At 71.0% G+C, this 56,816-nt stretch carries 49 protein-coding genes, 2 tRNA genes, 2 pseudogenes and 1 riboswitch (1 of these 54 running past the window's edge); of the genes and pseudogenes, 27 read left to right on the forward strand and 26 right to left on the reverse strand.

The features are described 5' to 3' along the window. Window positions 1-466: 466 nt before the first annotated feature. The 7 genes from ABZX22_RS29505 to ABZX22_RS29535 all read right to left on the reverse strand — a co-directional run bounded on the left by ABZX22_RS29505 (window position 467) and on the right by ABZX22_RS29535 (window position 10,021). On the reverse strand, window positions 467-3,031 hold the full coding sequence (locus ABZX22_RS29505; protein WP_354914829.1) for a valine--tRNA ligase: 2,565 nt from the start codon (window positions 3,029-3,031) through the stop codon (window positions 467-469). A 115-nt stretch (window positions 3,032-3,146) separates the two neighbouring features. After that, window positions 3,147-4,430 (reverse strand): ATP-dependent Clp protease ATP-binding subunit ClpX, encoded by a 1,284-nt coding sequence (clpX, locus tag ABZX22_RS29510; RefSeq protein ID WP_354914831.1) that lies wholly within the window; start codon window positions 4,428-4,430, stop codon window positions 3,147-3,149. 174 nt (window positions 4,431-4,604) lie between these two features. Continuing rightward, window positions 4,605-5,228 carry an ATP-dependent Clp protease proteolytic subunit gene (locus ABZX22_RS29515; protein ID WP_354914833.1) on the reverse strand — a complete coding sequence of 208 codons (624 nt, stop codon included), beginning with the start codon at window positions 5,226-5,228 and terminating at the stop codon, window positions 4,605-4,607. An 11-nt stretch (window positions 5,229-5,239) separates the two neighbouring features. Beyond that, a complete protein-coding gene (locus tag ABZX22_RS29520; RefSeq protein ID WP_354914835.1) occupies window positions 5,240-5,872 on the reverse strand; it encodes an ATP-dependent Clp protease proteolytic subunit in 633 nt (210 codons plus the stop codon). A 112-nt stretch (window positions 5,873-5,984) separates the two neighbouring features. After that, window positions 5,985-7,523 (reverse strand): Na+/H+ antiporter, encoded by a 1,539-nt coding sequence (locus ABZX22_RS29525; RefSeq protein WP_354914837.1) that lies wholly within the window; start codon window positions 7,521-7,523, stop codon window positions 5,985-5,987. 102 nt (window positions 7,524-7,625) lie between these two features. Beyond that, window positions 7,626-8,990: a trigger factor gene (gene tig / locus ABZX22_RS29530; protein ID WP_354914839.1), complete on the reverse strand. Its 1,365-nt coding sequence runs from the start codon at window positions 8,988-8,990 to the stop codon at window positions 7,626-7,628. A gap of 164 nt (window positions 8,991-9,154) precedes the next feature. Further along, complete coding sequence (locus ABZX22_RS29535) at window positions 9,155-10,021, reverse strand: helix-turn-helix transcriptional regulator (RefSeq protein WP_354914841.1); 867 nt, start codon at window positions 10,019-10,021, stop codon at window positions 9,155-9,157. A gap of 226 nt (window positions 10,022-10,247) precedes the next feature. Between ABZX22_RS29535 and ABZX22_RS29540 the strand changes: the two genes are divergently transcribed. After that, the gene (locus ABZX22_RS29540) at window positions 10,248-10,727 is read left to right on the forward strand and encodes an ATP-binding protein (protein WP_354914843.1); all 480 of its coding nucleotides are present in this window, start codon (window positions 10,248-10,250) and stop codon (window positions 10,725-10,727) included. Between the two features lie 194 nt (window positions 10,728-10,921). On the opposite strand, the gene ABZX22_RS29545 is transcribed toward ABZX22_RS29540, so the two are convergent. Beyond that, entirely contained in the window at window positions 10,922-11,782 is an 861-nt protein-coding gene (locus ABZX22_RS29545) for an SAM-dependent methyltransferase (protein WP_354914845.1), read from the reverse strand. 158 nt (window positions 11,783-11,940) lie between these two features. Then, window positions 11,941-12,014 (reverse strand) — tRNA-Pro (locus ABZX22_RS29550). A gap of 89 nt (window positions 12,015-12,103) precedes the next feature. Between ABZX22_RS29550 and ABZX22_RS29555 the strand changes: the two genes are divergently transcribed. Further along, window positions 12,104-12,174, forward strand: a tRNA-Gly gene (locus ABZX22_RS29555). 308 nt (window positions 12,175-12,482) lie between these two features. On the opposite strand, the gene ABZX22_RS29560 is transcribed toward ABZX22_RS29555, so the two are convergent. After that, on the reverse strand, window positions 12,483-13,067 hold the full coding sequence (locus tag ABZX22_RS29560) for a hypothetical protein (protein WP_354914847.1): 585 nt from the start codon (window positions 13,065-13,067) through the stop codon (window positions 12,483-12,485). Between the two features lie 196 nt (window positions 13,068-13,263). Between ABZX22_RS29560 and ABZX22_RS29565 the strand changes: the two genes are divergently transcribed. From ABZX22_RS29565 to ABZX22_RS29575, 3 genes are all read left to right on the forward strand, one after another. Further along, the gene (locus ABZX22_RS29565) at window positions 13,264-13,998 is read left to right on the forward strand and encodes a class I SAM-dependent methyltransferase (protein ID WP_354914849.1); all 735 of its coding nucleotides are present in this window, start codon (window positions 13,264-13,266) and stop codon (window positions 13,996-13,998) included. Window positions 13,999-14,098: 100 nt separating this feature from the next. Then, complete coding sequence (locus tag ABZX22_RS29570) at window positions 14,099-14,719, forward strand: NADPH-dependent F420 reductase (RefSeq protein ID WP_354914851.1); 621 nt, start codon at window positions 14,099-14,101, stop codon at window positions 14,717-14,719. A 2-nt stretch (window positions 14,720-14,721) separates the two neighbouring features. Beyond that, on the forward strand, window positions 14,722-15,339 hold the full coding sequence (locus ABZX22_RS29575; protein ID WP_354914853.1) for a uridine kinase: 618 nt from the start codon (window positions 14,722-14,724) through the stop codon (window positions 15,337-15,339). A gap of 111 nt (window positions 15,340-15,450) precedes the next feature. Here the strand turns inward: ABZX22_RS29575 and ABZX22_RS29580 are convergent, their stop codons facing one another. Together ABZX22_RS29580 and ABZX22_RS29585 are read right to left on the reverse strand one after the other, a co-directional pair. Beyond that, window positions 15,451-17,793: a protein kinase gene (locus ABZX22_RS29580; RefSeq protein WP_354914854.1), complete on the reverse strand. Its 2,343-nt coding sequence runs from the start codon at window positions 17,791-17,793 to the stop codon at window positions 15,451-15,453. Between the two features lie 42 nt (window positions 17,794-17,835). Next, a complete protein-coding gene (locus tag ABZX22_RS29585; RefSeq protein ID WP_354914856.1) occupies window positions 17,836-19,689 on the reverse strand; it encodes a trypsin-like peptidase domain-containing protein in 1,854 nt (617 codons plus the stop codon). 90 nt (window positions 19,690-19,779) lie between these two features. Here ABZX22_RS29585 and ABZX22_RS29590 point away from each other — a divergent pair, with 90 nt between their 5' ends. The 3 genes from ABZX22_RS29590 (at window position 19,780) to ABZX22_RS29600 (ending at window position 23,376) form a co-directional block, all read left to right on the forward strand. Then, on the forward strand, window positions 19,780-20,649 hold the full coding sequence (locus ABZX22_RS29590; RefSeq protein ID WP_354914858.1) for an LLM class flavin-dependent oxidoreductase: 870 nt from the start codon (window positions 19,780-19,782) through the stop codon (window positions 20,647-20,649). An 18-nt stretch (window positions 20,650-20,667) separates the two neighbouring features. After that, the gene (locus ABZX22_RS29595; RefSeq protein ID WP_354914860.1) at window positions 20,668-21,981 is read left to right on the forward strand and encodes a TrpB-like pyridoxal phosphate-dependent enzyme; all 1,314 of its coding nucleotides are present in this window, start codon (window positions 20,668-20,670) and stop codon (window positions 21,979-21,981) included. A 96-nt stretch (window positions 21,982-22,077) separates the two neighbouring features. Continuing rightward, the gene (locus ABZX22_RS29600; protein ID WP_354914862.1) at window positions 22,078-23,376 is read left to right on the forward strand and encodes an NAD(P)/FAD-dependent oxidoreductase; all 1,299 of its coding nucleotides are present in this window, start codon (window positions 22,078-22,080) and stop codon (window positions 23,374-23,376) included. Here ABZX22_RS29600 and ABZX22_RS29605 read toward each other — a convergent pair. Next, window positions 23,303-24,379: an AI-2E family transporter gene (locus tag ABZX22_RS29605; protein WP_354914864.1), complete on the reverse strand. Its 1,077-nt coding sequence runs from the start codon at window positions 24,377-24,379 to the stop codon at window positions 23,303-23,305. The two genes, ABZX22_RS29600 and ABZX22_RS29605, sit on opposite strands and share 74 nt — an antisense overlap. Before the next feature lie 361 nt (window positions 24,380-24,740). On the opposite strand from ABZX22_RS29605, the gene ABZX22_RS29610 reads away from it, so the two are divergent. From ABZX22_RS29610 to ABZX22_RS29620, 3 genes are all read left to right on the forward strand, one after another. Then, on the forward strand, window positions 24,741-25,520 hold the full coding sequence (locus ABZX22_RS29610) for a DeoR/GlpR family DNA-binding transcription regulator (RefSeq protein WP_354914866.1): 780 nt from the start codon (window positions 24,741-24,743) through the stop codon (window positions 25,518-25,520). Further along, complete coding sequence (galT, locus tag ABZX22_RS29615) at window positions 25,517-26,578, forward strand: galactose-1-phosphate uridylyltransferase (protein ID WP_354914867.1); 1,062 nt, start codon at window positions 25,517-25,519, stop codon at window positions 26,576-26,578. The genes ABZX22_RS29610 and galT overlap by 4 nt, the downstream gene beginning before the upstream one ends. A gap of 66 nt (window positions 26,579-26,644) precedes the next feature. Continuing rightward, window positions 26,645-26,781: riboswitch (cyclic di-AMP (ydaO/yuaA leader) on the forward strand. Between the two features lie 3 nt (window positions 26,782-26,784). Further along, a complete protein-coding gene (locus tag ABZX22_RS29620; RefSeq protein ID WP_354914868.1) occupies window positions 26,785-27,738 on the forward strand; it encodes a hypothetical protein in 954 nt (317 codons plus the stop codon). Window positions 27,739-27,825: 87 nt separating this feature from the next. On the opposite strand, the gene katG is transcribed toward ABZX22_RS29620, so the two are convergent. Together katG and ABZX22_RS29630 are read right to left on the reverse strand one after the other, a co-directional pair. Further along, window positions 27,826-30,102: a catalase/peroxidase HPI gene (katG, locus tag ABZX22_RS29625; RefSeq protein ID WP_354914870.1), complete on the reverse strand. Its 2,277-nt coding sequence runs from the start codon at window positions 30,100-30,102 to the stop codon at window positions 27,826-27,828. Between the two features lie 22 nt (window positions 30,103-30,124). Next, a pseudogene (locus tag ABZX22_RS29630) lies at window positions 30,125-30,358 on the reverse strand (transcriptional repressor); the annotation flags it as partial. Window positions 30,359-30,577: 219 nt separating this feature from the next. Between ABZX22_RS29630 and ABZX22_RS29635 the strand changes: the two are divergent. Together ABZX22_RS29635 and ABZX22_RS29640 are read left to right on the forward strand one after the other, a co-directional pair. Continuing rightward, window positions 30,578-31,819, forward strand: a complete 1,242-nt coding sequence (locus ABZX22_RS29635) for a cytochrome P450 (protein WP_354914872.1) — start codon at window positions 30,578-30,580, stop codon at window positions 31,817-31,819. Window positions 31,820-31,963: 144 nt separating this feature from the next. Then, window positions 31,964-32,470, forward strand: coding sequence for a DinB family protein (locus ABZX22_RS29640; protein ID WP_354914874.1), 507 nt, complete (start codon window positions 31,964-31,966; stop codon window positions 32,468-32,470). A 2-nt stretch (window positions 32,471-32,472) separates the two neighbouring features. On the opposite strand, the gene ABZX22_RS29645 is transcribed toward ABZX22_RS29640, so the two are convergent. Further along, window positions 32,473-33,771 carry a site-2 protease family protein gene (locus tag ABZX22_RS29645; RefSeq protein ID WP_354914876.1) on the reverse strand — a complete coding sequence of 433 codons (1,299 nt, stop codon included), beginning with the start codon at window positions 33,769-33,771 and terminating at the stop codon, window positions 32,473-32,475. A 140-nt stretch (window positions 33,772-33,911) separates the two neighbouring features. Here ABZX22_RS29645 and ABZX22_RS29650 point away from each other — a divergent pair. Beyond that, window positions 33,912-34,187, forward strand: a pseudogene (locus tag ABZX22_RS29650) (response regulator); the annotation flags it as partial. A gap of 169 nt (window positions 34,188-34,356) precedes the next feature. Next, on the forward strand, window positions 34,357-34,521 hold the full coding sequence (locus tag ABZX22_RS29655) for a helix-turn-helix transcriptional regulator (protein WP_354914877.1): 165 nt from the start codon (window positions 34,357-34,359) through the stop codon (window positions 34,519-34,521). Between the two features lie 284 nt (window positions 34,522-34,805). Here the strand turns inward: ABZX22_RS29655 and ABZX22_RS29660 are convergent, their stop codons facing one another. Beyond that, the gene (locus tag ABZX22_RS29660) at window positions 34,806-35,921 is read right to left on the reverse strand and encodes a PP2C family protein-serine/threonine phosphatase (RefSeq protein WP_354914878.1); all 1,116 of its coding nucleotides are present in this window, start codon (window positions 35,919-35,921) and stop codon (window positions 34,806-34,808) included. A gap of 118 nt (window positions 35,922-36,039) precedes the next feature. Between ABZX22_RS29660 and ABZX22_RS29665 the strand changes: the two genes are divergently transcribed. Further along, complete coding sequence (locus ABZX22_RS29665) at window positions 36,040-37,266, forward strand: GNAT family N-acetyltransferase (RefSeq protein WP_354914880.1); 1,227 nt, start codon at window positions 36,040-36,042, stop codon at window positions 37,264-37,266. 253 nt (window positions 37,267-37,519) lie between these two features. Beyond that, entirely contained in the window at window positions 37,520-37,666 is a 147-nt protein-coding gene (locus ABZX22_RS29670; protein ID WP_354914882.1) for a hypothetical protein, read from the forward strand. Window positions 37,667-37,961: 295 nt separating this feature from the next. On the opposite strand, the gene ABZX22_RS29675 is transcribed toward ABZX22_RS29670, so the two are convergent. Continuing rightward, window positions 37,962-38,429 carry a ribose-5-phosphate isomerase gene (locus ABZX22_RS29675; protein ID WP_354914884.1) on the reverse strand — a complete coding sequence of 156 codons (468 nt, stop codon included), beginning with the start codon at window positions 38,427-38,429 and terminating at the stop codon, window positions 37,962-37,964. 99 nt (window positions 38,430-38,528) lie between these two features. On the opposite strand from ABZX22_RS29675, the gene def reads away from it, so the two are divergent. Then, window positions 38,529-39,017, forward strand: coding sequence for a peptide deformylase (gene def, locus ABZX22_RS29680; RefSeq protein WP_354914886.1), 489 nt, complete (start codon window positions 38,529-38,531; stop codon window positions 39,015-39,017). 28 nt (window positions 39,018-39,045) lie between these two features. After that, on the forward strand, window positions 39,046-39,774 hold the full coding sequence (locus ABZX22_RS29685) for an SDR family oxidoreductase (RefSeq protein ID WP_354914888.1): 729 nt from the start codon (window positions 39,046-39,048) through the stop codon (window positions 39,772-39,774). 6 nt (window positions 39,775-39,780) lie between these two features. Here ABZX22_RS29685 and ABZX22_RS29690 read toward each other — a convergent pair whose 3' ends face one another. Then, window positions 39,781-41,184 carry an aldehyde dehydrogenase family protein gene (locus tag ABZX22_RS29690; RefSeq protein ID WP_354914890.1) on the reverse strand — a complete coding sequence of 468 codons (1,404 nt, stop codon included), beginning with the start codon at window positions 41,182-41,184 and terminating at the stop codon, window positions 39,781-39,783. 104 nt (window positions 41,185-41,288) lie between these two features. Next, window positions 41,289-41,909 carry a disulfide bond formation protein DsbA gene (locus tag ABZX22_RS29695; RefSeq protein WP_354914891.1) on the reverse strand — a complete coding sequence of 207 codons (621 nt, stop codon included), beginning with the start codon at window positions 41,907-41,909 and terminating at the stop codon, window positions 41,289-41,291. Between the two features lie 123 nt (window positions 41,910-42,032). On the opposite strand from ABZX22_RS29695, the gene pepN reads away from it, so the two are divergent. Continuing rightward, window positions 42,033-44,603, forward strand: coding sequence for an aminopeptidase N (gene pepN, locus ABZX22_RS29700; RefSeq protein ID WP_354914893.1), 2,571 nt, complete (start codon window positions 42,033-42,035; stop codon window positions 44,601-44,603). A gap of 105 nt (window positions 44,604-44,708) precedes the next feature. On the opposite strand, the gene ABZX22_RS29705 is transcribed toward pepN, so the two are convergent. Then, window positions 44,709-45,584 carry an NAD-dependent epimerase/dehydratase family protein gene (locus tag ABZX22_RS29705; RefSeq protein ID WP_354914895.1) on the reverse strand — a complete coding sequence of 292 codons (876 nt, stop codon included), beginning with the start codon at window positions 45,582-45,584 and terminating at the stop codon, window positions 44,709-44,711. A 115-nt stretch (window positions 45,585-45,699) separates the two neighbouring features. Here ABZX22_RS29705 and ABZX22_RS29710 point away from each other — a divergent pair, with 115 nt between their 5' ends. The 5 genes from ABZX22_RS29710 to ABZX22_RS29730 all read left to right on the forward strand — a co-directional run bounded on the left by ABZX22_RS29710 (window position 45,700) and on the right by ABZX22_RS29730 (window position 49,986). Beyond that, complete coding sequence (locus tag ABZX22_RS29710; protein WP_354914897.1) at window positions 45,700-46,221, forward strand: MarR family transcriptional regulator; 522 nt, start codon at window positions 45,700-45,702, stop codon at window positions 46,219-46,221. A gap of 190 nt (window positions 46,222-46,411) precedes the next feature. Beyond that, the gene (locus ABZX22_RS29715; RefSeq protein WP_354914899.1) at window positions 46,412-47,854 is read left to right on the forward strand and encodes a serine/threonine-protein kinase; all 1,443 of its coding nucleotides are present in this window, start codon (window positions 46,412-46,414) and stop codon (window positions 47,852-47,854) included. A gap of 127 nt (window positions 47,855-47,981) precedes the next feature. After that, window positions 47,982-48,944: a hypothetical protein gene (locus ABZX22_RS29720; protein WP_354914901.1), complete on the forward strand. Its 963-nt coding sequence runs from the start codon at window positions 47,982-47,984 to the stop codon at window positions 48,942-48,944. 9 nt (window positions 48,945-48,953) lie between these two features. Further along, window positions 48,954-49,778 carry a GNAT family N-acetyltransferase gene (locus ABZX22_RS29725; RefSeq protein WP_354914903.1) on the forward strand — a complete coding sequence of 275 codons (825 nt, stop codon included), beginning with the start codon at window positions 48,954-48,956 and terminating at the stop codon, window positions 49,776-49,778. Window positions 49,779-49,782: 4 nt separating this feature from the next. Beyond that, window positions 49,783-49,986 (forward strand): zinc ribbon domain-containing protein, encoded by a 204-nt coding sequence (locus ABZX22_RS29730; protein WP_354914905.1) that lies wholly within the window; start codon window positions 49,783-49,785, stop codon window positions 49,984-49,986. A 27-nt stretch (window positions 49,987-50,013) separates the two neighbouring features. Here the strand turns inward: ABZX22_RS29730 and ABZX22_RS29735 are convergent, their stop codons facing one another. From ABZX22_RS29735 to ABZX22_RS29745, 3 genes are all read right to left on the reverse strand, one after another. Further along, window positions 50,014-50,913: a serine hydrolase gene (locus tag ABZX22_RS29735; RefSeq protein ID WP_354914907.1), complete on the reverse strand. Its 900-nt coding sequence runs from the start codon at window positions 50,911-50,913 to the stop codon at window positions 50,014-50,016. Between the two features lie 119 nt (window positions 50,914-51,032). Then, on the reverse strand, window positions 51,033-51,632 hold the full coding sequence (locus tag ABZX22_RS29740; RefSeq protein WP_354915195.1) for a GNAT family N-acetyltransferase: 600 nt from the start codon (window positions 51,630-51,632) through the stop codon (window positions 51,033-51,035). Window positions 51,633-51,878: 246 nt separating this feature from the next. Then, entirely contained in the window at window positions 51,879-52,364 is a 486-nt protein-coding gene (locus tag ABZX22_RS29745; protein ID WP_354914909.1) for a WYL domain-containing protein, read from the reverse strand. Between the two features lie 69 nt (window positions 52,365-52,433). Here ABZX22_RS29745 and ABZX22_RS29750 point away from each other — a divergent pair, with 69 nt between their 5' ends. Next, window positions 52,434-52,667, forward strand: coding sequence for a hypothetical protein (locus tag ABZX22_RS29750; RefSeq protein WP_354914911.1), 234 nt, complete (start codon window positions 52,434-52,436; stop codon window positions 52,665-52,667). Window positions 52,668-52,896: 229 nt separating this feature from the next. Here ABZX22_RS29750 and ilvD read toward each other — a convergent pair whose 3' ends face one another. Next, entirely contained in the window at window positions 52,897-54,735 is a 1,839-nt protein-coding gene (gene ilvD, locus ABZX22_RS29755; protein ID WP_354914913.1) for a dihydroxy-acid dehydratase, read from the reverse strand. Window positions 54,736-54,879: 144 nt separating this feature from the next. After that, window positions 54,880-55,656 (reverse strand): nuclease-related domain-containing protein, encoded by a 777-nt coding sequence (locus ABZX22_RS29760; protein ID WP_354914916.1) that lies wholly within the window; start codon window positions 55,654-55,656, stop codon window positions 54,880-54,882. Between the two features lie 194 nt (window positions 55,657-55,850). Between ABZX22_RS29760 and ABZX22_RS29765 the strand changes: the two genes are divergently transcribed. Beyond that, window positions 55,851-56,816, forward strand: the 5' portion of a protein-coding gene (locus tag ABZX22_RS29765) for an amidase (RefSeq protein WP_354914919.1). Its footprint extends 435 nt past the window's final position; the window shows 966 of its 1,401 coding nt (coding positions 1-966); it begins with the start codon at window positions 55,851-55,853; its stop codon lies beyond the right edge, outside the window.

Below are 56,816 nucleotides of genomic sequence, written 5' to 3' on the forward strand. Positions count from 1 at the left end.
CATGATATTTTCATGCACTGGCTTTTAACACACTGTTGAGTTCTCAAGAAACGGACGCGTTCACCGTCAACCACCCGGTCGCACTCGCTTCGTTCATTGTGTCTTAATTTTACCGTTTCGTCCGACTTGCTGTCAAACCGGGCGAACCAGCTACAATCTCGACCACCCCGCTTCCGGGGCAACCCTCTGAACCTACTCCATCATTCGGTCCTTGTCCAATCGCGTGGACGCCGCCCGAAGATCGAAGTGTTTCAGAGGGAGTGACGGGAGCCTAGCAGCCCTTGCGTGACCTTCGTTTCCGAAGACCCGTAGGCCGCGTTGCCCCGCCTTGAAAACTGTAGCAGCCAGCCAGAGGTCCGGCGTCCACCTTCGGTAACGAATCAGTTTTCCCCTGGTTCGCGTTGGCCAAACATGCCGGAGGGCCCGGAGCCGCGCACGACTCCGGGCCCTCCGCTGTCCACGCCGATCAGCCGGTGGGCAGGGTCGCCAGCTGTGCCTCGAGCCGGCTGATGTCAGCGGCGGACGCCTCCGCCCTGGCCCGCACCTTGGCCACCACGTCCTCCGGCGCCTTGGCCATGAACTGCTCGTTGCCCAGCTTCGCCGCCACCTGCGCGGCCTCCTTGCGCGCCGCGGCCAGGTCCTTCTCCAGCCGCTTGCGCTCAGCCGCCACGTCGATGGCACCCGCGGTGTCGATGGCGACGGTGACCTCGCCGACGACGAACGAGGCGGTCGGCATGAACGACTCGCCCGGCTCCTGCAGCTTGAGCAGGGACCGGATGGCGCTCTCGTGCGCGGCGACAGCCGTACCCTCCAGCGTGAGACTGGCCGCGACCTTCTGGCCCGGCTTGAGGCCCTGGTCGGAGCGGAAACGGCGCACCTCGGTCACCAGCTCCTGCAGGGCGAGGATCTGCGCCTCGGCCGCCGGGTCCGCGTAGCGGTCGTCGGCCACCGGCCACGGTGCGACGACCACCGACTCGCCGCCGGTGACCGCGCGCCAGAGCTCCTCGGTCACGAACGGCACGAACGGGTGCAGCAGCCTCAGCAGCGCGTCGAACACATGCCCGAGCACGATGCGGGTCTGGTCGAGCCCCTCGGCGAGCTGGACCTTGGCCAGCTCCAGGTACCAGTCGCAGACCTCGTCCCACGCGAAGTGGTAGAGCAGGTCGGCGACCTTGGCGAACTCGAACTCCTCGAACGCCTCGTCGACCTGGCGGACGACGGTCTGCAGCCGCGACAGGATCCACCGGTCGGCCGACGTCAGCGCGGTGGGCAGCTCGCCGGTGGTCGCGCCGTTCATGAGCGCGAAGCGCGTGGCGTTCCAGATCTTGTTGCAGAAGTTGCGCGAGCCGGCCGCCCACTCCTCGCTGACCGCCACGTCGGAGCCGGGGTTGGCGCCGCGCAGCAGGGTGAAACGGGTGGCGTCGGCGCCGTAGCGGTCGATCCAGTCGAGCGGGTCGACCACGTTGCCGAAGGACTTCGACATCTTCTTGCCGAACTGGTCGCGGACCATGCCGTGGAGGGCGACGGTGCGGAAGGGCGGCTGGCCGTCCATCGCGTACAGGCCCAGCATCATCATCCGCGCCACCCAGAAGAACAGGATGTCGTATCCCGTCACCAGCACGGTCGTCGGGTAGAAGCGGGCCAGCTCGGGCGTCTGCGCCGGCCAGCCGAGCGTCGAGAACGGCCACAGCCCCGAGGAGAACCAGGTGTCGAGCACATCCGGGTCCTGGACGTAGCCCGCGGGCGGGTCCTCGTCCGGTCCGACGCACACCACCTCGCCGGCCGGGCCGTACCAGACCGGGATCCGGTGGCCCCACCACAGCTGGCGCGAGATGCACCAGTCGTGCATGTCGTCGACCCAGTCGAAGTAGCGCTTGGCCAGCTCCGGCGGGTGGATGCGGGTGCGCCCGTCACGGACGGCGTCGCCGGCGGCCTTGGCGAGCGGGGCGACGTTGACGAACCACTGCAGCGACAGCCGCGGCTCCACCACGGTCTTGCAGCGCGAGCAGTGGCCGACGGCGTGAAGGTAGGGCCGCTTCTCGGCGACGATCAGGCCCTGCTGGCGCAGCGCCGCGACCACCGCCGGTCGCGCCTCGAACCTGTCGAGGCCGAGGAACGGGCCATGGGAGGTGATCACGCCGCGCTCGTCCATGACGGTCAGCGACGGCAGCGAGTGGCGGCGGCCGATCTCGAAGTCGTTGGGGTCGTGCGCCGGCGTCACCTTGACGCAGCCGGTGCCGAAGGCGGGGTCGACGTGCTCGTCGGCGACGATCGGGATCCTGCGCCCGGTCAGCGGCAGCTCCACCTCGGTGCCGACCAGGTGCGCGTAGCGCTCGTCCGACGGGTGGACGGCCACGGCCGTGTCACCGAGCATCGTCTCGGGACGGGTGGTGGCGACCACGATCTCGTCGGAGTAGCGGATCGAGACGAGCTCGCCCTCGTCCTCGCTGTGCTCGACCTCGATGTCGGACAGCGCGGTCAGGCAGCGCGGGCACCAGTTGGTGATGCGCTCGGCGCGGTAGATCAGCTTGTCGTCGAAGAGCCGCTTGAAAATGGTCTGGACGGCGCGCGACAGCCCGGTGTCCATGGTGAAGCGCTCCCGCGACCAGTCGACGCCGTCGCCCAGGCGCTTCATCTGGCCGAGGATCTTGCCGCCCGACTCGTCCTTCCACTGCCAGACGCGCTCGACGAACGCCTCACGGCCGAGGTCGTGCCGGGACAGCCCCTCCTTGCCGAGCTCGCGCTCGACGACGTTCTGTGTCGCGATGCCGGCGTGGTCCATGCCGGGCAGCCACAGCGTCTCCATGCCGCGCATGCGGGCGCGGCGGGTGAGCGCGTCCTGGACGGAGTGGTCGAGCGCGTGGCCGATGTGGAGCACACCCGTCACGTTGGGCGGCGGCAGCACGATCGAGTACGGCTCGCGCCCGCTGCCCGGGTCCGCGCCGAAGTAACCGCCTGCTACCCAGCGCTCGTAGCTCTGGGTCTCGACGTCGGCGGGCGTGTACTGGGTAGGCAGCTCTGGCGTTGTCACGCGGTCAAGTTTAGAGACCTCGGGCGACTTCCGTGGAATCGTCACCCCCGGGACGCGCCGAGGCCCCCGGAGCACGCTTGTGCTCCGGGGGCCTCGGCGTACGGACGGCCTGCGGTCAGGCCGACTTCTCGCGCGGGGTCCGCTGCTGCTTGGCGGCCAGCTGGTCGCGCGGGACCAGCGTCGGGATGGCGTGCTCCAGCACCGACTCCCGGGTGATGACCACGCGCGCCACGTCCTGCCTGGAGGGCACCTCGTACATCACCGACAGGAGCACCTCCTCGAGGATGGCGCGCAGGCCCCGGGCACCGGTGCCGCGCAGGATCGCCTGGTCGGCGATCGCCTCGAGGGCGTCGTCGGTGAACTCGAGCTCGACCCCGTCGATCTCGAACAGCTTGCGGTACTGCTTGACCAGGGCGTTGCGCGGCTCGGTGAGGATCTGGATGAGCGCCTCGCGGTCGAGGTTGTGCACCGAGGTGATGACCGGGAGCCGGCCGACGAACTCGGGGATCATCCCGAACTTCAGCAGGTCCTCCGGCATCACGTCGCCGAAGATGTCGGCGGAGTCGATCTCTTCCTTCGACCGGATGATGGCGTTGAAGCCGATGCCCTTCTTGCCGACCCGGGACTCGATGATCTTCTCGAGGCCGGCGAACGCGCCACCGCAGATGAACAGCACGTTGGTGGTGTCGATCTGGATGAACTCCTGGTGCGGGTGCTTGCGCCCGCCCTGCGGCGGCACCGAGGCCGTCGTGCCCTCCAGGATCTTCAGCAGCGCCTGCTGCACGCCCTCACCCGAGACGTCGCGGGTGATGGACGGGTTCTCGCTCTTGCGGGCGATCTTGTCGACCTCGTCGATGTAGATGATGCCCGTCTCGGCCTTCTTGACGTCGTAGTCGGCGGCCTGGATGAGCTTGAGGAGGATGTTCTCGACGTCTTCGCCGACGTATCCCGCCTCGGTGAGCGCCGTGGCGTCCGCGATGGCGAACGGCACGTTGAGCATCTTGGCCAACGTCTGCGCCAGCAGCGTCTTGCCGGATCCCGTCGGACCGAGCAGCAGGATGTTGGACTTGGCCAGCTCGAGGCCGTCGTCCCTGCCGCGGTCGCCTGACTGCACCCGCTTGTAGTGGTTGTAGACCGCCACCGAGAGCGCCTTCTTGGCCTTGTCCTGGCCGATGACGTAGGCGTCGAGGAACTCGTAGATCTCTCTCGGCTTCGGCAGATTGTCCCACTTGAGTTCGGAGGACTCCGACAGCTCCTCCTCGATGATCTCGTTGCAGAGATCGATGCACTCATCGCAGATGTAGACGCCGGGACCGGCGATGAGCTTCTTGACTTGCTTCTGGCTCTTCCCGCAGAAAGAGCACTTCAGCAGGTCTCCACCGTCGCCGATGCGTGCCACCCCAGAAACTCCTTTGCGTGGGACCGCCCTGCTCCCGCGATCCGATCCTTCGGACCCGGTCCGAACCGCTCAGGTTTCGACGTTACCGTCTTCTGGGCCCTCAGTGAGCCCCCTGGCGGCGAGTCGCACCGGAACGTGCCCAATTGGGCAGCGCTCCGGTGCGTCGCGTCTCGATCAGGAAGCGACGGCCTGAGCTCGCTTCTTCCTGGCCGGAATGATGTCGTCGATCAGACCATACGCCTTGGCCTCATCGGCGTTGAGAATTTTGTCGCGCTCGATGTCCTTACGAACTTCGGCCGGAGCCTTGCCCGAGTGCTTGGCGATGATCTCCTCAAGGAGCGATCGCATGCGCAGGATCTCACGGGCCTGGATCTCGATGTCGCTACCCTGGCCGCCGCCCTCGGTGGAGGGCTGGTGGATCAGCACCCTGGCGTTGGGCAGCGCGAAGCGCTTGCCCGGGGTGCCGCCGGCCAGCAGCACGGCCGCCGCGGAGGCGGCCTGGCCGAGGCAGACGGTCTGGATCTCCGGCCGGACGAACTGCATCGTGTCGTAGATCGCCGTCATGGCCGTGAAGGACCCGCCGGGCGAGTTGATGTAGATGCTGATGTCACGGTCGGGGTCGAGCGACTCCAGCGTCAGCAACTGAGCCATGACGTCGTTGGCTGACGCGTCGTCGATCTGCACTCCGAGGAAGATGATGCGGTCCTCGAAGAGCTTGTTGTACGGGTTCATCTCCTTCACGCCGTACGACGTGCGCTCGACGAAGGAGGGGAGAACGTAGCGGCTCTCGATGTTCACTTCAGCTCCCCCTAGGAAACGGTGCCCTGCGAGGACACCTGGCGCGCGCTGCGGACCACGTGGTCGATGAAGCCGTAGTCCTTGGCCTCGTCGGCGGTGAACCAGCGGTCGCGGTCGGAATCGGCCTCGATCTGGTCCAGCTGCTGGCCGGTGTGGAAGGCGATCCGCTCGGCCAGCGTCTTCTTCACGTAGAGCATCTGCTCAGCCTGGATGGCGATGTCGGCGGCGGTGCCGCCGATGCCGCCCGAGGGCTGGTGCATCATGATGCGGGCGTGCGGCAACGCGTAACGCTTGCCAGGGGCGCCGGCGCAGAGCAGGAACTGCCCCATGGAAGCCGCCAGGCCCATCGCAACCGTGGCCACGTCGTTCGGCACGTATTCCATCATGTCGTAAATCGCCATGCCGGCGGTGACGGAACCACCAGGCGAGTTGATGTAGAGGTAGATGTCGCGGTCGGGATCGTCGGCCGCGAGCAGCAGCAACTCGGCGCAGATGCGGTTGGCGATCTCGTCGTTGACGTCCGTGCCGAGCACGATGATGCGCTCACGCAGCAGGCGCTGGTACAGCTGGTCCTCAAGCCGGAAGGACGAGCCGTTCTCACGGCCTCGCGACTCGGGCTGATAGAAGGTCGGCGGGCTGGTCACAGCGTCACCTTCCGATGCGTCGTAATCGATGGGCTTTGCTTGTGACCTTAACGCGCACGGCCCACAGGTCATGCCCGGTCCACCGACTGTTCGCTGTCGGCGCAGGTCGGCGTCAGTGCCCGCCGGAAGCGCGCCTGCGCTCCTCGAGGTCCAGTTCGTGCAGCAGCTTGCGCTGGGTCGCGACGCTGATCCGGCCCTTGCGGTACAGCTCGTTGAGCTTGTCCCGCTGGGCTTTGACCAGCTCCTTCCTGAGCTTGCCCATCTCGGGCCTGCCCTCGTCCTCGCCGAGCACCGAGCGCACGGTGTCCAGGCGCAGCTCGAACAGCTGCCGGTAGACGTCGGCGGTGCGGTCGTCGATGCGGTCGTCGGCGGCCAGCTCGTCGATGCGGGCGAGGGCGGCCTCCAGCGTGGCCGCGCGGGCGACGGCCTCCTCCTTGATCTCGGCTTCGCTCTCCCCCAGTCCGAGTCTGCGCAGTAGCCACGGCAGTGTCGCCGCCTGGCCCACAAGTGTGGCCAGGACGACACAGGCGGCCAGGAACAGCAGTATCTGCCTGTTGGGCACGTCGAACGGGATGGACAGCGCGATGGCCAGCGTGATCGCTCCGCGCATGCCGGCCCAGCCCATCGCGACGCGCTGCCGTACGTCGATGGTCTCGAAGCGCTTGAAGCGCAGCAGCGGCACGACCACGAGCGTCCAGAACATCCGCAGCAGCACGACGACCGCGATGACCGCCACGACGGTGACCAGCAGGCGCGACCACGACTGCCCGGGCATGGCGCCGAACACGTCGGTGATCTCCAGGCCCAGCAGCACGAACAGCGTCGACTCCAGCAGGTAGACCAGGACCTCCCAGAAGGCCTGCCCGGTCAGCCGGGAGGCGGGCTGCAGCAGGCCCTGCCCGGTGGTGCCGAGCCGGAAGCCCACCACGATCGTGGCGAGCACGCCCGACAGGCCGAGCTCCACGGCGGGCAGGTAGGCCACGAACGGCGTGACGAGCGACAGCACGATCTGCGCGCCGGGCTCCTTGACCAGCGGCCGCAGCCAGCCGACGAGTCCGGCGACCGCGATGCCCCAGAGAATGCCGCCGGCGACGACCTTGACCAGCTCGACCAGGGTGTCGGCGGCGGTGACCGGATGGTCGAGCGCGGCCAGCGCGAGCCCGAACATGGTCAGGGCGACCCCGTCGTTGACCAGGCTCTCCCCCTCCAGGATGGTGACCAGCCGGCGGGGCGCGCCGACCCGCTTCAGCACCGCGGTCGCGGCCACGGGATCGGTGGGCGCGACCGCGGCGCCGAGCGCCAGCGCCGCCGCCCACGGCAGACCCGGTACGGCCCAGCCGGTCACGGCCGCCACAACGAGCGCCGTCGCGCACGTCAGCGTGAAGGCCATGATGGCGATGGGGCCGGCGTCCGCCCGCGTCTCCCGCGGCGCGGTGAGGAAGGCGGCGTGGAAGACCAGCGGCGGCAGGAAGAGGTTGAGCACGATCTCGGGGTCGACGCGCACGTCGTCGACCCCGGGCAGCAGGCTGATCAGCAGGCCGAAGGCGACCAGCAGGATCGCCTCCGGCACGAGCAGGCGGCGGGCCAGGACGCGGCCCGCCACGAGGGCCACGGCGACCGCCAGCGCGAGGAAGAACAGCTCGTCCCCCATGACTCCCCCGTCGATCGGCCTCTCGTGAGTGCCTGCCCCGAAAACGGCGAAACCCCCGCCCTGCGGGAGCAGGAACGGGGGTTTCGGCAGAACGCGGAGTGCTTACTCCTGGTCGGCGGGCGCCTCTTCGGTGACCTCTTCGCCGTTGATCTCGGTGTAGATGGCCTTGAGGTCGACCTCGTTGCCGGCCTCGTCGACGACCTTGGCGGCGTCGCCGACGACGGTCTTGGCCTTGTCGCGGACGATCTCGACCATCGCCAGCGTGAGCTGGTCGTTGTCGGACAGGTGCTGGGCCAGCGTGTTGGGCGCGACGCCCATCTGCATGGCGCGGCGGACCACGAAGTTGGTCAGCTCCTGCTCGTTGACGCCCAGCTCCTCGGACTTGACGATCTTGTCGAGGACGAAGCCGCTCTTGATGGCCTTGGCCGACTGGGTCTCGAACTCGGCGAAGCGCTCCTCCTCCGTCGTCTGGTAGAGACGGAAGAAGGCGTCGCGGCTCAGGCCGCTCTCGGCGATCTGGTGGTCGAGGTTGTGCTTGCGGGCGTCGAGCTCGGCCTTGAGCGCGCTGTCGGGGATCGGGATGTCGATCTTCTCCAGCAGGGCGTCGAGGGCCTTCTCGCGGGACTGGACGACCTGGTCGACCAGCTTGTTGCGGCGGGCCTGCTCGCGGATGCTGTCCTTCAGCTCCTCGAGGGTGTCGAACTCGCTGGCCAGCTGGGCGAACTCGTCGTCGAGCTCGGGAAGGACCTTCTCCTTGACCGACTTGATGTTGATGATCACATCGGCCTCGTCGCCGGCGTTCTCGCCGCCGACGAGCTCGGTGCGGAAGGTCTTCTCCTCGCCGGCCGACATGCCCTCGAGCGCGTCGTCGAGGCCCTGCAGGACCGAGCCCGCGCCGACCTCGTAGGACACCTCGTTGGCCTGCTGCTCCTCGAGGTTGACGCCGTCGATCTCGGCGCGCAGGTCCATCACGACGAAGTCGCCCTTGACGGCGGGACGCTCGACGCCGGTCAGCGTGGCGAAGCGCTGGCGCAGCGCGTCGAGCTGGCCGTTGATGTCCTCGTCGGTGACCTCGGCGGCCGGGACGGTCACCTCGATGCCGGCGAAGTCGGGCACCTCGAAGCTGGGCCTGATGTCGACCTCGGCGGTGAACTCGATCTGCTCGCCGTCCTCGATCTTGGTGACCTCGATGTCAGGCTGGCTGACAGGGAACAGGTCGACCTCGTCGACGGCCTGACCATACAGCTTCGGCACCGCGTCGTTGAGGGTCTCCTCCAGCACCACCGCGCGGCCGAAGCGCTGCTCGATGATGCGGGCCGGGACCTTGCCGGGGCGGAAACCGGGGACGCGCACCTGCTGCGCGACCTTCTTGTACGCCGCCTGCATGCTCGGGCCAAGCTCGTCGAACGGCACTTCGACGGTGAGCTTCACCCGAGTCGGGCTGAGCTCCTCGACAGCGGTCTTCACGGGGTGGTCTCCTTGATCAAGCTTGAGTGTCCGCGGGCGCGTCCAGATCTGCGGCTCACGCGCCGCGCCCACATGATCGGTGTCGGGCATGCTCGCACCGGCGAATGTCCAACGCCGCACGCCAGTCTAGGGCAGATGTGCACCGAAGCACGACGAAGCGCGGCTCAGATCTCGTCCTTGATCTTGTTCAGCAGTTCGACGGTCTCGTCTGGTGTCGTGCTGACCGCGCACAAGCGTTCCATGACCTCGGTGTAGCGGTCGACGTCCTCGCGCTTGTCGAGGTAGAGGGCGCCGGCCAGCTGCTCGACGTAGACGACGTCGGGCAGGTCGTGGTCGGGGAAGCGCAGGATGCTGAACGCGCCGCCCTCGGCGCTGTGGCCGCCGAAGTCGAACGGCATGACCTGGATGGTGATGTTGGGCTGGCGCATCTGCTCGATCAGGTGCTCGAGCTGGGCCTTCATCACGTCGGCACCGCCGATGGGGCGGCGCAGGGCGGCCTCGTCGATCACCGCCCAGAAGACGGGGCCGCCGGGCCGGTCGAGGACGCGCTGGCGCTCGAGGCGCAGGTCGACCCGGCGGGCGATCTCCTCGCCGCCGACCCCCGCCGAACCGGCGGTGATGACCGCCCTGGCGTACTCCTTGGTCTGCAGCAGGCCGGGGACGAACTGGACCTCGTACGTCCTGATGCGGGCCGCGGCCTCCTCGAGGCCGACGTACGCCTGGAACCACGAGGGCAGCAGGTCGTTGAACCGGTGCCACCAGCCCGGCTCGTTCGCGGTGGCCACCAGGTCGAGCACGGCCCTGCGGGCGCTCTCCTCCGCCACGCCGTACAGGGTGAGGAGGTCGGCGACGTCGCGCTCCTTGAACCCGACGCGCCCGAGCTCCATGCGGCTGATCTTGGACTCGGAGCCCCTGATGAGGTGACCGGCCTCTTCCCTCGTGACGCCCCGCGACTCACGCAACCGGCGAAGTTGGGAGCCCAGGAGGATGCGCAGAGCCGTTGGCCCCGACCCCGGCGGGTGCTGCGTCACAATGCCTCCCTCTTCGGTCCGCACACAGTGTCACTAGTTCCAGCTTCCATGACAAGGTCTCAGCCGTGTGTCCCCCATGCCAGTAATCACAATGCTGTTGCACATTGCAGCTGCACGTGCATTTGGGTCTTGCAGCGTGGCTTGTCGTGACCCATGATGGCCTAGTGCATATCGGGGGCAATCACTGACATATGCACTAATTCGGGATTAGTGGAGGTACGGCGGGATGGTGGAGGACCCTCTGGCCGCTGCCACCTGCCTGCAGATCACGCGTGAAGTCGGCTTCGAGCGCCTGCTCCACGACGACTTCCCGGACACCACCTCCTGGCCCCTCCCCTTCAAGGCCGACTCCGTCCGCACGGCCAGGGACGTCACCCGCTCGACCCTCAACGACTGGGGACTGTCCGAGCTCGGCGACGACGCCGCCCTGGTGGTCTCCGAGCTGGTAACCAACGCGGTCAGGTACGCCAGGGGCAACCGCCACATCACGCTGCTACTGATGCGCGCCGCCCCGCACGTCCTGCTGGCGGTCGCCGACCCCAGCGACGAAGTGCCCATGCCGAAGGAACCCGACTTCATCTCCGAGAACGGGCGCGGCCTCTACATCGTCGAGACCTACAGCGAGCAGTGGGGCTGGGACTGCCTCGACGGCGGCGGCAAGGCCGTCTGGGCGCTGTTCCACACCGAGGCCGACTCGCCGTCCTGAGTCGTCTTCCCGGCTCGTCTTTTCCTGCTGGCTTTTCCGGTCCGTCTTCCTGACCGGCTCGCCGCCGTCGCGGCATCCCTGTCCACGCGACCGCGGCCATTCACGAACCCGCCCGCCGTCGGGGCGCCGTCCATCCGTCAGTCCTGCGGCCCTGGCGGCCGACCGGCGTGAACCCGGCTGCTCCCGCGACGATGTCAGGCCTGACAGGCGCGGACGAACCAGACGTCCTGGATGGGGGCCCGCAACCGCTCCGGCAACGGCGGCAGCCAGTCGCAGCGCCCGTCGGCGATGTCGCGGTGCAGCGCCGCCTGCGCCAGCCAGCCGTAAGGAGCCAGCCACTCCACCGGATCGTGGAACGAGCCGACGAACGGCGAGCCGCGCTCGCTCATCTGCCGCAGGAACTCCTGCCGGGCGGGATCGGCGAGGAACCGGTCGTGCGGCCCGTCGAAGGTGAACCACGAGCCCGGCGCCGACAGCGCGCTCATGGCCTCGGCCAGTGCCCTCCCCTGCGGCTTGGTGAGGTAGTAGAACAGCCCCTCCGCGATCCAGTGCACCGGCCGCCCGGGTTCGAAGCCCGCGGCGAGCAGCGCGGCCGTCCAGCTGTCCTCGCGCAGGTCCGCCTCCACGACCTCCACCCGGCATCTGGCGGTGAACCCGGCCGCGCCGAGCAGTTCCGCCTTGCCGGCGAGCTGGCCGGGCAGGTCGACCTCGAAGTAACTGAAGCCCTCGTCGAGCGGCAGCCGGTAGGCGCGGGAATCGGTGCCCGAGCCCAGGCAGACCGCCTGCCGTACGCCCGACTCGAGCAGCGTCGCGTCGCCGAGCCGCCCCCTGATCGGCACCACCTCTGACGGCAGCCCCTTGCTGCGAATCTCGTCGTAGCTCGCCTCGGACTCCGAGGTGACGAAGGCGGCGGCGCACGGATCGTCCACATAGGCGTCGGCCTGGGCCCGCTCCCTGGACCGGATCACGGCCATCCAGTCACTGGTGAGCATCACCGACCCGGCCCGCACCTCGTCGTCCATCGACATGCTCACCCCCGGCACGCGACTCCCCACTCAGGGTCATCATGCCTGATGGTGTTCCGCCCGACCACCGGAGGGGTCTCGCGGCGCCGAGGACGGCCGCCACGACGCGCATGAGCGCCTGCCCGCCCGCCGGACACGCACGAGGCCACTCCCGATCTCGTGGAGTGGCCTCGTGGCAGGCACGGCAGTCGGGGCGACAGGATTTGAACCTGCGACTTCCTGCTCCCAAAGCAGGCGCGCTACCAAGCTGCGCCACGCCCCGCGACGTCAGTTACGCATGCGCTCCGGGACTCCGGTACGCTTACGCCCTGACGACCGGATGAAGTCTAGACCAGACTTCGACCGGCTCGCGCGGACGTAGCTCAATGGTAGAGCCCTAGTCTTCCAAACTAGCTACGCGGGTTCGATTCCCGTCGTCCGCTCAGACAGGCGAAAGGCCAGGTCACCCGGCAAGGGAGACCTGGCCTTTCGTGGTCTTCAGACGCTTTTTCCGATCTTCCGTGCCCGTTGCCTACTTTCTGTGTTCCTCTTCGCTGCCGTGGATGCCTGGTTCCTCTTCGCTGCCCCTGAATGCCCGCCGAGCGCCTGCGCGACGGCCTGGTCCTGGTCTCTGGCGGCGTGCCGGTAGATCAGAGCAGCCCTTGAGGCGGCGTGCGCTCCTGCGCGGACCTGGTGACTCCCGCTGCTCCGCGGCCGTCGCGCGCCGGTCCGGCTGTGACGTGTCGTCAGGTCAGACGGATCCGCACAGCCTGTTGAGCTCCGCGACGTCTGTGTTGATATCCGCGATCACCTGGTTGGGATCGCCGCCGGTCATGCCGGTCAAGCGGAAGTTCAGTTCCTGGAATTCGGCGGCCAGCCGACTGATCTTCGCCCCCACCACTCCTTGCGCGTCGAGGACCGCGCCCATCAGGTCGTGGCGCGTCTGCTGAGCCGCGGCTGCCTGGCTGCTGCGGACGGACCCGGCGTTCCGGCGGTATGCGGTCAGCGCCGCCGCCGCCTCGTCGCAGCCGCCGGGCCGGACCGCTGCCAGCGGTGCCGAGGAATCCGGGTCCTCTCGCGTGGAGCTCGGCGGTGTTGGCTCGGGCGGCGTGCTGGACTCAGGCGGCGTGCTGGACTCAGGCGATGGACGCGGGGTCGGCGGTGCGGGCGGGGTGGTCACCGGATCTGGTGACGACGACTGCAGGGCCGGGGTAGGGGCCACCGCGTCGGACGGGGGCTGCGGAGGTGGGGTCGGCGGCACCAGGTAGGCGATCAGCGCGACCACGGCGGCGGCCGCACCCGCCAGAGCGCCCAGTGCCGACCAGTTCAGGCGCAACCCTGCTCCTCCGCCCGCCGTCGGCGGCCGCGCTGATCCGTTCTCCGTCATGCCCTCATCGTGGCCGAGCCGCCCAGCTCGGTCCAGAACGCCTCCCGCTCATCTTCTTGAACAGAACTCGCCGACAAAGGCGCGGGCGGTGAAGCGGCTTCGGCTGCCAGGAGAAGGCGGCGCACCGGGCGAATACGATCTCCGTATGCAGGACGCCGAGTTCAACGACCCCCGGCTGGTGGCGGTCTACGACGCCATGTACATCTGGGGTCGCGACGACGACTTCTTCCTCGCCGTGGTCGGCGAGACTCCCGCTGCCCGGGTGCTGGATCTGGGATGTGGGACCGGGCGGCTGGCGCTGGGCATGGCGGCGGCCGGCCATACGGTCACCGGCGTCGATCCGGCCCGCGCGTCGCTGCAGGCGGCCCGCGCCAAGCCCGGCGCCGAGCGGGTCACCTGGATCGAGGGCACCGCCGACGTGCTTCCCGAGCGCGCGTTCGACGTCGCGGTCATGACCAGCCACGTGGCGCAGGTCTTCGTCGACGACGAGGAGTGGAAGCGCGTCCTCGCCGCGCTCGAACGGTCGCTGGTGCCAGGGGGCCGGCTGGTGTTCGACTCGCGCGATCCCCGGAATCTCGCCTGGGAACGGTGGAACCCGACCGACTCGCGCGAGCTGGTGCGCCTCCCGGACGGTGCCGAGGCCGAGACCTGGGTGGAGGTGACCGACGTCCAGGACGGCAGGGTCAGCTTCACCTACCACTACGCCTTCTCGAACGGGGAGACGCTGCTGAGCACCTCGACGCTGCGCTTCCGTACCGAGGAGGAACTGCGCGCCTCCCTGGCGGAGGCCGGATTCCGGGTGGAGCGGATCCACGGCGGGTGGCACCGGCAGCCGGTCGGGGAAGGGGACGGAGAGTTCCTCGTCATCGCGCGGACCTGAGAGCGGACCTGAGAGCGGACCTCAGAGCGCACCTCAGAGCGGCCCCGACGACGGAATAGGGCGATGGCGGCGCCGTGTTGCCGCGTCCATGGTTACGTCCATGGTTATCGGACTCATCGGCAGCGGATCCATCGGCGGCACGCTGGCCAGGCTGGCCGTCGCGGCAGGCCACGAAGTGGTCCTCAGCAACTCGCGCGGCCCCGAGACCCTCGCCGACCTCGTCGAGGAGCTGGGGCCACGGGCGCGGGCCGGCACGGCGGAGGAGGCGGCGCGTGCGGGTGACGTGGTCGTGGTGACGATCCCGTTCGGCAGCTATCGCGAGGTGCCGCCCATCGACACCATCGCGATCGACACCAACAACTACTATCCGGCCAGGGACGGCCACGTCGCCGAGCTCGACTCCGGCGAGACGACGAGCAGCGAGCTGCTGGCCGCGCACCTGAAGGACGCCAGGGTGGTGAAGGCGTTCAACAGCATCTACTACCGCGACCTGGCCACGCAGGGCCTGCCTGAGGGCACGCCGGGCAGGCGCGCGCTGCCGATCGCGGGTGACGACGAGGCGGCCAAGCGGGTGGTGGCCGAGCTGACGGACGCGTTCGGGTTCGACGTGGTCGACGCCGGGCCGCTGGCGGAGGGCCGCAGGTTCGAGCCGGACACGCCGCCCTACAACCGGCGGCTCACCCGGGACGAGCTGCGGCGGGCCCTGGGCCGGGACCGCTAGCGTTGCGGCCGATCTCTCCCGCGTCGCTGGTCGAGGAACTGGCCGAGCGCGTAGCACGGCACCCGCGCGGCGCGTGGGTACGGGTGCTGGTCGACGGCGCGCCGCCGGCGCGGCCCGATCTGCTGGCCGACGACCTGGTCGAGCCGCTGCGGGTGCGCGGGCGCGCGGTGCGGCGGGTGTCGGCCGGCGACTTCCTGCGGGCGGCCTCCCTGCGCCTGGAGTACGGCAGGACCGACCCCGACGCCTTCTACGACGACTGGCTGGACGAGGGCGGCCTGCGCAGGGAGGTGCTCGACCCGCTCTCCCCCGGCGGCACCGGCCGGATCGTCCCGTCGCTGTGGAACAGCGTGACCGACCGCGCCACCCGCGCGCCGTACGAGACGCTGCCGGAGGGCGGGGTGCTGCTGCTGGACGGCACGCTGCTGCTCGGGCGGGGCCTGCCGGCCGAGCTGACCGTGCACCTGTGGCTGTCGCGGGCGGCCCTGACCCGGCGCACCGACCCCGGAGACGCCTGGCGGCTGCCGGCCTACGAGCGTTACGAGCGCGAGGTGGCCCCCGCGGAGTCGGCCGACGTGGCGGTCAAGACCGACGATCCGCGCCACCCCGTGCTGCTCCGGTGAGCCGACCCCGGCCGGCCGTGCCGCTCAGGCGCGCCGATCCCCGCCGTCCCGTGCTGCTGCCCCGGCCGCCCATCCTGCCCAGGTGAGCCGATCCCCGTCGTCCCCTGGCGCTCAGGTGAGCCGCCACACCCGTAGCGTGTCGTCGCCTCCGGCGCTGACCACGACCGTCCTTCCGCCGACGACGGCCGTCGCGAGGCCGAAGACGTTGTGGTCGTGGTCCTTGAACGGCCTGCCCACGTCCTTGCCGGTCGCCAGGTCGTGCACCCTGGCGGAGCCGTCGTTGCCGCCCGAGACGACCAGCGTCCGGCCCGCCACCTCGGCCACGGCGATCGAGTAGACCCATCCCGAGTGCCCCCGGTACGGCAGGCGCCGCTCGCCGCCCGCAGGCTCGTCCACCCACACCTCCTGGTCTCCGCCGCCTGACAGCACGACCGGCCCGCCGTCGAGCGTGGCGGTCGCGATCGCCGAGACGTATCCCGAGTGGGTGGTCACGTTCGCCCCCTCGCCGCCGTCGAGGCTCCAGCGTTTGACCTCGCCGTCCTGTCCCCCGGTGTAGAACGTGCCGTCGTCGGTCGCGGCGAGGGAGAAGACGGCACCGTCATGGGCGCCGCGTCGCGTCTGGCCGACCTGCTTGCGGGTGGCCAGGTCCCACACGCGTACGTTGCCGTCGCCGCCTCCGGTGATCACCACGGTGCGGTCTCCGTGGCGTGTCACCGCCAGGGAGAACACCGGTTCGTTCTGGTCGATGGGCTTGCCGAGCGGTTCGCGACGGGCCAGGTCCCAGACCCTGACGGTGCCGTCGTCGCCGCCGGAGACGGCGATCGGCGTGCCGTCCAGGTCGGTGACGGCGACCTCGCGCACCCCGTCGGTGTGGCCGGTGAACGTGGCCAGGAGTTTGCGTCCGGTCAGGTCCCACAGCCGGACGGTGCGGTCCTGGGAGCCGGAGACCGCGACCGGCCTGCCGTCCACGGTGGTGGTGGCGACGGTCTCCACGTCGTCGGTGTGACCGCGCAGGGTGCCGAGCGCCGTGCCGACCGCCTTCCCGGACCACGGCGACAGGGCCGGAGCCGGGGTCGGCGGGGTGGGTGACGAGGTCCGGGCGGAGGTCGGCGGGGTGTGGGTGGCCGGCGCGGGGGCGCCGGTGGAGGCCAGAGGGCCGACGGTGGGGCGGGGCGTGCCGGTGCCCAGCCATGCTGGCACGACGACTGCCGCTCCGGTGACGAGGGCCGCGCAGGCGGCGGCGACCACGCCGTAGGCGACCTTCCTCCTGGTCCTGCCCGGAACCGTGTCCAGCGCCCGTCCCTGGAGAGCGCGGGAACCCGGAGCGGGCCCGGTCACCCCGGGCGCGGGCGTCGCGCGTCCGCCGTCAGTCCCAGCCCAGGCGACCGCGGCCCCGCCGTCGGCCCCGGGCGGGGCGGGCACGGGTCCGAACGGCACAGCTCCGGCGGACACGGGACCAACCGGCGCCGGACCGGTCGGTACGGACCCCGCAGGCGCGGGACCGGCAGACACATGACCGAAAGACGCAGCCCCCGCAGGCACAGGACCAACGGCCGCCGGACCGGTCGGCACAGACCCCGCAGGCACAGGACCGGGCGAGGGTCCGGTGGACATGGGCCCCGCAGGCGGCGGGCCGGCGGAAGTGGGACCGGCGGGTGCGGGGCGGTGGGCGATGAGGGACAGCATCGCCTGGGAGGCGGTGGGGCGCGCAGCGGGATCCTTGGCCAGGCACTGCGCCAGCAACCGCCGCAGGTCGGCGGGGATGGCCGACAGGTCAGGCTCGGCCGTCAGGATGCGGTGCAGCACGGCGGGAATGCTGTCGTGGCCGAAGGCGGGCCGTCCGGTGGCGGCGAACACCATGGTCGCCGCCCAGCTGAAGACGTCCGAGGCGGCGCCCACCCGCTGCCCGCCGATCTGCTCGGGCGACATGTAGGTGGGCGTGCCGACGACGCCGCTCGTGGTGGTGCCCACGGTGTCGAGCGCCCTGGAGATGCCGAAGTCGATGACTCGCGGGCCGTCCGGCCCGAGCAGCACGTTGGCCGGTTTGAAGTCGCGGTGGACGATGCCCGCCTGGTGGATGGCGGCCAGCGCGGTCGCGGTGCCGACCGCGATGCGGTGCAGCGCCGCGCCGGAGCGGGGGCCTTCCCGTTCGACGCTCTTCTGCAAGGAGACGCCGTCGATGTACTCGCTCACCACGTAGAGGGAGCCGTCGCTCTCGCCCGCGTCGAGGACCCGCGCGGTGCAGAACTCGGCCACCTGCCTGGCCAGCTCGATCTCGCGCAGGAAGCGGGCCCGCACGTCGGGGCGGTCGGCGTGGCGGGCGTGCAGCAGTTTGACCGCGATCCGCGCCCCGTCGGGTCCTTCGGCGAGGTAGACCGCGCCCTGGCCTCCCTCGCCCAGCCGGTCGAGCAACCTGTACGGCCCGAGCCGTACGGGATCTCCTGGCTTGAGCATCGTGCCCCTGTCCGTCTGTCGTGCGGGCCTTCCGGGCGAACATCATGCCAAGGCGGCGGCGACGGCGCGTGCGACGGCCGGGTCCGACAGGTATTCCTCCACGTCGTGGGCGCGTTGGAGGGGGTTGTCGACCGCGCGTTCGTCGACCTGTCCCTTCCAGTCGTCGTCCAGCGGGCAGCCGATGCACACCGGGTCGGACGGGCACCAGACGTTGAGCCAGGCGCCGATCCTCGGCGGGCGCGCGGGCCCGCCCGCCAGGAGGTGGCGGTGCACGGCGTCGAGGCCCAGCGGGCTGCCCGCGGTGACCAGCAGCGGCACTTCCACGCCTGGCGGCAGCGAGGCCATGAGGTCCATCGCCACGACGCTACCGAGGCCGTGCGCCACCATGACGAGGGCGCCGGAGCGCGGCAGGGTGCGCAGGACGGCGTCGAGCACGCGGTGCCGTACCGGGGGGTCGTCGAGGTAGGCGGCGACGTCGCGGAAGACGCGCGCGATGAGGAGCCGGTCGAGGTTGGTGGCGGAGGCGAGCCAGGACAGCGCGCCGTCCAGGCCGGTGAGCAGCCCTTCGCGCCGCGAGTCGGACGGCATGCCCGCCATCATGGCCGCCTCGCCGACGAGTTGCTCGTACAGCAGCCGCGCGGTCGGCGAGGTGGGCGCCGCGCACCCGGCGGAGGGCTCGGGGCCGGCCGGGACGAGCCGGTCGGCGTAGAAGGGCAGCCACACGTCGCCAGGGTCGAGGGTGGGCAGGTCGGCGAGGGTGAGTCCCTTGTTCAGCCCGGCCGTCCACTGCCTGCGCAGCGCCACGGGGCCGGCGTGGTCGCGATGCTCGCCGGGACCGCCGGGCAGGAACAGCAGGCGCCTGCCGCCGCCGAAGGCGGTGGGGCGAGCGGCGAGAGCGGTGGCGGGCGCCCTGAGGGGTTGGACGGCGGGCGGCCGGGCGACCGGTACGGCAGGCGTCCCGAGCCCCGCGGCGGGCCCCATCTCGGCGAGCAGGGCCCGCACCCCCGCGGTGACCTCGCGCCCCGCCAGGTGGGCGAGGATGACGCTCACCCGCACCCCCGAGCCCCGCACCCCCGAGCCCCGCAGCCCGGAGCCCGGTACCCCCGAGCCCCGCACCTCCTCATCCGTCTCCGCGCCCGGGCTCGGCGAGTCGTCGGCCGGACCGTGGTGCAGCGCGACGACCTCCCACTGGTCGTTGAACACCGGCGAGCCCGAGCCACCGGGCCCGCCGGTGGTGTAGAGCAGCCGTTGCGCGGTCTGCTCCCGCAGCCGGCTGTGCCGGACGGAGATCTCCGTCGCCCGGCCCGGCGGATGGCCGGGCGGATGGCCGGCCATGTTCACCGGCTCCCCTGCGACGATCTTCCCCTGCCGGGCGACGAGCGGGTTCCAGCCGAGGATCGCGCCCGCCTCGCTGCCGTCGGCGGCGGCCTTCACCAGGACGAGCGTGTAGCCGAGCCGCTCGTCGGTGAGGAAGCAGCCGTCCGGGTCGAGCCTGAACCTGACGGGTGTCCCTGGCCGGTCGCCGGCGCCTTCCTCGCCGCCGAACTCCGCTACCGCGCCGCCCGCCGCGGCGGGCGAGGGCAGGACGTGGCTGGTGGTGAGCAGCAGCCGGGGCGAGACCATGAACCCCGTGCCCAGCGGCGTTTCCCTTCCCGGCGGGCCGGCCGAGATCCGGGCCACGGCGGCGACGGCACGCGCTCCCCTGGACAGGAAGCCCGCGGGCGGGTGGTCGGCGGCGGCGGCGATGATGCGCTCGTACAGCGGCGCGCCTTTGGCCACGCCTTCGCCGACGAGTCTCTCGATGGTCGCGACGGGCACCTGTCCCGTGGCAACGAGACGTTCCGCCCTGGCCGCGAGCTGGTCGACGTCGTCCCTGATGCGGGCGATGGGGTTCATGCGCCCACGGTGCGCCGGTGCGGTGGCCGCCGCATGAGTAGGTCCATACTCAGCCGGAATCTCCCGGGCCGGCCCGCGGTTTGCGGGGACATGAGCGACTACGGACGACCTCTCCAGTTCGGCTACTTCCTCGTGCCCGACGCCGGCGACCCGGTGATCGAGCACGCCAGGCTCGCCGACCGGCTGGGTCTCGACCTGATCGGCGTCCAGGACCACCCGTACCAGCGCAGGTATCTCGACACCTGGACGCTGCTCAGCGTGATCGCCGCCGTGACCGAGCGGGTGACCGTCTTCCCCGACGTGGCGAACCTGCCGCTGCGGCAGCCGGCCGTGCTGGCCAAGTCGGCCGCCAGCCTGGACCTGCTCAGCGGGGGGCGGGTGGAGCTCGGGCTGGGGGCGGGCGGTTTCTGGGACGCCATCGAGGCGTACGGCGGGCCGCGCCGTACCAAGGGGGCGGCGATCGACGCGCTCGGCGAGGCGATCTCGGTGATCAGGCAGATCTGGAGCGGCGAGCGCAACCGGCGCTTCGAGGGCGAGCACTACCGTCTGCGCGGCGCGCAGGCCGGACCCTCGCCCGCGCACGGGATCGGCATCTGGCTGGGCGTGGGCGGCCCGAAGGGGCTCGCGCTGGCGGGCCGGGCGGCCGACGGCTGGCTGCCGTCCTCGCCGTGGGCGCCGCCCGAGCGGCTGCCCGAGCTGCACGCCAGGATCGACGAGGCGGCGGTCGAGGCGGGCAGGAAGCCGTCCGACCTGCGGCGGGTCTACAACATCAACGGCGCCATCGGGCCGGACAGGCCCGCGAGCCAGTGGGTGGCCGAGCTGACCGACCTGGCCGTCGGGTTCGGCATGGACTCGTTCGTGTTCTGGGCGGAGGGCGACCAGGAGCGGCAGCTCCACCTGTTCGCCGAGGAGGTGGTCCCGGAAGTTCGCAGACAGGTAGCACTGGAACGCGAAGCGTGACGGGTCCAGTATGGAGAGATGATCCCCAGTCACTGGTACAACATCGTTCCCGACCTGCCCGCTCCTCCGCCGCCGCCGCTGCATCCCGGCACGATGCGGCCGGTGGGGCCGGAGGATCTGGCGCCGTTGTTCCCGATGGACCTGATCGCCCAGGAAGTGAGCACCGACAGGTTCGTCGAGATCCCGCAGGAGGTGCTCGACGTCTACCGCCTGTGGCGGCCGACACCGCTGATGCGGGCCCACCGCCTGGAGAAGGCGCTCGGCACGCCCGCCCGCATCTACTACAAGTACGAGGGCGTCTCGCCCGCCGGCTCGCACAAGCCCAACACCGCGGTGCCGCAGGCCTACTACAACGCCAAGCAGGGCATCCGCCGCCTCACCACCGAGACCGGCGCCGGCCAGTGGGGATCGTCGCTGGCCTTCGCCTGCGCCCAGTTCGGGCTGGAGTGCGAGGTCTGGATGGTGCGTGCCTCCTACGACCAGAAGCCGTACCGCCGCTCGCTGATGCGCGTGTACGGCGCGACCGTCCACGCCAGCCCCTCGCCGCTGACCGGCGCGGGCAGCAAGGTGCTGGCCGACGATCCCGACTCGCCCGGCAGCCTGGGCATCGCGATCAGCGAGGCGGTCGAGGTGGCCGGGGCCGCCGACGACACCCGTTACGCGCTGGGGTCGGTGCTCAACCACGTGCTGCTGCACCAGACCGTGATCGGTGAGGAGGCGCTGAAGCAGCTTCCCGAGATGCCCGACGTCGTCATCGGCTGCACCGGCGGCGGCTCCAACTTCGCGGGGCTGGTCTTCCCGTTCCTGCGGGAGAAGCTGGCCGGCAACATCTCGCCGGTGCTGCGGGCGGTCGAGCCCGAGGCGTGCCCGTCCTTCACCCGCGGGGTCTACGCCTACGACTTCGGCGACACGGCGGGGTTCACGCCGCTGCTGAAGATGCACACGCTCGGCCACGACTTCGTGCCCGACCCGATCCACGCCGGCGGGCTGCGCTACCACGGCATGTCGCCGCTGCTGTCGCACATGTACGAGCTGGGGCTCTTCGAGGCGGTCGCCGTCTCGCAGACCGACTGCTTCGCGGCCGGGGTGCGGTTCGCCAGGACCGAGGGCATCGTGCCCGCGCCCGAGCCCACGCACGCGCTGGCCGAGACGATCGCCGAGGCGCTGCGCTGTAAGGAGAGCGGGCAGGAGAAGGTCATCCTGACCGCGCTGTGCGGGCACGGCCACTTCGACCTGGCCGCCTACGACCGCTATCTGGCGGGCGAGATGGAGGACTTCGCGCTGCCCGAGGAGCGGATCGCCCGGTCGCTGTCGGGCCTGCCCGTCACGTGACCGGCTTCTCCTTGGCGGAGGGGAAGCGCTGAGCGGTGCGGTGAAGCCGGTCCTGGCCATCGCGTCGTCGCCGGGCGGGCGGCGTAACGTGGGTGGATGGATGTCGATGTGATCGTGCTGGGCCTGGGTCCCGGTGGCGAGGACGCGGCGGAGCGGCTGGCCGACGCCGGCCTGGAGGTCGCCGGTGTCGAGGCGAACCTGGTCGGTGGTGAGTGCCCGTACTGGGGCTGCATCCCCTCCAAGATGATGGTCACCGCGGCCAACGAGGTCGCCCAGGGCGGCCTGGCGCCCGACTGGGCCCCGGTCGCCCGCCGCATCCGCGACGAGGCGACCGACGACTGGAACGACAAGGTCGCCGCCGACCGCTTCACCGGCAAGGGCGGCCTGCTGGTCAGGGGCCACGGCCGCATCACCGGGCCGGACGAGGTCACCGTGGGCGAGCAGGTCATCAGGGCGCGGCGGGGCATCGTGATCGCCACCGGGTCGCGGCCGGCCGTCCCTCCGATCAAGGGTCTGGACGGCACGCCGTACTGGACGAACCACGAGGCGATCGAGACGGAGACGGTGCCGGAGTCGCTCGTCGTGCTGGGCGGCGGCGCCATCGGCGCCGAGCTGGCGCAGGTGTTCTCCAGGTTCGGCGCGGAGGTGACGGTGCTGGAGGGCCTGGACCGGCTGCTGTCCATGGAGGAGCCCGAGGCGAGCGCGCTGGTGGAGAAGGTGTTCACCGACGAGGGCATCGGGGTGCGCACGGGGGTGAAGGTCGACGAGGTCGCCTACGCGGACGGCAGGTTCACGCTGGCGGGGGTGACGGCCGAACGGCTGCTGGTCGCCACGGGCCGCAGGGTCGACCTCGCCGCGCTCGGCGTCGGCGCGATCGGGCTGGACGAGAGCGCGCGGGCGATCCCCGTGGACGAGCGGATGCGCGCCGCCGAGGGGGTGTGGGCGCTGGGCGACGTGGTCGGCAAGGGCGCGTTCACGCACATGTCGATGTACCACGCCGACATCATCGTCAGGCAGATCCTGGGCGAGCCGGTGTACGAGGCGGAGTACCACGCGGTGCCGAGGGTGACGTTCACCGATCCCGAGGTGGGCGCCGTCGGGCTGACCGAGGCCCAGGCCCGCCAGCGGGGGCTGGACGTCAGGGTGTCCCTCACGGACCTGGCGGGCTCGACGCGCGGCTGGATCGCGCGGGCGGAGGGGTTCGTCAAGCTGGTCGCCGCCGACGGTGTCCTGGTCGGCGCGACGAGCGCCGGTCCGTGCGGCGGCGAGATGCTGTCCATGCTGACGCTGGCCGTGCACGCCAGGATCCCGGTCGAACGGCTCAGCCAGATGATCTACGCGTACCCGACCTTCCATCGGGCGGTGTCGGCCGCTCTTCCCGCGCTTCTCCGCTGACCAGCGGGATCGCCCAGCGGGTGCCGGGGTCGGCGTCGATGACGAGGGCCCTGGCCAGCGCGGTGAGGGGCACGGCGAGGATGGCGCCGAGCGGGCCGAGCACGACCGACCACACCAGCAGCGACAGCAGCGTGAGCGTGGTCGACAGACCCGCTGACTCCCCCGCGTACTTGGGCTGGATCACCGACTGGATGACGAAGTTGACCACGGTGTAGACGACGATCACCCAGACCATCGTGACCCAGCCCGAGTCGAGCAGGGCCAGCAGCGCGGGCGGAAGCAGCCCGAGGAAGAACCCGACGTTGGGGATGTAGTTGGTGATGAAGGACAGCATCCCCCACAGCACCGGCAGTGGTACCCCGAGCAGCCACAGCGCGCCCGCGTCGAGCACCGCCACGATGAAGCCGAAGACGGTGCAGACCACCAGGTAGCGGCAGGTGCCCCTGGCGAAGTCGGTCAGCGCGCGCACGAGGTCGGGTTTGGTGCTCTGCAGCCGGCGGACGGCGGCCTGGATGTGGCCCGCGTCCATGCTCATGCCGTACGCCAGCAGGATGATCACGATGAACGCGGAGGCGACGTCGAGCAGGCCGCTCAGGAAGCCCTGCACCAGCGGGACGAGCTTGCCGGGATCCAGCGCCTTGACGGCGGCGCTGATCTGCTGGGGGGTGATCCCGAGGCCGGCCAGCCACTGCGTGACGGAGGCGGCCAGCTGGTGGTACTCGTCGGCGTACTGGGGAAGCAGGCCGGCCAGCCGTGCGATCGAGACGACCAGGGCACCCACGAACGCCAGCAGCACCAGCAGCACGACCGTCAGCGGCACGGTCACCAGTACCCACGAGGCCGCGCCGCGCCGCTTCAGCCAGGCGCGCAGCGGGCTGACGGCGATCGTCAGCGTGAGCGCGAGGAAGGCCGGGGCCATGATCGCGCTCGCGCGCCTGAGCCCGACAAGGATGACCACCGCGGCACCGAGGCCGATGAGGATCCGCAGTCCACGCGACATCATGGGTCACACTATCGCGACCGTCGGTGACGAAGGCAGGCAACCGCGCCGGTCAGCGCGTTGTACGGGGTCGCCGCGGTCGCTGCCCGCGGCGCCGGAGGGGGGAGCGGACATCGGGTACGCGGCGTACGCGGTGTACCCGATGTCCTGCCTCAGCGAGCGTTGGGACGCTTGCCGTGGTTGGCCGCCTTCTTCTTGCGGGCCTTGGTCTTGCGGGCGCGCTTCGCCATCGCCTACCTCCTCGTGTGATGATCCCAACCTCTCGCGAAGGCGGCGGCCCGGACAAGGCCTTCGCCAGATTCCACTCCCCATGTTTCAACATAGTTGTGTCATAATTTGGTGGAATCTGTTGGAAGGAGGGCACATGCTCGCACCACAGCGGCAACAGGCGATCCTGGAGCGCGTCCGTCGCAGCGGCGGAGTCCGGGTGGCCGACCTCGTCCGCGAGCTCGGCGTCTCCGACATGACCATTCGCCGGGACCTGGAGGCGCTCGCCGAGCGGGGCCTGCTCGAGAAGGTGCACGGCGGGGCCACGATCAACGGCCCCGGCTCGACGGAAGAGCCGGGCTTCGCCGCCAAGTCGATGCGTCAGCAGCCGGAGAAGGACGCGATCGCCCGCAGGGCGGCCACGCTCGTCCGCCCCGGCACCGCCGTCGCCCTGTCGGCCGGCACCACCACCTGGACGCTGGCCCACCACCTGGTCGACGTGCCGGACCTCACCGTCATCACCAACTCCATCCCCGTCGCCGACGTCTTCCACCGCAGCCCGCGCGCCGACCGCACGGTGGTGCTCACCGGCGGCGTCCGCACGCCGTCCGACGCCCTGGTCGGCCCGGTCGCCGTCGCGGCCATCAGGCGGCTCCACGTCGACACGCTGTTCCTGGGCGTGCACGGCATGAGCACCAAGGCCGGTTTCACCACCCCCAACCTGCTGGAGTCGGAGACCGACAGGGAACTGGTCGCCTCGGCACACCGCCTGGTGGTCCCGGCCGACCACACCAAGTGGGGCACGGTCGGCATCAGCACGATCGCGGAGCTGTCGGAGGCCGACGTCGTCATCAGCGACGCGGCCCTGCCGGACGAGGCGCGCGCGGAGCTGGCCGAGCGGGCGGGAGAACTGATCATCGCGGAGGACATCAAGTGAAGCGCACCATCGCGCACATGGCCGACGGCCGAGAGTTGATCTACTTCGACCGGCGCGACGACGCCGACCGGAGCGCGATCGACGAGCGCGAGCTGCCGCCCAGGCCCGCGGCCTCCGAACTGCGCTACGACCCGCTCACCGAGGAGTGGGTGGCGATGGCAGGTCACCGGCAGACCCGCACGTTCCTGCCGCCGGCCGACGAGTGCCCGCTGTGCCCGACCAGGCCCGGCAAGCCGACCGAGATCCCGGCCGCCGACTACGACGTCGCCGTCTTCGAGAACCGCTTCCCCAGCTTCTCCACCAACCTGGGCACCTACGCCGCCCCCGGCGGGCTGAGCGAGGTGCGGCCGGGGGTCGGGCGCTGCGAGGTCGTCTGCTTCACCTCCGACCACGACTCCTCCTTCTCGGCGCTGTCCGACCAGCAGGTGGAGCTGGTGATGGAGGCCTGGGCCGACCGCACGGCCGAGCTGTCGGCGATCCCGGGCGTGGAGCAGGTGTTCTGCTTCGAGAACAGGGGCGCCGAGATCGGCATCACGCTGGCGCACCCGCACGGCCAGATCTACGCCTACCCCTACGTCACCCCGCGCACCCGCCTGCACCTGGCGGCCGCGGCCAAGCGGCCGAACCTGTTCGCCGACGTGCTTGCCGCCGAGCGGGCGGGCGAGCGTGTGGTGGCCGCCAACGATCTGTGGACCGCGTTCGTGCCGGCCGCCGCCCGCTACCCGTTCGAGGTGCACCTCTACCCGCACCGCCAGGTTCCGGACCTGGCGGCGCTCACCCAGGAGGAGCGCGCCGCCTTCGGCCCCGTCTACACCCGCGTGCTGAAGGCGCTCGACGGGCTGTTCGGGGTGACCATGCCGTACGTGGCCGCCTGGCACCAGGCCCCCGTACGGCACGGCCGCGACCTGGCCTACCTGCACATGGAGCTGTTCAGCATCCGCCGGGCGCCGGAGAAGTTGAAGTACCTGGCGGGCTCGGAGTCGGCGATGGGCGCCTTCGTCAACGACGTTCTGCCCGAGGACGCGGCGCGGCTGCTTCGATCACAAGTAGATCACTAATTAATGTCCGCTTGAGGTCGCATTACGGGGGATTTACTACTAATATCCCGATTCGTCGGCTTTCGCAGCCGTCACATGCCTAATCCTGGGCGCGTTGCCCGGAGCCGGGGACCCATCGAGAACCTGGGGTGAATCCACGCGTGTGGTAGGGCTTCTCCCGCCCGAACCCGTCAGCTAACCCGGCCGGCAGACGGAGAGGATCGTTCGTGGCGTCCCCCACGTCCCGTTTCGCATGCGGTGCTGTCGCCGCGCTGTCCCTCGTGATCGGTTCCGCGACCGCGGTCTCGGCTGCCCCCAAGCCGTCCGAACCGCAGTTGCGGACCGAGCTGAAGAAGCTCAACACCCGGGTCGACAAGCTGATCCGGACCTACAACGCCAAGCGCGTCTCGCTGGCCAAGGCCCAGAAGGACGCGAAAGCGGCCGGGAAACAGCTCGCGGCGGCCGAGCAGACGCTGGTCACGGCCGAGAAGGAGGCCTCGAGGATCACCGAGCTGCGCTACCAGGCCAGCACCCCTGACCTGCCGACGCTGCTGTTCACCCCCGACCTCAACACCGCCGCCCTGCTCGAGCAGATGAGCGCCGAACAGGACGCGGTCGTCAAGAACGTCGCCGCGGCGCGCGACACCAAGAAGCAGGCCGCCGACGCGGCCACCGCGCTCGCCGACCGCATCAGGACCGAGACCGAGCAGGTCGCCGGCGACCGGAAGGCCGCCGAGGGCATGATCAAGGACATCGAGAAGAAGCTGCAGGCCCTCGTGCCGACCGGTCCTGGCCGCAAGGCCGACGGCAGCTGGGCGCCCGAGCTTCCCGCCGGGTCGGACAACATCACCCCGCGCACCCGGCTCATGCGCGACACCATCAAGAAGACGTTCGCGCTGCCGTTCGAGGTGGGCTGCTACCGGTCGGGCAGCAGCGGGGAACACCCCCTCGGACGGGCCTGCGACTTCATGATGAGCTCGGGCGGCTCCATGCCCGCGGCCGTCAACCGGACGCTGGGCGACCAGATCGCGGCGTGGGCGGTGAAGAACCAGACCCGCCTGGGCGTCAAGTACGTGATCTGGCGGCAGCGGATCAACAGCGGCAGCGGCTGGCGGCCGATGTCCGACCGCGGCAGCATCACCGAGAACCACTACGACCACGTCCACGTCTCGATGAACTGAAAGCAGGCGATGGCGAGCCGCCTGGACCGATTCGCCTCCGCCGCCTCCGCCGCCCCCGCCGCCCTCGGCGGCGGGGGCGTTCACGGGTCAGGCGAGGTCGAACCGGTCGAGTTCCATGACCTTGGTCCAGGCCGCGACGAAGTCGGTCACGAACTTGTCGCGGGCGTCCTGGCTGGCGTAGACCTCCGCGAGGGCCCGTAGCTGGGAGTTGGAGCCGAAGATGAGGTCGACCGCGGTGGCGGTCCACTTCACCTCATCGGTGACCACGTCGCGGATCTCGTACAGATGCTCCTCGGAGTCCGATGCCTTCCACCGGGTGCCCAGGGAGAGCAGGTTGGTGAAGAAGTCGGTGGTGAGTACGCCGGGCCGGTCGGTGAGGACGCCGTGCCGGGTACCGCCGACGTTGGCTCCGAGGGAACGCAGGCCGCCGATGAGGACGGTCATCTCGGGCGGAGTCAGGTTGAGCATGTAGGCACGATCGACGAGCAGCACCTCCGGTTGCGTCTTCTCGTCGGAACGCAGGTAGTTGCGGAACCCGTCGGCCCGCGGCTCCAGGACCCGGAAGGACTCGACGTCGGTCTGCTCCTGAGTGGCGTCGGTACGGCCCGGGCGGAACGGCACCGTCACCGCCACGCCGGCCTCGCCCGCTGCCCTCTCGACGGCGGCCGAGCCGGCCAGCACGATCAGGTCGGCGAGCGAGATCTTCGCGCCGCCGGCCTCGTTGAACTCGCGCCGGATGCCCTCGAGGGTGTCCAGGACCGTCGTGAGCTGCTCGGGCTGGTTGACCTCCCAGCTGCGCTGCGGCTCGAGACGGAGCCGGGCGCCGTTGGCGCCGCCGCGCTTGTCGGTGGACCGGAAGCTCGCTGCGGCGGCCCAGGCGGTGGAGACCAGTTGAGCGGTCGTGAGGCCGGACTCCAGGATCTTCGCCTTGAGGGAGGCGACGTCGGCGTCGCCCACGAGTTCGTGGTCGACGGCCGGCACCGGGTCCTGCCACAGCTGGGGCTCGGCGACCCACGGTCCGAGGAAGCGGCTGACCGGACCCATGTCGCGGTGCAGCAGCTTGTACCAGGCCTTGGCGAAGGCCGACGCGAGCTCGTCGGGGTTCTCCAGGAAGTGGAGGGAGATCTTCTGGTACGTCGGGTCGACGCGCAGCGACAGGTCGGTCGTGAGCATCGTCGGCTTGTGCTTCCTCGACGGGTCGTGGGCGTCCGGGATGAACGCCTCGGCGTCCTTCGCGACCCACTGCTTCGCGCCGCCGGGGCTCGTGGTGAGCTCCCACTCGTGGCCGAAGAGGATCTCGAAGTAACGGTTGCTCCACTGCGTCGGCCGGTCGGACCACGTCACCTCGAGACCGCTGGTGATCGTGTCACCGCCCTTGCCGGTGCCGTAGCTGCTCAGCCAGCCCAGGCCCTGCGCCTCCAGCGGCGCGCCCTCGGGCTCCGGCCCCACATGGTCGTCCGCGACGCCGGCGCCGTGGGTCTTGCCGAACGTGTGGCCGCCGGCGATGAGAGCGACGGTCTCCTCGTCGTTCATCGCCATCCGTGCGAAGGTCTCGCGGATGAAATGCGCCGCCGCGGCCGGGTCCGCGTTGCCGTGGGGACCCTCCGGGTTGACGTAGATGAGACCCATCTCGGTCGCGCCGAAGATCGGCACCATCTCGGTGTCGGTGGCGTAGCGCTCGTCGCCGAGCCAGGCGTCCTCCGGACCCCAGAAGATCTCCTCCGGCTCCCAGACGTCCTCGCGGCCGAAGCCGAAGCCGAAGGTCTGGAAACCCATGGACTCCAGGGCGACGTTGCCGGCGAGCACGAGCAGGTCGGCCCACGAGATCTTCTGGCCGTACTTCTGTTTGACCGGCCACAGCAGCCGGCGGGCCTTGTCGAGGTTGGCGTTGTCGGGCCAGCTGTTGAGCGGCGCGAAACGCTGGGCGCCATCTCCGGCCCCGCCGCGACCGTCGTGGATGCGGTAGGTGCCCGCGGCGTGCCAGCTCATCCGGATCATGAGACCGCCGTAGTGGCCGAAGTCGGCCGGCCACCAGTCCTGCGAGGTGGTGAGCACCTCGATGATGTCCCGCTTGAGGGCCTCGACGTCGAGCTTGCCGAACTCCTTGGCGTAGCTGAAGCCCTCTGCCAGTGGGCTGCCCTTGGATGAGTGCGCGCGCAACACCGAGAGGTCGAGCTGGTTGGGCCACCAGTCCCGGTTCGTGCGCGGACGACCGCCGGTCCTCGGGGTCGGCGAAGGGATCGCCGGGTTCTCGCTCTCGCTGCCATGCGCGGTCGCGGAGTCTTGGGCGACCGGGTAGCCGGCCGCCGCCTTCTGGTCCACGCCCTGCGCGCTGGAGGGGGCGTTGTTCTGGGTGTCGCTCATCTGCTTCCTCCGAACTGCCGGATCAGTGGGCAATGCGTCTGGTCGCACAGCCGGGACAGGAGTGGACGACCTCCGCCTGGCCGGCCACGAAGCCCTGGTCATCCGAGGCGGTGAGGCAGGGGGCGCGGCCGGAGGCGCAGTCGACGTCCGCGATCGCACCGCAGGAGCGGCACACGACATGGCGATGGTTGTCCCGCACGCGTGACTCGTGGCGGGCGGTCGTACCGGCGGGTTCGATGCGCCGCACCGAACCGGCTGAAACCACTCGCGACTGCGCCTCGAAGTCAGACGCCATATCGTCAACATAGCCGCCCCCTTCGCAGAGCGGACACGCGGCCGTGCCCTGCCGTCCGCCTCGTGGCTTCGGCCACGCCCCCTCTTCACACTCTCGAAGAACGCTCCTTGCCCGGGGTCGGCGGCAGGCGTACGTTTGACTCGATGACCAAAATCATCCGTTCGGTCACGAGAGGCGCTCATGAAGACCGTCAACATGATGGATCCCAACCTGCTGGCCGACCCTTTCGGCGGCTTCGCCGCGCTCAGGGAGGAGGCGCCCGTGCTCCGCGCCTCCTTCCCGTGGCTGGATGACGACACCCCCATCTGGCTGGTCACCCGGTACGACGACGTCAGGACCGTGCTGAGCGACCACCGGTTCGTCAACGACCCGCGCAACGTGCCAGGCGGGACGGTCGACAACGCGCGCACGAAGATCGCGCAGGCGAGGGGCGTCCCGCCCGAGTACGCCGACTTCCTGGCCAACGGCATGCTCGACCTCGACGGCGACGACCACCTCAGGCTGCGCAGGCTGGTCTCGCGCGCCTTCACGGCCAGGCGCGTGATGGAGCTGCGGCCCCGCGTGGAGGAGATCAGCGCGCGGCTGCTCGACGCGCTGCCGTCCGACCGGGTCGTCGACCTGGTCGAGGAGTACGCCTACCCGCTGCCGATCACCGTCATCTGCGAGCTGGTCGGCATCCCCGAGGCCGACCGCCCCCAGTGGAGGGCCTGGGGCGCCCGCATGGTCAGCATGGAACCCGGCGCGCTCGCCGAGCCGCTCGTCGGCATCATCGAATACGTCCAGGGCCTCATCCCCCGCCGGCGCGCCACCCCCGCCGACGACCTGCTCACCGGCCTCATCAGGGCCCACGACGAGGACGGCGACCGCCTGAGCGACGCCGAGCTGGTCACCATGGTGCTCACGCTCGTCCTGGCGGGTCACGAGACCACCGCCCACCTGATCGGCAACGGCACCGCCGCCCTGCTGACCCACCCCGACCAGCTCGCCAGGCTGCGCGCCGAGCCCGAACTGATGCCGCGCGCCGTCCACGAGCTCATGCGCTGGTGCGGACCCGTCCACGGCACCCGCCTGCGCTACCCCGTCGAGGACGTCGCGCTCGACGGCGCCGTGCTCAGGCGGGGCGAGCCGGTGATGGCGGTGCTCGTGAGCGCGAACTTCGATCCCCGCAGGTTCGACGACGCCGACCGGCTCGACATCGCCCGCGAGTCCGACAGCAGGCGCGAGGTTCACGTGGGCTTCGGCCACGGGCTGCACTACTGCCTGGGGGCGGCGCTGGCCCGGCAGGAGGGCGAGGTGGCCTTCGGCGGGCTGCTGTCGCGCTTCCCCGGGCTACGCCTGGCCGTGCCGCCCGAGAAGCTGGAGCGGCAGCTCATGCCCGGCTCCTGGCGCCTGGCGGCCCTTCCCGTGCTCCTGGACGGCTGACCCGGCCGGCCCGCCCCAAGCCCTTCGCGCGCCCCAGGCCGGCCCCGAGCCCTCCCCGCGCCGGCCGCGGGGCCGTCACGCCCCCGGCTCCTCCCGCGCCCCCGGCAGCGCCGTGGCTCCTGGGCGGGTCCATAATCACACGTTATGACCAACCCCCGGATCGATCCCCCGTTCATCGCCGGCGAGCGCGAGATGCTCGACTCCTGGCTCGACTGGCACCGCGAGACGCTGGCGATCAAGTGCGCCGGCCTGACCGACGACCAGCTGCGCGAGCGGTCCGCGGCGCCGTCCACGCTGTCACTGCTGGGCCTGGTACGCCACCTGGCCGACGTGGAGCGCGGCTGGTTCCGTCGGCACCTCATGGGCGAGGACGCCCCGCGCCTGCACTCCACCGACGGCCGCCCTGACGACGTCTTCGACGACATCGCCACGATGACCGGCGAGCAGGCGCTGGCCGCCTGGCGCGCCGAGGTCGCCCATGCCCGCGAGGTGTCGGCCGGACTCCCGCTCGACACGATCGGCAAGGGCCTGCGGCACGGCGAGGAGGTGTCACTCCGGTGGATCATGGTGCACATGATCGAGGAGTACGCCCGCCACAACGGTCACGCCGACCTGCTGCGCGAGCGGATCGACGGGGCGACGGGCGACTGACCTCAGCCGGAGAGCCTGATCGGGTTGACCAGGTCGGCGTAGACGAGCAGCCCCGCCATGACGATCATGACCATGGCGAGCGCGTAGGTCAGCGGCAGCACCTTGGCGATGTCGACGTAGCCGGGCTCCGGCCGCCGCATCACGCGGGCGTAGCCGCGCTTGACTCCCTCCCACAGGCCGCCGGCGATGTGACCGCCGTCGAGCGGCAGCAGCGGGATCAGGTTGAACATGCCGATCGCCAGGTTGAACCCGGCCAGCAGGTTGACCAGCTGGAAGAGCTTGTCCTTGACCGGCAGCTCCGAGGCGGCGATCTCACCGCCGATGCGTCCGGCGCCGACGACGCCGATGGGCCCGTTGGGGTCGCGCTCCTCGCCCGAGAAGGCCGCCTGCCACACGCCGACCATCCGCTGCGGCAGGTTGACCAGCGACTCGGCCACGTGGCCGGTCAGCGTGGCCATGTAGCCGATCACGGTGCCGACGCTCTGCTGCTCGTAGACCTTGGTGGCCATGACGCCGAGGAAACCCTCGCCCTTGGTCTTGGCCGTGGGGTCGTCGACGGCCGCCCTGGTGATGAGCGTGACGTCGAGGGTCATCGGCTTGCCGTCGCGGACGATGCCGATCGTGACCGGACCGGCACCGTGCTTCCTGATCTTCTGGGTGGCCTCTTCCCAGGTGCTGACCTTGACGCCGTTGAAGGCGACGATCCTGTCGCCGGCCTTCATGCCCGCCTTGGCGGCGGGCGTCGGCTGGTCGCCCGCCGCGCAGACCGTGCGGGTCTGGCCGTGCGGGATGACGCAGGCGTTGGTGTCGGGCGAGACCACGGGCGACAGACCGGGCAGGCCGATGCCGACGAGCAGGATCGTGAACAGTACGAAGGCCAGCACGAAGTTCATCAGCGGGCCGCCGAACATGATGATGACCTTCTGCCACCACTTCTTGCGGTAGAAGACGCGGTCGTCGTCGCCGGGGCCCACCTCCTCCTGCGCCACGTCCCGCGCGGTGTCGATGAGGCCCTGGAACGGCCCGGTCGAGGATCTGCGCAGCTTGGTGGGGTCGTCGCCGGGGCGGGGCGGCAGCATGCCGATCATGCGGATGTAGCCGCCGAACGGGATCCACTTGATCCCGTACTCCGTCTCGCCCTTTCTCTTCGACCACAACGTGCCGCCGAAGCCCACCATGTACTGCGTCACCCTGACGCCGAACAGCTTGGCGGGAACGAGGTGGCCGATCTCGTGCAGGGCGATGGAGGCCATCAGCCCCAGCACAAAGATGACGATCCCCGCGATGTAGAGCCAGATCATCTACGCGCGCTCCGTGGCTGAGAAGAAGGTCCGACAAGCCCAGAGTAGTCGAACAATCCAATGCTGAACGGCTTGCGCGTCCTTTGCGAAAGCGTGGCGCCACGTTGACACTACGCAGCCGTCCGATCACTCTAGGGGATGTGTCGCTTCGGATCCTGGTCGCCGAGCACCGTCCGCTGGTTCGCAGGGGCCTGGTCGCCTCGCTCGAGGCGGAGCCCGACCTGCAGGTCGTGGCCCAGGTCGGCAGCAGTACGGAGATCGTCCCCGCGGCGCTGCGGCACCAGCCTCAGGCCGCCGTCGTCGACCTCGGCCTGCCCGGCCTCGACGGGCTCGGCGCCACGGCGCTGCTGCGCGAGCACGCGCCCGGCTGCCGGGTGCTGATCCTGTCCGCCCAGCCCAACCCTGGCCAGGTACGGCGGGCCTTCGAGGCGCGCGCGTCCGGCTTCATGGGCCTCGACGTGGCGCCCGAGGTGCTGGCCGCGGGCCTGCGGGCGATGGCCGAGGGGGCGCAGGGCCGTCGACACCGAGCTGGCACTGGCGGCGCTGGAGTCGGCCGCCAACCCGCTGACCCCGCGCGAGCGCGAGGTGCTGCGCGTCGCGGCGGGCGGGGCGCGCTCCACGGAGATCGCCGACCAGCTGTTCCTGTCGGTGGGCACGGTCCGCAACCACCTGTCGCGCATCATGTGCAAGACGGGCGCCCGCAACAGGCTCGACGCGGTGCGCATCGCCAGCGACTCCGGCTGGCTGTAGCGGGACCGCCCCCACGCTCCGGCCATGCCGTCGGCGGGCCCGCTTCAGCCGGCCCAGCCCTGTGAACCGCCTACCGCCACCGAGCCCTACGCACCGCCACCGAACCCTGCGAACGAGCCCTGCGAACCGCGGCCGAGCCCCGGCGGAACCGCGCCGCTCCTGCCGGGGCTCGGGGCTCAGGGGCGCTCGGTGGCGCCCCTGCCGGCCGTGACCGCCCCTTGAGGGTCTCAGGCCCGCTCCCTTGCCAGACAGTGACTCAGCTCACGATCTGACCGTGTCATTCGTCACGGCCGCCAGATGAGCACCAGCGCGCAGTCGTCGTTGTGGCCGGAGGCCATCGAGCTGACCAGCGCCCTGGCGCCGTCACCGAAACCCGAGGGCAGCAGCCGCTCGGCCTCGCCCAGCAGCCTGTCGAGGCCCGCGTCGATGTCGCGGCCCGGCTGCTCGATGAGGCCGTCGGTGTAGAGCATGAGGGCGTCGCCCTTGCGCAGCACCCCGCTGTCGGGCTCGCAGTGCAGGTCGGGCACGACTCCGAGGACCACGCCCTTGGCCGCGGCGATCTCCCAGGTGCCGGTGCCGGAGTCGAGCTTGACCACGGGAGGGTGACCGGCCGAGGTGATCGTGTACTCGCCGGTGGCCAGGTCGAGGCGCAGGTGGACGGCGGTGACGAAGCCCTCGTCGCCGCGCTGGCGGTGGAGGTAGCCGTTGCAGGCGGGCAGGAAGTCGTCGACCGAGCCGAGCAACCCGCCGAACGTGCCCGACAGCAGCAGCGCTCTGGTGCCGGCGTCGACGCCCTTGCCGGACACGTCGACCAGGGCGATGTCGACCTTGTCGCCGTCGCGCGTGGAGACCAGGAAGTCGCCGCCGAAGGAGGAGCCGCCCGCCTGTTTGAGCACCACCTTGGCGCCCCACTCCTTGGGCAGCGCGGGCAGCTCGCTCTGACTCTTGAGCCGGTCGCGCAGCTCCAGCAGCATGGCGTCGCCGCGCAGCCCCTGCACGCCCAGCTTGCCCCTGGTGCGCGCCATGAGCACGGCCAGGACCGTGGTGAAGCCGATGGTCACCATGAGCCCGAGCCCGATGCTGTTGACGCCCAGGACCGCTCCAATATAGGCGAGCGAGGCCAGGACGGAGACCAGCAGGATCGCCAGGCTGCGCAGCCGTAGCTGCAGGCCGCCGATGAGCGTGATGAGGATGAACAGGGACGGCGAGAACCACTCCATCGAGACACGGGCGGCCAGCCCGCCGACGGTCAGGGTCAGCACCGACAGTGTGATGAGCAGGTTGCGGTCGCGGGCCAGCGGCCCTCTCCGGAGGAATCTGACGAGGGGCACCAGACCGGGCACCTTGACCAGCACCGCACGCAGCCGAGGCGGGATCTGCGGCACCGGACGTGAATTCATGATGCGCCTGACTGTAGCGTTCTCTCCCTCATTTGGGCAGCCCACTTGACCAAGACCTTGATCATTTACCATGGATATTGGGTGGCCGTCCGGCTTTGCCCGCTCCTACCGTGGACGGATGACCTATCCGATCCGCCCCATCTCGGAAGACGAGTGGCCCCAGTTCAGCGGCGTGCTCGCCGAGGCCTTCAACTGGACGCCCCCTCCCGCCCAGGCCGAACGCTGGAAGGCCAACACCGAGTTCGACCGGACACTGGCCGCCTTCGACGGCGACCTCATCGCGGGCGTCACCGGCGTCCACAGTCTCTCGATGGCCGTGCCGGGCGGCACGCTGCCGGTGGCGGGGGTGACCGCGGTCAGCGTCCTGCCCTCCCACCGCCGCCGCGGCATCCTCTCGCAGCTCATGCGCCGGCAGCTCGCCGACATACGTGAGCGGGGCGAGGCCGTGGCCGCGCTCTACGCCTCCGAGGCGGTCATCTACGGCCGGTTCGGCTACGGCAGAGCGTCCGACAACCTGGCGATCGGCATCCCCACGCACCGCTCGGCTTTCGTCGCGACCGCCCCGTCCGATCCCTCGCTCAGGATCCGCGTCGTCACGCCCGCCGACGTCAGGCCGGTCCTGGAGGAGCTGTTCGCCTCCGTCGTGGCGGAACGGCCCGGCCGCTACGCGCGCAACGAGCACTTCTGGAACCACATGCTGGCCGACGAGGAGTTCGACCAGAACGGCGCCGGCAGGCTGCGCGCGATCCTGGTGGAGGACGCCGGCAAGGCACGCGGCTACGCGCTGTTCCGCGTCAAGGGGAGCTGGGCCGACAACGGCGGGCCCGACGGCGAGCTGCAGCTGCGCGAGCTGCACGCCGCCGACCCCGCGGCGCACGCGCTGCTGTGGCGCTCGGTGCTCGACCGCGACCTGGTCACCAAGGTCACGGCCGACGTCCCGGTCGACGACCCCATCACCCAGCTGCTGGCCGACGTCCGGCAGCTCAACGCGCGCTGGGGCGACGAGCTCTGGGTCAGGCTGGTCTCGGTGGACGCCGCGCTGGCCGCCCGCGCGTACGCCGCGCCGGTGGACGTGGTGATCGAGGTGGCCGACGACGTCTGCCCGTGGAACGCCGGCCGCTGGCGCCTCACCGCGGACACCGGCTCGGCCTCCTGCAAGCCCACCGACGAGGCGCCCGACCTGTCGCTGCCGGTGGCCGCGCTGGGCGGGGCCTACCTGGGGGCCGGCTCGCTCGCGGCCCAGCACGCGGCGGGCCTGCTGACCGAGCACTCGGCGGGCGCGGTCCGGGCGCTGGCCACCGCGCTGTCGTGGTCGCCCGCCCCGTGGGCGGGCCTGGTGTTCTGACCCGTCCGGCACGGGTCGATGACCGGCCCGGCCCGGCCCGGCGCGGCGCTGGTCGGTCTGATCCGTCCGGCCCGGCGCGGCGCCGGTCGGTCCGATCCGTGCGGCGCGGGTCGGGTCAGCTTGATGGGGTACGGCAGGCACGGCCGGCCGCCACCGCGGGCACGGGGCGGGCCTCCCTCCAGGGGCACGCTCCTCGAGCGCGCGGGGCCGGCCGCCGCCACGGACGGGCCGGGGGCGGGTTACAGTCGCAGGTATGGCGCTGCAGAGTTTGCAGATCACGGCGATCACCGCGATGCGGGCCAGGGACGTCTCCAGGCCCTCGCAGGAGCAGCAGGAGGCCGCCGACCGGCGACCCTTGCGCGACGAGACCCCCCGGCGCGAACCGCGCCGCAAGCAGTAACCCCGGCGCACGGCCGCCCCTTTCGCCCGCAAGCCCTTGCCGGGAACCTCGCGCGCGGCCTTCTTCTGGCGGATGCCGCGAGACCTCGCGAGCGGGCGCCCTGGCGTGCCTGCGCTCTTCGGGCGCCCCGGCGTGCCTGCGCTCCGGGAGAGAACGTTGCCTGCGCTCTTCGGCAGCGAACCTGGGGCGCGGGATCTGGCGAGCGGATGCCCGACCCGGGCGACGAGGCCACGGCGAGCGGGTGTCCGCTCGCCGTGGAGGCGCGGGCGGTCGGCCCCCGGCGCCTGGCGGGTCGCTACGGCAGCGGCGGCAACTGGCCGATGGTCTCGTAGGAGGCCAGCTGGGCGATGCGGCGGCTGTGGCGCTCGGCGCCGGAGAACGGCGTGTCGAGGAACACCTCGACGAACCCGGTCGCCTCCTCCTCGGAGTGCATGCGGGCGCCGACGCTGATGACGTTGGCGTTGTTGTGCTCGCGGGCGAGCCGCGCCGTCTCCTCGCTCCAGGCCAGCGCGGCACGGATGCCGCGCACCTTGTTGGCCGCGATCTGCTCACCGTTGCCGGAGCCGCCGATCACGATGCCCAGGCTGCCGGGGTCGCCCGCGACCCCCTCGGCGGCGCGCAGCACGAACGCGGGGTAGTCGTCCTCGGCGTCGTAGACGAAAGGACCGCAGTCGGTCACCTCGTGCCCTTGGTCCTTCAACCAGGTCACCAGGTGGTTCTTCAGCTCATAGCCGGCATGGTCGGCACCGATGTAGACACGCACGGGACCAGTTTGGCAGGTTCGCAAGGCGCGCTCCACGCCGGTCCCACGCTAGAGTAAGAGGCTCTTGCCCCACCCAGTCCTTACAGGAGTGCAGCGCCCATGCGTGAGATCCGGTACATCGGCGATCCCGTCCTGCGCACCTCGGCCGAACCCGTCGTCGACTTCGACAGGGAGCTGAGGAAGCTGATCGACGAGATGTTCGAGGCGATGTACGCGGCCGACGGCGTGGGCCTGGCCGGACCCCAGATCGGCGTGTCGCGCCGGCTGTTCGTCTACGACTGCAGCGGGCGCAAGGGCCACCTGATCAACCCCACGCTGACGATCGACGACGCCGAGCCGGTGCTCGACGAGGAGGGCTGCCTGTCGGTTCCCGGGCGCGACACCGGCAGGCCGCTGTACGCGGCCACTCCGCGGGCGGCGGGCGTGAGCATCGAGGGCGTCGACAGGCTCGGCCGCACGGTGCGGCTCAAGGCGCGCGGCCTGCTGGCACGCTGCTTCCAGCACGAGACCGACCACCTGGACGGCACGCTCTACGTCGACCGGCTGCCGAAGAGCGAGGCCCGCAAGATCCTCCAGCGCACACCCTGACGCCTGACCGATCGCCTAGGTTGGCCGCATGGGAGTACTCAGCGGCAAGGGGGCGGTCGTCACCGGAGGGTCCAGGGGCATCGGCAGGGCGATCGTCGAGCGTCTGGCCAGGGACGGCGCTCAGGTGGTCTTCAGCTACCGCAGCCAGGCGGAGGCGGCCGAGCGGGTCGCCGCCGCCACGGGGGCGCATGCCGTACAGGCGGACCTGGCGGGTAAGGAGGATCTGGAGCGGCTGTTCGCCGCGGCCGAGGCGGTCCTGCCGGGGCTGGACATCCTGGTCAACAACGCCGCGACAGGCGGTCCCCGGTCCATCGCCGACACCACCGACGACGACTACGAGCACGTCATGGCGGTCAACGCCAGGGCGGTGTTCATCGCGATGCGCTGGGCGGCCAGGACGATGCGCGACGGCGGCAGGATCATCAACATCTCCACCCTCAACACGGCGCTGGCGGTGCCCGGCGTCGCCGTGTACGCCGCGAGCAAGGCGGCGGTCGAGCGGTTCGCCATGGTGGCCGCCCGCGAGCTCGGCGGGCGCGGGATCACCGTCAACAGCGTCTCTCCCGGCGCGGTCGACACCGAGCTGCTGCGTTCCACCAACCCGCCGGAGGCGCTGGAGCGCATGCCCGAGCTCACCGCGCTCGGGCGGATCGGCCGGCCGGCCGACATCGCCGATGTGGTGGCCTTCCTCGCCGGGCCGGACGGCAGGTGGCTGACCGGCCAGAACCTGCGCGCGACGGGCGGCCTGCTGCTGTGACGCGGCTCAGAGCTGGAGCGACTTGATCTCGAAGTACTCCTCGAGCCCGTGCTCGCCCAGCTCCCTGCCGATGCCGGAGTGCTTGTAGCCGCCGAAGGGCGCCTGCGGGTTGAACTGGCCGCCGTTGATCGACACCTGGCCGGTGCGCAGCCGCCTGGCCACCGCGACGGCCCGTTCCTGCGTGCCCGCCCACACGGCGCCGGCCAGGCCGTAGCGGGTGCCGTCGGCGATCTGCACGGCCTGCTCCTCGGTGGTGTAGGGGATGATCGACAGGACCGGACCGAAGATCTCCTCCTGCTCGATCGTCATCCCCGGCTCCACGCCGGCGAAGATGGTCGGCTCGACGTAGTAGCCGCGCTCCAGGGGGCGCTCGGTGCCGCCGATGATGAGGCGGGCGCCCTCCTCCTGCCCCGTGTTGATGTAGCGGACCACGCGGTCGCGCTGGGCGGCCGAGACCAGCGGGCCGATCCTGGTGGCCCCGTCGAAGGGGTCGCCGACGGTGTACTTGCGGGCGGCCTCGACGGCCAGGCCCACCGCCTGGTCGTACTGGTCGCGGTGGACGATCATCCGCGACCACGCCGAGCACGTCTGCCCGGCGTTGACGAAGGCGTTGGCGACGCCCGCCTTGACGGCGACGGCCAGGTCGGCGTCGGGCAGGATCAGGTTGGCCGACTTGCCGCCGAGCTCCAGCGCGACCCGCTTGACGCTCTCGGCCGCCAGCGCGGCCACGCGGCGGCCCGCCTTCGTGGACCCGGTGAAGGAGACCATGTCGACCTCGGGATGGGTGACCAGCGCCTCGCCGACCACCGGGCCTCTGCCGCTGAGCAGGTTGAACACGCCGCGCGGCAGGCCTACCTCGTCGAAGATCTCGGCCAGCGCGTAGGCGGCCAGCGGGGCCACCTCGCTCGGCTTGAGCACGACCGTGCAGCCGGCCGCCAGCGCGGGCGCGACCTTGCAGATGATCTGGTGGAGCGGGTAGTTCCACGGCGTGATCGCGGCCACCACGCCGGCGGGCTCCTTGACCACGAGCGAGTTGCCGATCCTGCTCTCGCGGGGGTGGCTCTCGGCCAGCTGCGCGTAGGAGGCCAGCACGCCCGCGGGCATCAGCGTCTGCACCTTCAGCGCGAAGCCGTACGGCGCGCCCATGTCGGTGGCGATCGTCCTTGCGACGCTCTCGGCGCGCTCCTGCAGCAGCCCGGCGGCCGCGGCCAGCAGCTTGCCGCGCTCGGCGGGCGCGGTGGCCGACCAGTCGGGGAAGGCGGCGCGGGCGAACAGGACCGCGGCCTCTGCGTCATCCGGTGCGCCGGCCGGAACGGTATCGATCGTCTCCTCTGTCGCGGGGTTGACGACGTCGATTCCTTCTCCCGAGACCGAGGCCGTCCATGCCCCGTTGATATAGAGATGACGCATGTCCCCCATCCTTGCGTGCCGAAGGTCACAAAGCGAGAACCTTGACTCCCCTGAGAGTACGGCTTACCGCGCAGAGTTAGGGGGACATGTCGGAGATCTCGTGACTAGTCGAAGACGGGCCGCTTGGTGCGGGTCCGCTTGAGCTCGAAGAAGTCCTCGAAGCCGGCGACGGCGCGGACGCCGTCCCAGAGCCTGCCCGCGTCCTCGCCCCGCACGATCTTCGTCAGGACGGGCCCGAAGAAGGCCACGCCCTCGACCTGGATGACGGGGGTGCCGACCTCCTGGCCCACCAGGTCCATGCCGCGGAAGTGCGACTCCCTGATGGCCTCGTCGTAGTCACCGGAGTCCATCGCGTCGGCCACCTCCCTGTCGAGGCCCGCGGCCTCCAGGGCGTCGACGAGCGTGTCCCTGATGGTGGGACCCTCCTTGGGCCGGCCCTCGTTGTGGAAGCGGGTGCCGAGCTCGGTGTACAGCGGACCCACCACGTGCTGGCCGTACTTCTCCGCGGCGGCCGCCACGACCCGGACGGGGCCGATCGCCGCGGCGATCATCTGGCGGTACTCGTCGGGGATGTCCTTGTCCTCGTTGAGGACGTTCAGGCTCATGATGTGCCAGCGGGGTTCGATCGGCCGGACCTTCTCGACTTCCAGCAACCAGCGGGAAGTGATCCAAGCGAAGGGACAGAACGGGTCGAACCAGAGATCTACGGGGGTTCGTTCAGCCATGGTGGGGGTTCCCTCAGTCGTGATGACCTTGCCGTCGGCCATAACCTGAGTGAGAGTCAGGACTATTCCTGACGTGACAGGATTCAGACATAACCCCAAAGATGTGGTGAAGAGGAGCGGATCTTGGCAGGCAACCTGACCCGTGACGAAGCTCGCGAGCGGGCCCGGCTGTTGAAGGTCGAGTCGTACGACGTCAAACTCGACCTGACGGAGGGTGAGGAGCGGTTCGAGAGCGTCACGACCGTTCGCTTCTCCGCCGCGGAACCAGGCGCGACGACGTTCATCGACCTGCACGGCGCCCACCTGCGCTCAGTCGAACTCAACGGCGTGGCGCTCGACGTGTCCGCCTACGACGTCGACAAGGGACGCTTCCCGCTGTCCGGCTTGGCCGCCGACAACGAGCTGACGATCGACGCCGACTGCGCCTACATGCGTACGGGCGAGGGTCTGCACCGGTTCGTCGACCCCGTGGACCAGAAGGTCTACCTGCACACGCAGTTCGAGACGGCCGACGCGCACCGCATGTACGCCTGCTTCGACCAGCCCGACCTGAAGGCGGCCTTCGAGCTGACCGTGCTGGCCCCGGCCGACTGGGAGGTCGTCTCCAACAGCGCCGCCGACTCCGTCGAGGAGCTGGAGGAGCACAAGGGCCGCCACGGCACGATGCGGGCGGCCAGGCGCCATCACTTCGCGCCCACCGCGCGCATCTCCACCTACATCACCGCGCTGGTGGCCGGCGGCTACCACAAGGTGACCTCCGAGCACGACGGCATCCCGCTGGGCATCTACTGCCGCGCCTCGCTGGCCGAGCACCTCGACCCGGACAACATCTTCGAGGTCACCCGTCAGGGCTTCGACTTCTTCCACAAGGTCTTCGGCGTCCGCTACCCGTTCGGCAAGTACGACCAGCTGTTCGTCCCGGAGTTCAACGCGGGCGCGATGGAGAACGCCGGCTGCGTGACCTTCCTGGAGGACTACGTCTTCCGCTCCCGCGTCACCGACGCCATCATCGAGCGCCGCGCGGAGACGATCCTGCACGAGATGGCGCACATGTGGTTCGGCGACCTGGTCACCATGCGCTGGTGGGACGACCTGTGGCTGAACGAGTCGTTCGCCACCTACGCCTCCGTGCTGTGCCAGTCGGAGGCCACCCGCTGGGGCAACGGCGCGTGGACCACGTTCGCGAACGTGGAGAAGGCCTGGGCCTACCGCCAGGACCAGCTGCCCTCCACCCACCCGATCGCCGCCGACATCCCCGACATGCAGGCGGTCGAGGTCAACTTCGACGGCATCACCTACGCCAAGGGCGCCTCGGTGCTCAAGCAGCTGGTGGCCTACGTCGGCCTCGACAACTTCCTGGCCGGCGTCCGCGACTACTTCTCCGAGCACGCCTGGGGCAACACCGAGCTCAAGGACCTGCTCACCGCGCTGGAGCGGACCAGCGGCCGCGACCTGTCGTCGTGGTCGAAGGAGTGGCTGGAGACCTCCTGGGTCAACACGCTGCGTCCCTCGTTCGAGGTGGACGCCGAGGGCCGCTTCACCCGCTTCGAGGTGCTGCAGGAGGCGCCGGCCGAGTACCCGACGCTGCGGTCGCACCGCGTCGCGATCGGCCTGTACTCCCTGGTCGACGGCGAGCTGACCAGGACCAGGCGGGTCGAGCTCGACGTGGTCGGCGCGCGCACGGCCGTCGCCGAGCTGGTCGGCGAGGTCCAGCCCGACCTGGTGCTCGTCAACGACGACGACCTCACCTACGCCAAGGTGCGGCTCGACGAGCGCTCCCTGGCCACGCTGGTCGACGGCGGCATCACGCGCTTCACCGAGTCGCTGCCGCGCGCGCTGTGCTGGTCGGCGGCCTGGGACATGACGCGTGACGCCGAGATGGCCACCCGCGACTACGTCAAGCTGGTCATCTCCGGCATCTCGACCGTCAAGGACATCACGGTCGTGCAGACCGTGCTGCGCCAGGCCCGCCAGGCCGTGCAGCAGTACGCCGACCCGGCCTGGCAGGCCGAGGGCCTGGCCCAGCTCGCCGCGGCGCTGAAGTCGTGGATCGCCGCGGCCGAGGCCGGTTCCGACCACCAGCTCGCCTACGTCAACGCCTTCTGCGCGGTGGCCACCTCGAGCGAGGACCTGGCCTTCGTCAAGGGCATCCTGGACGGCACGTCGGTGCCCGAGGGCCTGGCCGTCGACGCCGACCTGCGCTGGACGCTGACGCACGCGCTGGTCAGCGGCGGCGTGCTCGGCGCGGCCGACATCGAGGCGGAGCTGCAGCGCGACGCCACCGCCTCGGGCGAGCGCTCGGCCGCCCTGTGCAAGGCGGCCATCCCGACCGCCGAGGCCAAGGCGGAGGCGTGGGCGGCGATCACCGGCGGCAAGCTGGCCAACGCGATCTTCAGGACGACGATCGCCGGGTTCCAGGACCCGCACCACGTGGAGCTGCTCGCGCCGTACAAGGAGAAGTACTTCGCCGAGGTCGGGCGGATCTACGACGAGTGGACGTTCGACATGGCGCAGAGCTTCTCCGTGGGGTGTTTCCCCTCGCTGCTGATCGAGCAGGGGACGGTCCAGGCGGCCGACGACTACCTCGCCTCGTCCGGCGCTCCCCAGGCGCTGCGCAGGATGGTCATGGAGGGGGCTGACGGCGTGAGCCGCGCCCTGCGGGCCCGCGCCAAGGACGCCTCCGCGCGCGGCTGACCGGCCGCGCGGCCGCCCCTGCGGGGTGGTTGACGTGAGGCACCCGCCGATGTGACGGGCGCCCCTCGGCTCTCGAGGGGCGCCCGGTCGCGTTCACGGGCGGGGTCAGCGGTAGGAGCCGTCCTGGATGTCGGCGACCGCGCCGGGGCGCTCGGGCGTCCAGCCCAGCGTGTCGCGGGCGGCCTGACCGGCGACGGACTGGTCGAGCGCCAGGGCGTCGGCGAACAGCCGGCCGAGCTCCGCACCGGCCTGCTCCAGCGGCCAGCTCTCGGGCGCGGCGGTGAGCCCGACCGCGCGTCCCGCGGCGGCGGCCAGATCCGTGACGGGCACCGCGGTCTCGGTCACGCCGTGCCAGAGCGTCCCGGGGTCCGCCTTCTCGACCACCAGCGCGAACAGGTCGGCGAGGTCGTCGACGTGCACCATCGGCCAGCGCACCGACTCGTCGCCGACGAACCTGGGCGCGCCGTGCTTGGCGGCGAGGCTCACCAGCAGGGCGGGGATGCCGCCGCCGCGGCCGTGCACGATGCCGGGACGGATCACGGTGGCGCGTACGCCGTCGGCCGCGGCCGCGAGCACCTGGCGCTCGATGTCCGGGCGGTAGCCCACGATCGGCAGCGGGTTGACCGGCGTCCGCTCGTCGGCGGTCCCGGCCCCGGTCGCGCCGAGCACCCACACGCCGCTGGTGTAGACGAAGGCCCGCCCGGTACCGCGCAGCGGCTCGGTCAGGGCGGTGATCGCGGCGGCGTCGGCGGCGGCGTCACCGGTGGGTCCGGCCAGGTTGATCACGGCGTCGATGTCGGGCGTCACGGCCGCGGTGAGCGAGGCGGGATCCGTCATGTCGCCGACGCGGCGCTCGTTCCCCCGCCCGGACCCCGCGGAGGTGGGGCGGGTGAGCTCGACGATCTCGTGGCCCCGCTCCGCCAGCCGCTCGGAGATGGCCGTGCCCAGGTAGCCGCTCGCACCGATGATCAGAACACGCATGTCAGACCTCCATCAAAAATTTCGATGTCGAAAACTTAAGGCTCGACCCTCGATACTGTCAAACGCTTCGATGTGGAAATGTTAGGCTGCGGAAACCCCGACAAGGATGTGAGCCATGAGCGAGAGCGCCCCAGAGGACGAGGTGGACGTGATCATCCAGGAGTGGCGGCAGGCCAGACCCGACCTCGACGTCTCCCCCATAGGCGTCGTGGGGCGGCTGTCACGAGCCTCGCGGCTGCTCGAACGCGGCGTCAAGGACCTCTTCGAGGAGCACGGCCTGCAGCCCTGGGAGTTCGACGTGCTGGCCACGCTGCTGCGCTCCGGCCCGCCGTACCTGCTCTGCGCGGGCGACCTGAGCGCGGCGGCGATGGTGAGCTCCGCGGCCCTCACCAACCGGGTCGACCACCTCGTGGCCAAGGGCCTGGTCCACCGCGAGGTCGACCCCGCGCACCGGCGCCGCGTGCTGATCTCGCTGACCGACCAGGGTTTCGCCGTGGTCAACAAGGTCGTCGAGCACCACATCGCCAACGAGAACCGCCTGCTGTCCGGCCTGACCGCGGCCGACCGCGACCACCTGACCGTGCTGCTGCGCCGCCTGCTCGTCTCCCTCGGCGACACGGGCCGCGCCACCGGCTGACCACTCACGTCGCCCCCACCGGCGGCTCCTTCTGGCCGCCGCCTCTCCGCAGCGGCGACCTCCCTCTTGGAGGGCGCCGCTCTGGTTCGACGGCATCTGGTGGGGTATGCGGCGTCCGTTCCCAGTGCGACGCCCTACCCCCTCGCTCGTTTCCCGGATGCCGCGGGACCTGCGGTGTTAGCCTCGACTGGTGCTCGAACCCGGGACCAGACTCAGCGGCCGCTACCGTCTGCTGTCCAGGCTGGGTGGTGGCGGCATGGGCGAGGTCTGGCGTGCCGACGACGACGTGCTCGGCCGTACCGTCGCGGTGAAGGTCCTCCTGCCGGCGCTCATGGAGGACCCGCGCTTCGCCCAGCGCTTCCAGAACGAGGCCAGGGCGATGGCCACGCTCACCCACCCCGGCGTGGTCGACGTCTACGACTACGGCACCTGCGAGCTCGGCGACGGGCGCCGGGTGAGCTTCCTGGTGATGGAGTACGTCGACGGCGAGTCGCTCGACCGGCTGCTGCGCCGCTCGGCGCTCACGGCCGACGAGACCATGCGGCTGGTCGCCGAGGTGGCCGACGCCCTGGCCGCGGCCCACGAGCGCGGCATCGTGCACCGCGACGTCAAGCCCGCCAACCTGATGATCAAGGCGGACGGCAGCGTCACCCTCACCGACTTCGGCATCGCCCACTCCGCCTCCGGCGGCCAGCTGACCGCGACCGGCACCGTGATGTGCTCGGCCGGCTACTGCGCACCCGAGCAGGCCTCGGCGGGCGACATCACCCCCGCCGTCGACGTCTACGCCCTCGGCGTGGTGGCCTACCAGTGCCTGACCGGCAAGCTGCCCTTCGACGGCGAGACCCCCGTCCAGATCATCTTCAAGCACCTCAGGGCCGCCGTGCCGCCGCTTCCCGACGACGTGCCTCCCGGGTCGCGCGCGCTGGTCATGTGGGCGCTGGAGAAGGATCCGGCCATGCGCTGGGCCTGCGCCACCGACATGGCCGCCGCCGCCAGGCACGCCGCCGCCCACCCGATGGACGACCTCAGCCCGGTCAGCGGCCGGGGCCAGGACGCCGAGCCCGCGGCGCCACCCGCGGGCGCGGCGGCACCGGGAGCCGTCGGCCCCGGTGCCGAGCCCGGCGCCGACCTCCGCACGCTCCCCGCCGACCGGCCGCGCCGCGGTCGCCGGCGGGCGCTGGTGATAACGGGCGCCACCCTGGCCGCCCTCGCCGCGGCGGTGGCGGCCGTCGGGTGGACATGGTTCCGGCAGCCGGTCCCCGCGGGCGGGGTGCGGCAGGAACTGCCCGTGGCCGAGCCGGTCGGGGGACGCACGATCCAGGCCCGGGTGCCGATCAAGCAGGAGCCCGGCCGGGTGCCTCCGGTCGGCGGCAAGGTCAGGCCCACGCCTAGCCCCGACCAGGCGGCCACCGCGCCACCGCCCTCGTCCGTGCCGAGCGTCCCCGTCACACCGCCGGTCACGCCGCCCGCCGAGCCGACCCGCGAGCCGACCGCCGCGCCGACGCAGGAGCCGACGAAGCCCGCCGAGCCGCAGGAGCCCACCACCGAGCCGACCGTCGACCCGCCCACACCGGACCCGCAGACCGGGCCGGGCGGCGACATCCAGTGCATCAAGGCGCCCTGTCCCTGACGGCGTCGCCGCACACCGGCGGCCGGGCCCGGTTTGATGACGGCCACGGCGGTGGTGTTGGGTGGATGGCGTGGGTCCCCGACCCTCCGGATCCTGTCATCCGCCGACCCCATGAGAGAGTGATCACGTGGAAACGACTCGTGATCTGCTCGTCGCGCTGGCCAATCGTTACGCGTTCGCCGACCTCGGCGCGTTGGCCCCGACCGAGGAGATCGCCGAGGTCTGCGAGTTCGGCCAGCGCCTGCTCTCGCTGGACGCCGAGGACTTCGCGGTGGGCGCGCCCGCCGTACCGAGCGATCTGCGCCGCAGGGCGCGCGACTGCCACATGCCGCAGACCCCGCGCGAGCAGCCGAGGGGCGCGCTCGACTCGCTGCGCCCCGCGTACGGCCTGCTGCTGGAGGTCATCGCCATCAGGTGGTTCCGCCGCGAGCTGAGCCCGATGATCGCCGCCGTGCACATCACCAGCGAGTACCTGCCGCTGCTGGCCTTCGAGTCGCAGCTGGGTCACGCGGGAGACCCCGCGCGCTGGCCGGAGGGGCTGACCGTGCCCGGCAGCAGGTTCGGGGTGATCGGCGACAGGGAGTGCGACCACACCAAGTCGGAGCAGTCGGCCACCAACCGCACGCTGCGGGTGGCGGGCGAGCCGCCGGAGGGCTGGCGCGCCTACTTCGACCGGCAGCACAGCCAGGTGGCCGGCGCGCTGGCCGTGTGCGTGGCCACCTGCCGCAACCCGTGCTCGGCGATGGACTGGATCGATCCGAAGGCGAAGGAGGACCTGCACGTGCGGGCCCGCACCGCGCTGGCGTTCGCCGAGACCCCGCTGGTACGGCTGCGCCACGCCGCTCCCGTCGGTCACGGCTTCGGCGTCCCCTCCCCGGAGGAGGTGCTCGACGCGTGGGAGCGCAGCCGCCTGGCCCTGGACAAGAACGAGGTGGGCGCCCGCGCGCTGGTCGACGACGGCTTCCCGATCCCCGGGCTGCCGTCGCTCGTCTCCGCCATCGCGGGAACACCGCTGGAGCCGTCCACGCTCCTGCGCGACGTGAGCGCGCACGTGGCCGGCCTGCTCAGGGCCTGCGACGATCTGGCATGATCCACGATCATGTGGAACTTCTCGTCTGACGCCGCCGAGTACGCCGCGCACGCCGAGGCCTTCCTGAAGGCGGACCCGGCGGCCAACACCGTTCCGCTCACCGTCCTGGCGGGGACACGCATGGGCATGTGGGGCGATCGGCACCTGTTCGGCTGGTGGAGCGAGGACGGCGAGGTCAGCGGGGCGATGTTCCGTACCGCTCCGCACCCCCTCTACCTGGCGCGCATGCCGCTGGCCGCGGTGCCGCCGCTGGCCCGGGAGCTGCGCGCACGCGGCGTCGAGACGCCGGAGGTGTCCGGGCCCGCCGACCTGGTCGACGCCTTCCTCGACGCCTCCGGAGCCACCGAGCGCGCCCCCCGCCGCAACGAGCGGCTCTACCGGCTCGGCACGCTGGCCGTCCCGGAGGTGACCGGTCACGGGCGCCGCGCCACCCTGGGTGACTTCCCCCTGGTGGTGAACTGGTACGAGGCCTTCGCCGTCGAGGCGGGCCTGCGCGTCGGCGACGACCTGGCCGAGCGCACCCACCGTCGCATCGAGCAGGGCGACATGCTGCTCTGGATCGACGGCGAGATGCCCGTCTCGTTCGCGGGCATCTCGCCGGAGGCGGCGGGAATGTGCAGGATCGGGCCCGTCTACACGCCGCCGTCGAGCCGCCGCCGCGGGTACGGCTCCGCCGTCACCGCCTACGCCAGCCAGGTGGCGCTCGCCGAGCGGTGCACGATGACCGTGCTGTTCACCGACCTGAGCAACCCCACCAGCAACGCCATCTACCAGAGCATCGGCTACGAGCCGGTGTCCGACTACGCCTTCGTCGTGCTCGACCCCGTACGCTAGAGCCATGCCGCGTTACGACTTCCGCTGCCGCGCCTGCGGTTCCACGTTCGAGCTCACCCGCCCCATGTCGGCCTCCGGCGACCCCGCGGCCTGCCCCGAGGGCCACACCGACACGGTCAAGCTGCTGTCCACGGTCGCCGTGACCGGCGGCGCCACCGCACCCTCGGGTGGCGGCGGTGGGTGCTGCGGCGGCGGCTGCTGCTCCTGACCGCTCTCGGCCGCCCGCCGGGGCGCGCTATGCGGGCGACTCGACACCCGTGAACGCGCGGACGGCCAGCATGGCCACCCGCTCGACGGTCTCGACCCCCGTGTCCATGGCGGGGCTGCGCTCCGACAGCACCGCGACGAGCAGGTCGTGGCCGGGCAGCGCGAGCCGGCCGACGCTGTTGACGGTCCACCCGCCGTCGTGCAGGCCGACGGGCAGCCAGCCGTTCTTCAGCGCCACCCGGCCCCGCCCCGCCGCCGCGCCGACACCCCACGCCTGCGCGGGAACGACCGACGACATCAGCTCGAGGGCGTAGCGGCGGTGACCGGTCGCCAGCGGTCCTGCCGGGCCGGTCAGCCGGTCGAGCACCTTCACCTGGTCGGACGGCCTGCTCAGGGTCATGCCCCAGCTGTAGCCGGGCATCGTGTGGGAGATGCCGAGCCCGTACAGGACTCTGGCCAGGCCGCGCGGCCCGCCGATGGCGGTGTACAGGCGTTCGGCGCTGGCGTTGTCGCTCTGCCTGATCATCCGGTCGGCCTGCCGCCGTTCCCTGGCCGTCAGCTCGCGCGCCTGGCTCTGGGCACGCAGCAGGAGAGCGAGCAGGATGTCCACCTTCACGACGCTGGCCAGAGGGAACGGTTCGTCCTCGTGGAAGGCGTACCGGATGCCGGTGGTCCGGTCATGGACGGCCACCGCGCACCGGCCGGGGCGGCCGGCGAGGTAGGCGGTGAGCGAGCGGTCCAGCCTGCGCCGCACCTGCTCGGGCAGCGCCGACCCGGCCGCGTCGCGCTCGGCCGCGTCGCGCTCGGCGGCGGAGGGCGCGGTCTCCGCCGCCCGATGCGCAGGAGCCGACCGCGCGGCGTCGGCGTGCGCGCACCCGCCGGCGAGGATCGCCGGCACGGCGACGAGCACGATGCCCCGTAAACGCATGCAGGGAGCCTGCCAGCCGTCCGGCAAGGCCAGTGGCTGCCGAAGGTCAAGGGCCGCCCAAGGTCCCGGACGGCGACGGCGTGGGACCTGAGCGGGTCCCGCCCTCAGGCCGGGGGTGGTCAGCGGAGGGGCAGGGTCGGGTGCGGGCCGGTGGGGACATGGCCCGTCATGGTGCTGGTGATGGCCCACCGCTCGTGGTCGCGCCAGGCTCCGTCGATGAACAGCAGGTCGGGCGAGTAGCCCTCCATGCGGAAGCCGAGCCGCCGGACGAGCTTCAGGGAAGCCTGGTTGTCCGGCTGGATGTTGGCCTCCAGCCGGTGGAGTCGCAGGTGCTCGAACGCGTACCGCAGCACCAGGCCGAGCCCTTCGGACATGTATCCCTGGCCGGCGGAGGGAGCGAAGGCCGCGTAGCCGAGGGAGCCGCACTGGAAGCGTCCGCGGATGATGCTGTTGATGTTGACGGTGCCCGCGACGGCGCCGGTGTCCCGCACGCGGACCAGCAGTCCCTCGGCGGCCGCCGGGTCGTCGAACCGCCGCAGATAGGTCTGGAACTCCTGCGGCGTGGTGGGCAGTGCCATCCACGGCCGGTGCAGGTCCGCGCTGGCGTGGACCAGGTCGAGGAACTCGCGTTGGTCGTCGCCGGTGATCGGACACAAGGTCACGCGGCAGGAACCCAGCCGCTCATCGGTCAGGAACGTCCCGGCCCCGTCGCTCCGCATCACACGGGGAACCGTATCGCGGTTCGCGGCGAGGACACGAAGCTCGCGGCGGCCCCGCCCCGCTTCGACACGGGGAAACCGGGCGCCGCGGCCTCCCGCCCCGGGAGGGGCCGGGAGACTGCGGTGGGATGGCGTCCCGCGCCGCAGTGGGGCGGGAGACCGAGGTGGGACGGCGTCGCCCGCCGCCGTGGGGCGGGAGACTGCAGTGGGATGGCGTCCCCCGCCGCCGTGGGGCGGGGGACGGGGTCAGGCGGCTTTGCGCCGCTGGAACGGCAGGAATCGTTCGGCCAGGTGCGGCCGGGCGGGGGTCAGCGTCGGCTCCACCGCGATGATGCGGTCGAACCGGAACGCCCTGATCCCGCGACGCAGCCGGCACACGCCGACCAGGTACCAGTATTCGCGGTGGACCAGGCAGGTCACCGGGTCGACGTCACGGATCGTGACGTGGCCCCCGGCGTCGCGGTAGTGGATGCGGATGACGAGCCTGCTGGTGATCGCCTCGGCGATCACCCTGGCTCGGGAGGCCACCTCCACGGGCAGCGGATCGGTGAGCGTCGCGAGGGTGGTGGCGATGACGTCGTCGTCGAGCTCCAGGTGCTCGAACGCGTGACGCAGGCCGCGGCGCGCGGTGACGGCCTGCGGGCCCGATCCCAGGTGCGCCAGGGAGAGGGCGAGGGCGGCGATCTCGGCGGTCGTCAGGGGTCGCGTGGAGGACTTCACGACTGTCGTCATACCCCGAGAGTACGGGACGGCACCGACAATTTTCGAAAGAGTGTACGGCTATCGGCATCCGGATGAAGCGTGCACATCGTCGACCTGCCGGATGCCGCCGGGGCGCGCGCGTTCGTCTTCGACGAGCCCGACTACCAGGCCGGTGTGTACCGGGACGTGGTGTTGCGCCGCTGGCGCAACGTGCTGGGGCGCACCAGGTGGGACTTCCCGGCGGCCGGGACGGCGGCAACCGGTATCTGGTGCTGGGCCTCGGCTGCGGGCAGGCTGCCGACCTCGTCCCGCCGCCCGACCGGGACGAGGTGATCGCGTACGGGCCGCTGCTGTCCGACGACGGCACCACCTGGCTGGGTACGGCGCTGCCGGTCCGGGCGCCGGACCCCGGATGCGGCACGCGCCCTCCTGGCCGTGGACCGCTACGCCGGCATCGAGGTCCACGACTGGGATTTCGGCGGGCGGCGGTAGCCCACCGCGTTCCCCTCATCCGGAGGTGTCGCGACGACCACGAGGAGGCGCGGGCCGTTCGGGAGGCGTGTCAGCGCGACAGCTGGGACAGGTCCCGGGAGGCGCCCGTCGAGGCGGACGTCGTCATCGCGGCGTAGGCCTGCAGCGCCACGCTCACCGGCCGCTGGCGCACGCGCGGACGGTAGCCGCCCAGGTCGGCCAGCAGCCGCTCGCGCCGCTGGGCCAGCTCGGCCTCCGGCACCCGCAGCTCCAGGAGCCGGTTGGGGATGTCGATCTCGATGAGGTCGCCGTCTTCCACCAGCGCGATCGCGCCGCCCTCCGCCGCCTCCGGGGAGGCGTGGCCGATGGACAGGCCCGAGGTGCCGCCGGAGAAACGCCCGTCGGTGACCAGCGCGCACGCCTTGCCGAGCCCCTTGCCCTTGAGGAAGGAGGTCGGGTACAGCATCTCCTGCATGCCGGGGCCGCCCTTCGGGCCCTCGTATCGGATGACGACCACGTCGCCCTCCTTGACCCTGCCGCCGAGGATGCCTTCGACGGCATCCTCCTGCGACTCGAACACCACGGCCGGTCCGGTGAACCTCCAGATCGACTCGTCGACGCCCGCGGTCTTCACCACCGCGCCGTCGCGGGAGATGTTGCCGTAGAGGACGGCCAGGCCGCCGTCCTTGCTGTAGGCGTGCTCCCGGTCGCGGATGCAGCCCTCGGCCCTGTCGAGGTCGAGGGAGTCCCAGCGGTTGTCCTGGGAGTACGGCTTGACGGTGCGGACGTTGCCCGGCGCGGCGTGCCACAGCTCGACGGCCTCGGGCAGCACGGCCTCCGAGACGGGGTCCCAAGCGGCGATGACCTCACCGAGCGTGCCGCCGTTGACGGTGTGCACGTCGCGGTGGAGCAGGCCCGCCCGGTCGAGCTGCCCCAGGATGCCGGGGATGCCGCCGGCCCGGTGGACGTCCTCGATGTGGTACTTGTTCGTGGCCGGGGCGACCTTGCACAGGCACGGCACCCGCAGGGAGATCTCGTTGATCTCCTTGAGCCCGAAGTCGACCTGGGCCTCGCGGGCGGCCGCCAGGATGTGCAGGATCGTGTTGGTGGAGCCGCCCATGGCCACGTCGAGCGCCATGGCGTTCTCGAAGGAGTCCTTGGTGGCGATCGCGCGCGGCAGCACCGTCTCGTCGTCGCCGTCGTAGTAGCGCTTGGCGAGTTCGACCACGCGGCGACCGGCGTCCTCGAAGAGCCTCTTGCGCGCCTTGTGCGTGGCCAGGATGGTGCCGTTGCCGGGGAGCGCCAGGCCCATCGCCTCGGCCAGGCAGTTCATGGAGTTGGCGGTGAACATGCCCGAGCAGGAGCCGCAGGTCGGGCAGGCGTTCTCCTCCATCTCCAGGAGCTCCTCGTCGGAGACGGACGCGTCGGCCGCGGCGATCATCGGGTCGACCAGGTCGAGCTTGCGTCCGGGCGTCTTGCCCGCCTCCATCGGCCCGCCGGAGACGAAGATCGTCGGGATGTTCAGCCTGAAGGCGGCCAGCAGCATGCCGGGGGTGATCTTGTCGCAGTTGGAGACGCAGATCAGGGCGTCGGCGCAGTGCGCGTTCACCATGTACTCCACGGCGTCGGCGATCAGCTCCCGGCTGGGCAGGGAGTAGAGCATGCCGCCGTGGCCCATGGCGATGCCGTCGTCGACGGCGATCGTGTTGAACTCGCGCGGGATCGCCCCCGCCTCCCTGATCGCGCCGGCGACGACCTCGCCGACCTCGCGCAGGTGCACGTGACCCGGCACGAACTGGGTGAAGCTGTTGGCCACCGCGATGATGGGCTTGCCGAAGTCGCTGCCGGCTACACCGGTCGCCCGGAGCAGGGCCCGGGCGCCGACCATGTTCCTGCCGTGCGTGACCGTACGAGACCTGAGGGCGGGCATGTGCGCTTCTCCCATCGACTAGCGAGTCTTCACATGGTACGACCCTCGCTCGGTGACTGAGACGCGCGTCCACGGGCCGGACAGCCGCCCGCCCGTGCGAAAGCCGCCGCACGGCGTGCGGCGGCTTTGCTCCGGCCGGCCCCGCTAGCCCTCGCCGTAGCGGGGCGGCAGCACCTGGGCGGCGATCTGGTACAGCCGCTCGATCTCGTCGTCGGTGAGGGCGCGCTCCCGCTTGGTGATCCACTTGCGCGCCCGGCCGCCCTCGTAGACGTCCACGTCGCGGATCGTCATGATCTTCCAGGGGACGGGCGGGCCGTAGATCGCCAGCGACGCCACGACCGTGACCTCGCGGCCGTAGGACTTGCTGATCAGCTCGCTGGCCTGCGTCGCCTCCCACTTGGCCTCGGTGAGGCGCGGCTTCATGTCGAAGGGCCCGTGGAAGAGCTTCTTGCCCATCTGCACGCGCACCGGCAGGCGTTTGTCCCACTTCTCCGAGTCGACCGCGTAGACGCCCGTCGGGCCGATGACCAGATGGTCGATCTGCGCCTCGCTGCCGGGGATCGCCCTGGCGTGGAGGGTGCGGTAGCCGCTGCGCTCCAGCCGCTTCAGCTGCGCCTCGGTCCTGCGCTCGGCGACCGAGGAGCGCCGCCACGCGGGCACCGTGGAGTGCGACCTGGCGCGGTAGACCGTGTCGGCGATCGCGGCGAGGACGGCCGCGGTGATGCCCACGCGCACGTCGGCGGCGAGGAAGCCCACCACCACGCCGGCGGCCACGGCGATCAGGACGCGGGTGCGCAGATGCCGGAATCGGGGCTGCTGGAGCAGGCTGAGCAGGGACGCGCGCTCGACCGGCGCGTACGTTGAGGTGGGTGTGGAGTGGTCGGCGGCGGTGCCCTCGTCGTCGGCAGGCCTGTCACTCACCCAGATCGGTGACGTAGTGTTACCGTCTTCGCGCTGCTTAGCGGAGTCCACGCTACAAACGGTAGCCGAGGCCCCGGCCGGTGCCTACTGCTGGCGCGTCCATAGTTTTATGGCCCACGTCACCGCGTTTACCACCGGAATTCGGGGTATCTACCTCTTTTCTTCTCTAGACAACTCGGCCTACTCTGCGGTTCGTGGCGCACATACATGATCTCACCGCTCGTGAGCAGGCGGAAGCCGTCAGGCGCCGGGAAATCTCACCAGTTGAGATCGTTGAACACTACCTCGAGCGCATCGAGCGGATCGACCCGCAGGTCGGCGCCTATGTCACGGTGACGGCCGAGCGCGCGCTCGCCCAGGCGCGCGCGCTCACCGAGCCGCACGGCCCCCTGTACGGCGTGCCGATCCCGATCAAGGATCTCAACCTGGTCAAGGACGTGCCGATCAGGTTCGGCTCGGCGACCTACGAGGACTTCGTCGCGCCCGTCGACGACACGGTCGTGGAGCGGCTGCGCGACGCCGGCACCGTCATGCTCGGCAAGACCGCGACACCCGAGTTCGGCCTGCCGTGCTACACCGAGACCGCCGTGTCGCCGCCCAGCCGTACCCCGTGGGACCTGTCACGCTCGGCGGGCGGGTCGAGCGGCGGCGCGGCGGCCGCGGTGGCGGCGGGGCTGGCGCCCGCCGCGCACGGCAGCGACGGCGCGGGGTCGATCAGGATCCCCTCGTCGGTCTGCGGCTTGTTCGGCATCAAGCCGACGCGGGGCCGCATCAGCTTCGCCCCGATCATCCCGGACCTGGCGGGGCTGTCGACCAACGGGCCGATCGCCAGGACCGTGGCCGACGCCGCGGCGCTGCTGGACGTGATGGCGCACAACAACCCCGGTGACCTCTACCTCGCCCCGCCGCACGAGGGCACCTTCCTCGAGTGCGCGGCCAGGGAGCCTGGCCGCCTGCGGATCGCGCGCTACGCGACGCCCGTCGTGAAGGGGGCCGAGGTGCACCCCGACGTGCTGGCCGCCTACGAGGCGGCGAGCAAGACCCTGGAGGGGCTGGGGCACGAGATCGTCGACATCGCCTCGCCGTTCGGGCCCGACCTGGTGCCGCAGTTCGTCACGATGTGGTTCACCTTCGCCTGCATGCACCCGGTCGCGCTCGAC

Source organism: Nonomuraea sp. NPDC003804, from assembly GCF_040610675.1.
In the GTDB taxonomy this organism is placed as follows: Bacteria; Actinomycetota; Actinomycetes; order Streptosporangiales; family Streptosporangiaceae; genus Nonomuraea.

Excerpts from the sequence above, each read along its gene's own strand:
- ABZX22_RS29525 (WP_354914837.1), bottom strand. The coding sequence starts at position 7,523 with ATGGGGGACGAGCTGTTCTTCCTCGCGCTGGCGGTCGCCGTGGCCCTC.
- ABZX22_RS29540 (WP_354914843.1), top strand. The coding sequence starts at position 10,248 with ATGGTGGAGGACCCTCTGGCCGCTGCCACCTGCCTGCAGATCACGCGT.
- ABZX22_RS29565 (WP_354914849.1), top strand. The coding sequence starts at position 13,264 with ATGCAGGACGCCGAGTTCAACGACCCCCGGCTGGTGGCGGTCTACGAC.
- ABZX22_RS29570 (WP_354914851.1), top strand. The coding sequence starts at position 14,099 with ATGGTTATCGGACTCATCGGCAGCGGATCCATCGGCGGCACGCTGGCC.
- ABZX22_RS29580 (WP_354914854.1), bottom strand. The coding sequence starts at position 17,793 with ATGCTCAAGCCAGGAGATCCCGTACGGCTCGGGCCGTACAGGTTGCTC.
- ABZX22_RS29585 (WP_354914856.1), bottom strand. The coding sequence starts at position 19,689 with ATGAACCCCATCGCCCGCATCAGGGACGACGTCGACCAGCTCGCGGCC.
- ABZX22_RS29590 (WP_354914858.1), top strand. The coding sequence starts at position 19,780 with ATGAGCGACTACGGACGACCTCTCCAGTTCGGCTACTTCCTCGTGCCC.
- ABZX22_RS29595 (WP_354914860.1), top strand. The coding sequence starts at position 20,668 with ATGATCCCCAGTCACTGGTACAACATCGTTCCCGACCTGCCCGCTCCT.
- ABZX22_RS29600 (WP_354914862.1), top strand. The coding sequence starts at position 22,078 with ATGGATGTCGATGTGATCGTGCTGGGCCTGGGTCCCGGTGGCGAGGAC.
- ABZX22_RS29605 (WP_354914864.1), bottom strand. The coding sequence starts at position 24,379 with ATGATGTCGCGTGGACTGCGGATCCTCATCGGCCTCGGTGCCGCGGTG.
- ABZX22_RS29610 (WP_354914866.1), top strand. The coding sequence starts at position 24,741 with ATGCTCGCACCACAGCGGCAACAGGCGATCCTGGAGCGCGTCCGTCGC.
- katG (WP_354914870.1), bottom strand. The coding sequence starts at position 30,102 with ATGAGCGACACCCAGAACAACGCCCCCTCCAGCGCGCAGGGCGTGGAC.
- ABZX22_RS29635 (WP_354914872.1), top strand. The coding sequence starts at position 30,578 with ATGAAGACCGTCAACATGATGGATCCCAACCTGCTGGCCGACCCTTTC.
- ABZX22_RS29640 (WP_354914874.1), top strand. The coding sequence starts at position 31,964 with ATGACCAACCCCCGGATCGATCCCCCGTTCATCGCCGGCGAGCGCGAG.
- ABZX22_RS29645 (WP_354914876.1), bottom strand. The coding sequence starts at position 33,771 with ATGATCTGGCTCTACATCGCGGGGATCGTCATCTTTGTGCTGGGGCTG.
- ABZX22_RS29660 (WP_354914878.1), bottom strand. The coding sequence starts at position 35,921 with ATGAATTCACGTCCGGTGCCGCAGATCCCGCCTCGGCTGCGTGCGGTG.
- ABZX22_RS29665 (WP_354914880.1), top strand. The coding sequence starts at position 36,040 with ATGACCTATCCGATCCGCCCCATCTCGGAAGACGAGTGGCCCCAGTTC.
- ABZX22_RS29670 (WP_354914882.1), top strand. The coding sequence starts at position 37,520 with ATGGCGCTGCAGAGTTTGCAGATCACGGCGATCACCGCGATGCGGGCC.
- def (WP_354914886.1), top strand. The coding sequence starts at position 38,529 with ATGCGTGAGATCCGGTACATCGGCGATCCCGTCCTGCGCACCTCGGCC.
- ABZX22_RS29685 (WP_354914888.1), top strand. The coding sequence starts at position 39,046 with ATGGGAGTACTCAGCGGCAAGGGGGCGGTCGTCACCGGAGGGTCCAGG.
- ABZX22_RS29690 (WP_354914890.1), bottom strand. The coding sequence starts at position 41,184 with ATGCGTCATCTCTATATCAACGGGGCATGGACGGCCTCGGTCTCGGGA.
- ABZX22_RS29695 (WP_354914891.1), bottom strand. The coding sequence starts at position 41,909 with ATGGCTGAACGAACCCCCGTAGATCTCTGGTTCGACCCGTTCTGTCCC.
- ABZX22_RS29705 (WP_354914895.1), bottom strand. The coding sequence starts at position 45,584 with ATGCGTGTTCTGATCATCGGTGCGAGCGGCTACCTGGGCACGGCCATC.
- ABZX22_RS29710 (WP_354914897.1), top strand. The coding sequence starts at position 45,700 with ATGAGCGAGAGCGCCCCAGAGGACGAGGTGGACGTGATCATCCAGGAG.
- ABZX22_RS29725 (WP_354914903.1), top strand. The coding sequence starts at position 48,954 with ATGTGGAACTTCTCGTCTGACGCCGCCGAGTACGCCGCGCACGCCGAG.
- ABZX22_RS29730 (WP_354914905.1), top strand. The coding sequence starts at position 49,783 with ATGCCGCGTTACGACTTCCGCTGCCGCGCCTGCGGTTCCACGTTCGAG.
- ABZX22_RS29735 (WP_354914907.1), bottom strand. The coding sequence starts at position 50,913 with ATGCGTTTACGGGGCATCGTGCTCGTCGCCGTGCCGGCGATCCTCGCC.
- ABZX22_RS29740 (WP_354915195.1), bottom strand. The coding sequence starts at position 51,632 with ATGCGGAGCGACGGGGCCGGGACGTTCCTGACCGATGAGCGGCTGGGT.
- ABZX22_RS29745 (WP_354914909.1), bottom strand. The coding sequence starts at position 52,364 with ATGACGACAGTCGTGAAGTCCTCCACGCGACCCCTGACGACCGCCGAG.
- ilvD (WP_354914913.1), bottom strand. The coding sequence starts at position 54,735 with ATGCCCGCCCTCAGGTCTCGTACGGTCACGCACGGCAGGAACATGGTC.